This window comes from Amycolatopsis saalfeldensis (genome assembly GCF_900110575.1).
In the GTDB taxonomy this organism is placed as follows: Bacteria; Actinomycetota; Actinomycetes; order Mycobacteriales; family Pseudonocardiaceae; genus Amycolatopsis; species Amycolatopsis saalfeldensis.
The window spans coordinates 1-56,593 of the sequence record NZ_FOEF01000022.1; the positions used below are offsets into that span (position 1 = coordinate 1).

52 protein-coding genes (1 of these 52 cut by a window edge) are annotated in these 56,593 nt (G+C 71.8%); 29 read left to right on the forward strand and 23 right to left on the reverse strand.

Annotation, left to right across the window (positions count from 1 at the left end; translation table 11 throughout):
• The first annotated feature begins 288 nt into the window (after positions 1 to 288).
• Both BMY97_RS36345 and BMY97_RS36350 read left to right on the forward strand, forming a co-directional pair.
• Positions 289 to 1,131: an alpha/beta fold hydrolase gene (locus tag BMY97_RS36345; protein WP_091626480.1), complete on the forward strand. Its 843-nt coding sequence runs from the start codon at positions 289 to 291 to the stop codon at positions 1,129 to 1,131.
• 8 nt (positions 1,132 to 1,139) lie between these two features.
• A complete protein-coding gene (locus BMY97_RS36350; RefSeq protein ID WP_091626482.1) occupies positions 1,140 to 1,892 on the forward strand; it encodes an SDR family NAD(P)-dependent oxidoreductase in 753 nt (250 codons plus the stop codon).
• Here BMY97_RS36350 and BMY97_RS36355 read toward each other — a convergent pair.
• Entirely contained in the window at positions 1,877 to 3,508 is a 1,632-nt protein-coding gene (locus tag BMY97_RS36355) for an IS1634 family transposase (protein ID WP_425425381.1), read from the reverse strand. The two genes, BMY97_RS36350 and BMY97_RS36355, sit on opposite strands and share 16 nt — an antisense overlap.
• Before the next feature lie 143 nt (positions 3,509 to 3,651).
• On the opposite strand from BMY97_RS36355, the gene BMY97_RS36360 reads away from it, so the two are divergent.
• The gene (locus BMY97_RS36360; protein ID WP_177231707.1) at positions 3,652 to 6,249 is read left to right on the forward strand and encodes a bifunctional FO biosynthesis protein CofGH; all 2,598 of its coding nucleotides are present in this window, start codon (positions 3,652 to 3,654) and stop codon (positions 6,247 to 6,249) included.
• 46 nt (positions 6,250 to 6,295) lie between these two features.
• On the opposite strand, the gene BMY97_RS36365 is transcribed toward BMY97_RS36360, so the two are convergent.
• Positions 6,296 to 7,621: a helix-turn-helix domain-containing protein gene (locus BMY97_RS36365; protein WP_091626491.1), complete on the reverse strand. Its 1,326-nt coding sequence runs from the start codon at positions 7,619 to 7,621 to the stop codon at positions 6,296 to 6,298.
• A 73-nt stretch (positions 7,622 to 7,694) separates the two neighbouring features.
• Positions 7,695 to 8,699, reverse strand: a complete 1,005-nt coding sequence (locus tag BMY97_RS36370; RefSeq protein WP_091626493.1) for an alpha/beta hydrolase — start codon at positions 8,697 to 8,699, stop codon at positions 7,695 to 7,697.
• Positions 8,700 to 9,025: 326 nt separating this feature from the next.
• On the opposite strand from BMY97_RS36370, the gene BMY97_RS36375 reads away from it, so the two are divergent.
• The 9 genes from BMY97_RS36375 to BMY97_RS36415 all read left to right on the forward strand — a co-directional run bounded on the left by BMY97_RS36375 (position 9,026) and on the right by BMY97_RS36415 (position 21,105).
• Positions 9,026 to 11,395, forward strand: a complete 2,370-nt coding sequence (locus tag BMY97_RS36375) for a galactose-binding domain-containing protein (protein ID WP_245787686.1) — start codon at positions 9,026 to 9,028, stop codon at positions 11,393 to 11,395.
• A 37-nt stretch (positions 11,396 to 11,432) separates the two neighbouring features.
• On the forward strand, positions 11,433 to 13,640 hold the full coding sequence (locus BMY97_RS36380) for a discoidin domain-containing protein (protein WP_091626499.1): 2,208 nt from the start codon (positions 11,433 to 11,435) through the stop codon (positions 13,638 to 13,640).
• A gap of 51 nt (positions 13,641 to 13,691) precedes the next feature.
• Positions 13,692 to 13,925, forward strand: coding sequence for a hypothetical protein (locus BMY97_RS36385; protein ID WP_091626503.1), 234 nt, complete (start codon positions 13,692 to 13,694; stop codon positions 13,923 to 13,925).
• 51 nt (positions 13,926 to 13,976) lie between these two features.
• Positions 13,977 to 14,993 (forward strand): LacI family DNA-binding transcriptional regulator, encoded by a 1,017-nt coding sequence (locus BMY97_RS36390; protein ID WP_091626506.1) that lies wholly within the window; start codon positions 13,977 to 13,979, stop codon positions 14,991 to 14,993.
• Between the two features lie 205 nt (positions 14,994 to 15,198).
• On the forward strand, positions 15,199 to 16,605 hold the full coding sequence (locus tag BMY97_RS36395; RefSeq protein ID WP_091626509.1) for an ABC transporter substrate-binding protein: 1,407 nt from the start codon (positions 15,199 to 15,201) through the stop codon (positions 16,603 to 16,605).
• Positions 16,583 to 17,551: a carbohydrate ABC transporter permease gene (locus BMY97_RS36400; protein ID WP_091626512.1), complete on the forward strand. Its 969-nt coding sequence runs from the start codon at positions 16,583 to 16,585 to the stop codon at positions 17,549 to 17,551. Before BMY97_RS36395 ends, BMY97_RS36400 begins: the two co-directional genes overlap by 23 nt.
• A 9-nt stretch (positions 17,552 to 17,560) precedes the next feature.
• Positions 17,561 to 18,478: a carbohydrate ABC transporter permease gene (locus BMY97_RS36405; RefSeq protein ID WP_245787687.1), complete on the forward strand. Its 918-nt coding sequence runs from the start codon at positions 17,561 to 17,563 to the stop codon at positions 18,476 to 18,478.
• A gap of 37 nt (positions 18,479 to 18,515) precedes the next feature.
• Entirely contained in the window at positions 18,516 to 20,138 is a 1,623-nt protein-coding gene (locus BMY97_RS36410) for a glycoside hydrolase family 13 protein (protein ID WP_177231708.1), read from the forward strand.
• Positions 20,139 to 20,205: 67 nt separating this feature from the next.
• A complete protein-coding gene (locus BMY97_RS36415) occupies positions 20,206 to 21,105 on the forward strand; it encodes an alpha/beta hydrolase (RefSeq protein ID WP_091626518.1) in 900 nt (299 codons plus the stop codon).
• Here BMY97_RS36415 and BMY97_RS36420 read toward each other — a convergent pair.
• On the reverse strand, positions 21,095 to 22,429 hold the full coding sequence (locus BMY97_RS36420; RefSeq protein WP_177231713.1) for an LVIVD repeat-containing protein: 1,335 nt from the start codon (positions 22,427 to 22,429) through the stop codon (positions 21,095 to 21,097). The genes BMY97_RS36415 and BMY97_RS36420 overlap by 11 nt on opposite strands.
• A gap of 99 nt (positions 22,430 to 22,528) precedes the next feature.
• Here BMY97_RS36420 and BMY97_RS36425 point away from each other — a divergent pair, with 99 nt between their 5' ends.
• Positions 22,529 to 23,986 (forward strand): ABC transporter substrate-binding protein, encoded by a 1,458-nt coding sequence (locus tag BMY97_RS36425; RefSeq protein WP_091626520.1) that lies wholly within the window; start codon positions 22,529 to 22,531, stop codon positions 23,984 to 23,986.
• 15 nt (positions 23,987 to 24,001) lie between these two features.
• On the opposite strand, the gene BMY97_RS36430 is transcribed toward BMY97_RS36425, so the two are convergent.
• Positions 24,002 to 24,895, reverse strand: coding sequence for a LysR family transcriptional regulator (locus tag BMY97_RS36430; protein ID WP_091626523.1), 894 nt, complete (start codon positions 24,893 to 24,895; stop codon positions 24,002 to 24,004).
• A 70-nt stretch (positions 24,896 to 24,965) separates the two neighbouring features.
• On the opposite strand from BMY97_RS36430, the gene BMY97_RS36435 reads away from it, so the two are divergent.
• Complete coding sequence (locus BMY97_RS36435) at positions 24,966 to 26,015, forward strand: SDR family oxidoreductase (protein ID WP_091626526.1); 1,050 nt, start codon at positions 24,966 to 24,968, stop codon at positions 26,013 to 26,015.
• Positions 26,016 to 26,024: 9 nt separating this feature from the next.
• On the opposite strand, the gene BMY97_RS36440 is transcribed toward BMY97_RS36435, so the two are convergent.
• Positions 26,025 to 26,762: an SDR family oxidoreductase gene (locus BMY97_RS36440; RefSeq protein WP_091626528.1), complete on the reverse strand. Its 738-nt coding sequence runs from the start codon at positions 26,760 to 26,762 to the stop codon at positions 26,025 to 26,027.
• Between the two features lie 34 nt (positions 26,763 to 26,796).
• On the opposite strand from BMY97_RS36440, the gene BMY97_RS36445 reads away from it, so the two are divergent.
• On the forward strand, positions 26,797 to 27,432 hold the full coding sequence (locus tag BMY97_RS36445) for a class I SAM-dependent methyltransferase (RefSeq protein WP_091626531.1): 636 nt from the start codon (positions 26,797 to 26,799) through the stop codon (positions 27,430 to 27,432).
• Positions 27,433 to 28,119: 687 nt separating this feature from the next.
• Here the strand turns inward: BMY97_RS36445 and BMY97_RS36450 are convergent.
• From BMY97_RS36450 to BMY97_RS49705, 4 genes are all read right to left on the reverse strand, one after another.
• Entirely contained in the window at positions 28,120 to 28,407 is a 288-nt protein-coding gene (locus BMY97_RS36450; RefSeq protein ID WP_091626534.1) for a DUF1905 domain-containing protein, read from the reverse strand.
• A gap of 113 nt (positions 28,408 to 28,520) precedes the next feature.
• A complete protein-coding gene (locus tag BMY97_RS36455) occupies positions 28,521 to 30,419 on the reverse strand; it encodes a S8 family serine peptidase (RefSeq protein ID WP_091626536.1) in 1,899 nt (632 codons plus the stop codon).
• A gap of 148 nt (positions 30,420 to 30,567) precedes the next feature.
• Positions 30,568 to 31,092 (reverse strand): zinc-binding dehydrogenase, encoded by a 525-nt coding sequence (locus BMY97_RS49700; RefSeq protein WP_425425382.1) that lies wholly within the window; start codon positions 31,090 to 31,092, stop codon positions 30,568 to 30,570.
• A complete protein-coding gene (locus BMY97_RS49705; RefSeq protein ID WP_425425383.1) occupies positions 31,089 to 31,460 on the reverse strand; it encodes an alcohol dehydrogenase catalytic domain-containing protein in 372 nt (123 codons plus the stop codon). Before BMY97_RS49705 ends, BMY97_RS49700 begins: the two co-directional genes overlap by 4 nt.
• A gap of 113 nt (positions 31,461 to 31,573) precedes the next feature.
• On the opposite strand from BMY97_RS49705, the gene BMY97_RS36465 reads away from it, so the two are divergent.
• A complete protein-coding gene (locus tag BMY97_RS36465; RefSeq protein ID WP_091626539.1) occupies positions 31,574 to 32,029 on the forward strand; it encodes a GNAT family N-acetyltransferase in 456 nt (151 codons plus the stop codon).
• Positions 32,030 to 32,165: 136 nt separating this feature from the next.
• On the opposite strand, the gene lpdA is transcribed toward BMY97_RS36465, so the two are convergent.
• The 3 genes from lpdA to pip form a co-directional block, all read right to left on the reverse strand.
• Positions 32,166 to 33,551, reverse strand: coding sequence for a dihydrolipoyl dehydrogenase (lpdA, locus tag BMY97_RS36470; protein WP_091626542.1), 1,386 nt, complete (start codon positions 33,549 to 33,551; stop codon positions 32,166 to 32,168).
• Between the two features lie 63 nt (positions 33,552 to 33,614).
• Positions 33,615 to 34,409, reverse strand: a complete 795-nt coding sequence (locus BMY97_RS36475) for a lysophospholipid acyltransferase family protein (protein WP_091626545.1) — start codon at positions 34,407 to 34,409, stop codon at positions 33,615 to 33,617.
• Positions 34,410 to 34,521: 112 nt separating this feature from the next.
• Entirely contained in the window at positions 34,522 to 35,484 is a 963-nt protein-coding gene (gene pip / locus BMY97_RS36480) for a prolyl aminopeptidase (RefSeq protein ID WP_091626548.1), read from the reverse strand.
• 37 nt (positions 35,485 to 35,521) lie between these two features.
• Between pip and BMY97_RS36485 the strand changes: the two genes are divergently transcribed.
• Both BMY97_RS36485 and BMY97_RS36490 read left to right on the forward strand, forming a co-directional pair.
• Positions 35,522 to 36,559 (forward strand): LacI family DNA-binding transcriptional regulator, encoded by a 1,038-nt coding sequence (locus BMY97_RS36485; RefSeq protein WP_091626550.1) that lies wholly within the window; start codon positions 35,522 to 35,524, stop codon positions 36,557 to 36,559.
• Between the two features lie 794 nt (positions 36,560 to 37,353).
• Positions 37,354 to 38,037: a response regulator transcription factor gene (locus BMY97_RS36490; protein WP_091626842.1), complete on the forward strand. Its 684-nt coding sequence runs from the start codon at positions 37,354 to 37,356 to the stop codon at positions 38,035 to 38,037.
• Positions 38,038 to 38,228: 191 nt separating this feature from the next.
• Here the strand turns inward: BMY97_RS36490 and BMY97_RS36495 are convergent, their stop codons facing one another.
• Complete coding sequence (locus tag BMY97_RS36495; RefSeq protein ID WP_143086381.1) at positions 38,229 to 38,468, reverse strand: hypothetical protein; 240 nt, start codon at positions 38,466 to 38,468, stop codon at positions 38,229 to 38,231.
• A 75-nt stretch (positions 38,469 to 38,543) separates the two neighbouring features.
• On the opposite strand from BMY97_RS36495, the gene BMY97_RS36500 reads away from it, so the two are divergent.
• The 5 genes from BMY97_RS36500 (at position 38,544) to BMY97_RS36520 (ending at position 44,571) form a co-directional block, all read left to right on the forward strand.
• Positions 38,544 to 39,821 carry a sensor histidine kinase gene (locus BMY97_RS36500; protein WP_091626555.1) on the forward strand — a complete coding sequence of 426 codons (1,278 nt, stop codon included), beginning with the start codon at positions 38,544 to 38,546 and terminating at the stop codon, positions 39,819 to 39,821.
• Positions 39,822 to 39,932: 111 nt separating this feature from the next.
• A complete protein-coding gene (locus tag BMY97_RS36505) occupies positions 39,933 to 41,354 on the forward strand; it encodes an amino acid permease (protein ID WP_177231709.1) in 1,422 nt (473 codons plus the stop codon).
• On the forward strand, positions 41,351 to 42,121 hold the full coding sequence (locus BMY97_RS36510; protein WP_091626558.1) for a carbon-nitrogen hydrolase family protein: 771 nt from the start codon (positions 41,351 to 41,353) through the stop codon (positions 42,119 to 42,121). The genes BMY97_RS36505 and BMY97_RS36510 overlap by 4 nt, the downstream gene beginning before the upstream one ends.
• Positions 42,118 to 43,812, forward strand: coding sequence for a flavin monoamine oxidase family protein (locus BMY97_RS36515; protein ID WP_091626561.1), 1,695 nt, complete (start codon positions 42,118 to 42,120; stop codon positions 43,810 to 43,812). The genes BMY97_RS36510 and BMY97_RS36515 overlap by 4 nt, the downstream gene beginning before the upstream one ends.
• A 114-nt stretch (positions 43,813 to 43,926) precedes the next feature.
• Entirely contained in the window at positions 43,927 to 44,571 is a 645-nt protein-coding gene (locus BMY97_RS36520) for a TetR/AcrR family transcriptional regulator (RefSeq protein WP_091626564.1), read from the forward strand.
• A 114-nt stretch (positions 44,572 to 44,685) separates the two neighbouring features.
• Here the strand turns inward: BMY97_RS36520 and BMY97_RS36525 are convergent, their stop codons facing one another.
• Complete coding sequence (locus BMY97_RS36525; RefSeq protein ID WP_091626566.1) at positions 44,686 to 45,477, reverse strand: TetR/AcrR family transcriptional regulator; 792 nt, start codon at positions 45,475 to 45,477, stop codon at positions 44,686 to 44,688.
• 67 nt (positions 45,478 to 45,544) lie between these two features.
• Here BMY97_RS36525 and BMY97_RS36530 point away from each other — a divergent pair, with 67 nt between their 5' ends.
• The 3 genes from BMY97_RS36530 to BMY97_RS36540 all read left to right on the forward strand — a co-directional run bounded on the left by BMY97_RS36530 (position 45,545) and on the right by BMY97_RS36540 (position 47,217).
• On the forward strand, positions 45,545 to 46,411 hold the full coding sequence (locus BMY97_RS36530; protein ID WP_091626569.1) for an alpha/beta fold hydrolase: 867 nt from the start codon (positions 45,545 to 45,547) through the stop codon (positions 46,409 to 46,411).
• 107 nt (positions 46,412 to 46,518) lie between these two features.
• The gene (locus tag BMY97_RS36535; protein WP_091626571.1) at positions 46,519 to 46,950 is read left to right on the forward strand and encodes a hypothetical protein; all 432 of its coding nucleotides are present in this window, start codon (positions 46,519 to 46,521) and stop codon (positions 46,948 to 46,950) included.
• An 81-nt stretch (positions 46,951 to 47,031) separates the two neighbouring features.
• Complete coding sequence (locus BMY97_RS36540) at positions 47,032 to 47,217, forward strand: DUF5302 domain-containing protein (RefSeq protein WP_091626574.1); 186 nt, start codon at positions 47,032 to 47,034, stop codon at positions 47,215 to 47,217.
• Between the two features lie 86 nt (positions 47,218 to 47,303).
• Here the strand turns inward: BMY97_RS36540 and BMY97_RS36545 are convergent, their stop codons facing one another.
• Positions 47,304 to 48,266 carry an MBL fold metallo-hydrolase gene (locus tag BMY97_RS36545; RefSeq protein ID WP_091626576.1) on the reverse strand — a complete coding sequence of 321 codons (963 nt, stop codon included), beginning with the start codon at positions 48,264 to 48,266 and terminating at the stop codon, positions 47,304 to 47,306.
• A gap of 83 nt (positions 48,267 to 48,349) precedes the next feature.
• Here BMY97_RS36545 and BMY97_RS36550 point away from each other — a divergent pair, with 83 nt between their 5' ends.
• Positions 48,350 to 49,306 (forward strand): LysR substrate-binding domain-containing protein, encoded by a 957-nt coding sequence (locus BMY97_RS36550; protein ID WP_091626847.1) that lies wholly within the window; start codon positions 48,350 to 48,352, stop codon positions 49,304 to 49,306.
• Between the two features lie 3 nt (positions 49,307 to 49,309).
• Here the strand turns inward: BMY97_RS36550 and BMY97_RS36555 are convergent, their stop codons facing one another.
• The 5 genes from BMY97_RS36555 to BMY97_RS36575 all read right to left on the reverse strand — a co-directional run bounded on the left by BMY97_RS36555 (position 49,310) and on the right by BMY97_RS36575 (position 54,173).
• The gene (locus BMY97_RS36555; RefSeq protein ID WP_091626579.1) at positions 49,310 to 50,128 is read right to left on the reverse strand and encodes a serine hydrolase; all 819 of its coding nucleotides are present in this window, start codon (positions 50,126 to 50,128) and stop codon (positions 49,310 to 49,312) included.
• The gene (locus BMY97_RS36560; RefSeq protein ID WP_091626581.1) at positions 50,125 to 51,198 is read right to left on the reverse strand and encodes a Glu/Leu/Phe/Val dehydrogenase dimerization domain-containing protein; all 1,074 of its coding nucleotides are present in this window, start codon (positions 51,196 to 51,198) and stop codon (positions 50,125 to 50,127) included. Before BMY97_RS36560 ends, BMY97_RS36555 begins: the two co-directional genes overlap by 4 nt.
• 169 nt (positions 51,199 to 51,367) lie before the next feature.
• Positions 51,368 to 52,561, reverse strand: coding sequence for a kynureninase (locus tag BMY97_RS36565; protein WP_091626584.1), 1,194 nt, complete (start codon positions 52,559 to 52,561; stop codon positions 51,368 to 51,370).
• Entirely contained in the window at positions 52,558 to 53,349 is a 792-nt protein-coding gene (locus BMY97_RS36570) for a tryptophan 2,3-dioxygenase (RefSeq protein WP_091626586.1), read from the reverse strand. The genes BMY97_RS36565 and BMY97_RS36570 overlap by 4 nt, the downstream gene beginning before the upstream one ends.
• A gap of 8 nt (positions 53,350 to 53,357) precedes the next feature.
• Positions 53,358 to 54,173 (reverse strand): PaaX family transcriptional regulator, encoded by an 816-nt coding sequence (locus BMY97_RS36575; protein ID WP_091626589.1) that lies wholly within the window; start codon positions 54,171 to 54,173, stop codon positions 53,358 to 53,360.
• Between the two features lie 79 nt (positions 54,174 to 54,252).
• Between BMY97_RS36575 and BMY97_RS36580 the strand changes: the two genes are divergently transcribed.
• Both BMY97_RS36580 and BMY97_RS36585 read left to right on the forward strand, forming a co-directional pair.
• Positions 54,253 to 54,945 (forward strand): SDR family NAD(P)-dependent oxidoreductase, encoded by a 693-nt coding sequence (locus BMY97_RS36580; protein ID WP_091626592.1) that lies wholly within the window; start codon positions 54,253 to 54,255, stop codon positions 54,943 to 54,945.
• Entirely contained in the window at positions 54,942 to 55,769 is an 828-nt protein-coding gene (locus BMY97_RS36585) for an enoyl-CoA hydratase family protein (RefSeq protein WP_091626594.1), read from the forward strand. The genes BMY97_RS36580 and BMY97_RS36585 overlap by 4 nt, the downstream gene beginning before the upstream one ends.
• On the opposite strand, the gene BMY97_RS36590 is transcribed toward BMY97_RS36585, so the two are convergent.
• Together BMY97_RS36590 and BMY97_RS36595 are read right to left on the reverse strand one after the other, a co-directional pair.
• On the reverse strand, positions 55,766 to 56,422 hold the full coding sequence (locus tag BMY97_RS36590; RefSeq protein WP_091626597.1) for a histidine phosphatase family protein: 657 nt from the start codon (positions 56,420 to 56,422) through the stop codon (positions 55,766 to 55,768). The genes BMY97_RS36585 and BMY97_RS36590 overlap by 4 nt on opposite strands.
• 1 nt (position 56,423) lies before the next feature.
• A protein-coding gene (locus BMY97_RS36595; protein WP_091626599.1) for a phosphotransferase family protein crosses the window boundary here: on the reverse strand, positions 56,424 to 56,593 show its final stretch. 907 nt of this gene lie beyond the right edge of the window; only the last 170 of its 1,077 coding nucleotides appear in the window; its start codon lies off the right edge, out of view — the gene reads right to left on this strand; it ends in the stop codon at positions 56,424 to 56,426.

Consider the following 56,593-nt stretch of genomic DNA (forward strand, 5'->3'; position numbering starts at 1 on the left):
TTGATGAGACACCCACTCCATCACCTTCCGGTGAGAGCTTGGTTCGTGTCCCGGCAGCCACCCGGTTTCCCTGGCGACTTGGAGAACTTTACATGCCGAAAAGCCCCCGAAAACAGGGGGGTCCCTTAACTGGATCTTCGCAGGTCAAACCCCGCGAACCAGTCAAGCGGAGCCCGGATCGGCCGCTCACTCCACCCGAACCTACCCGCAAACACCGACCCGAGGACATTGCTCCGACTACATTGCGCCCCATTGCACCGATAGATCGCTCTGATTAGCGTCGACGGCATGGCCCAGCTCCAGCTCGACGACGGCACGTCCATCGCGTACGACGACCACCGCCCCGGCAACCCCGGCACGACCGGCCTTCCCCTGCTGCTCGTCCACGGGCACCCGTTCGACCGCTCGATGTGGCGCCCCCAGGCGGAGCACTTCGCGCGGCGCGGCCATCGTGTGGTGGTCCCGGACCTCCGCGGGTACGGCGAGAGCAGCGGGCCCGCCGTCACGAGCCTGGCCGGGTTCTCGAGGGACCTCATCGCGCTCGCCGATCAGCTGGGCCTGGCGGAGTTCGTGCTCGGCGGCCTGTCCATGGGCGGGCAGATCGTCATGCAGACCGTCCGGGACCACCCCGGGCGCGTCAGCGCGCTCCTTCTCGCCGACACCTTCCCCACCGAGGAGACAGCTGAGGGGAAGGTGGCGCGCAACGCCGTCGCCGACCGCCTGCTCGTCGAGGGCATGGCTCGCTACGCGGACGAGCTGCTCCCGAAGATGGTGTCGGCCGAAACACTCCAGAACCGGCCCGACGTCGCGAAGCACGTTCTCACGATGATGCGCGACGCTCCCGCCGAAGGAGCCGCGGCGGCGTTGCGGGCCCGCGCCGAACGGCCGGACTACCGCGAGGTGCTCGAACACCTCGGCGTCTCCACGCTGGTGGTCGTCGGCAGCGAGGACGAGTTCACCCCGGTCTCCGACGCCGAGCTGATGCACCGGCTCGTCGCCGGTTCCGCACTGGCGGTGGTCCGGGGCGTGGGCCACTTGCCTAACCTGGAGCGCGCGGCCGAGTTCAACGACGTGTTCGGCCGGTTCCTGGACACTCTCCGGCTCCGGCCGGCCTCAGGGGAAGAACGGTGACCCACCCCATGAAGACCGTATTCGTGACCGGCGCGAGTGCCGGCTTCGGCGCCGCGATCACGCGCCGGTTCGTCGCCGAGGGCGCGCGGGTCGTCGCCGCGGCCCGCAGTGCGGACAAGCTGGCGGCGCTGGCCTCGGAACTCGGCGAGGCCGTGCTGCCCGTCGTGCTCGACGTGCAGGACGCCGAAGCCGTCACGTCCGTGATCGGCGCGCTGCCCGGCGAGTGGGGCCAGGTGGACGTGCTGGTGAACAACGCCGGCCTCGCGAAGGGGCTCGAGCCCGCCCACCGGGCGCAGCTGGCCGACTGGGACCAGATGATCGCCACCAACGTCACCGGCCTCGTGCACGTCACGCGCGCGCTGCTGCCTGGCATGGTCGAGCGCGGCAGTGGCCACGTGATCAACATCGGCTCGATCGCGGGCACCTACCCGTACCCCGGCGGCAACGTCTACGGCGCGACCAAGGCGTTCGTGCACCAGTTCAGCCTGAACCTGCGCAGCGACCTGCACGGCACCGGTGTGCGCGTGACCAACGTCGAGCCGGGCATGGTCGGCGGCACGGACTTCTCGAAGGTGCGCTTCGACGGCGACGAGGCCAAGGCCGGCAACGTCTACGCCGGCACCACGCCGCTGACCGCCGAGGACATCGCCGAGTCGGTGCACTGGGCGTCCGCGCAGCCGCCGCACGTGAACGTGAACGTCATCGAGATCATGCCGGTCGTGCAGAGTTCCGCCGCCCTGCAGATCTACCGCGAGAGCTGATCCGGCGCGAACTCGGCCAGGCCGAACAGCTCGTAGAGCGCCTGCTGAGCGGGGTCCCGGTCGGTGAGGATGCGGCGGGCGCGCGGGCGGCCGCCGGTGGACGGGTAGCGCAGCACCGTCTCGCCGATGCCGCACAGCTGGTCCAGCAGCTCGCCGACGGACAGGTTCATGCCCGCGTTGTCCGCCTCGCGCCGCATCACGTGGGTGACGGTGGCGGCGAGCACCGAGACGAGCGTGTGCACGGCGATGCGGTGGCGCGTCCACTCCCAGCGCGGCCTCGGGCCGACGGCCGCCGGGCCGGTGAGCCAGCGGAACGTGGACTCGAGGTGGGTGCGCGCGCGGTAGGCCGTGACCACTTCGGCCACCGGCCAGTCGTGGTCGGTGACCAGGATCTGCTTGCCGAAGAACTCGTCGACGAGCCGGGTGACGGCGGCCTGGTCCACCTGCCAGGTCAGCCGCAGCCCGCCCGGGTGCGTGCCGCTCAAGGTGGTGGTGAGCACGCGTTCGGCGCGGCGGCCGCGGGTGACGCGGGCGATCTCGGAGCGCACCTGCGCCCGGTCGCCGCGGTGGGTGCCCGCGGCGAGCGCCGCGGCGAGGCCGTCCAGCTCGCGGACGGCGGTGCTCAGCTCGTCGGCGAACGCCCGTGACTGCGCCGCGTGCAGCGTGGCCGAATGCGTGAGGATCACGCGCCTTCGCACACCGTCGACGACGGCCCGGGTGTCGATCGCCGTGAGGCCGGCGAAGCGCTCCGGGTCCACGCGCCTTCGCAGCGACGCCGGCTGGGTCAGCAGCTCGGGGTGATCGGCCAGCGGCAGCGATCCGACGAAACCGCTGCGCGCGCCGAGGTCCAGCTGCGCGGCCTGGCCCGAGTGGAAGACGAGCGTGAGACCGGTGGCGGGATAACGCTCGCCCAGTTCCCCGGCCAGCGCGCCGAACGTCGGGGCCGCGCCGCCCTCGCGCCGATAGATCCGCGACGAGAGCGGGATCGCGCCGTCCCGCGTCACCACGAGGCCCAGCCCGGCCAAGACGTCCTGGCACGCCGAGGGCAGCGTGCAGTCGGCGGCGGTGAAGGCCGCGAACTGGGGCACGTCGACCGCGAGCGCCGAGGTGCCGTCGTCGCCCAGCAGGTCGAGCACCGCTTCCGCGATGGCGGTCTCGATGGCGGTGATCCGCTCCGGGGTGAGGCGCTGCAATGCGCGCCAGTGCGCCTCCGTGGTCACCGCGGCCTTCGGCGGGCGCGGGCGAACGAGGTCCTGCGCGGCGGAGCCCGACCACCACTCGCCGAGCGCGGTGCCCGGCGCGGTCGCGCGGTGCAGGACGGCGAGCGCGAGGTGCAGCCCGAGCGTCGTCTTCGCGCGCTGGGGGCCGACCACGGCGTCGACCCGGCGGACCAGGTCGAGCCGCCGGAGCGTGCCCCAGACCGCGGCGATGTCGCCGAACGTCCGGTGCCGCGCGCCGCCCGGGGCCGAGCCGCCGCCGGCCAGTGCCCCGGCGATCTCTTCGGCCGTGCCGAGGTAGCGCTGGCCCACCACCCGGGGCTCGCCGTCCACCCGCGCGGACTCGGCCAGGTAGTAGTAGGTCCGGCCGCCGATCCGCTTCCCGATCACCGATGCCACACTTTAGGTAATACACGCGGAATCGGTGATCGACAACCTTCCCGGGCCGCTGACCTGGGCGGACGATCTTCGGTCCCGAACGGGTGAGGCAGTGACGAGCGGGGCACTGGTCGGCGGCCGGGCACGGACCTAGCGTGGCGGGAATGGCACCCGACCCTGACCTGACCGCCCCCACCCCGTCGGCGATGCGACGCGCGCTCGCCCGGGCCCGGGACGGGAAGACGCTGGACGTCGCCGAGGCGAGCGTGCTGCTGCACGCCCGCGGCGAAGACCTGGCGACGCTGTCCGAGCACGCCTCCCGGATCCGTGACGCCGGCCTCGAAGAAGCCGGGCGCGCGGGCATCATCACCTACAGCCGCAAGGTCTTCATCCCGTTGACCCGGCTGTGCCGCGACCGTTGCGGCTACTGCACTTTCGTCACCGTGCCGGGGCGGCTGGAGTCGCCGTTCCTCTCCCCCGACGAGGTCCTCGACATCGCGCGCAAGGGCGCGGAGATGGGCTGCAAGGAAGCGCTGTTCACGCTCGGCGACCGGCCGGAGGACCGCTGGAGCGCCGCCCGCGACTGGCTCGACGCGCACGGCTACGACGACACGCTTTCCTACGTCCGCGCGATGGCCATTCGCGTGCTGGAGGAGACCGGCCTGCTGCCGCACCTCAACCCGGGGGTGCTGAGCTGGCAGGACTTCCAGCGGCTCAAGCCCGTCGCGCCGTCGATGGGCATGATGCTGGAGACCACCGCGACCCGGCTGTGGAGCGAGAAGGGCGGGCCGCACTACGGCTCGCCGGACAAGGAGCCGGCCGTCCGGCTGCGGGTGCTGGAGGACGCCGGGCGCAGCTCCGTGCCGTTCACCACCGGGGTGCTGATCGGCATCGGCGAGACGCACGAGGAGCGTGCCGACGCCCTGTTCGCGATCCGCAAGACCGCGCGGGAGTACGGCGGCATCCAGGAAGTCATCGTGCAGAACTTCCGCGCGAAGCCGGACACGAAGATGCGCGCCACCCCGGACGCCGACCTCGAAGAGCTGGCGGCCAACATCGCCGTCGCACGGCTCGTGCTCGGGCCGAAGATGCGCATCCAGGCGCCGCCGAACCTGATCGGCAACCAGTACGACCTGATGATCCGCGCCGGGATCGACGACTGGGGCGGCGTTTCGCCGCTGACCCCGGACCACGTGAACCCCGAGCGCGCCTGGCCGCAGATCGACCAGCTGGCGCGCCAGACCGAGAAGGCCGGCTACCAGCTTCGCGAACGGCTGACGATTTACCCCGAGTACGTGAACATCGGCGAGCCGTGGCTCGACCCGCGCATCACCCGGCACGTGGCCGCGCTCGTGGACCCGGCGACGGGGCTGGCGCGCGAGGACGCGATGCCGGTCGGCATCCCGTGGCAGGAGCCGGACGGCGGCTGGCAGCAGTCGGGCCGCACCGACCTGCACACCGAGATCGACACGACCGGCCGCACCGACGACCGCCGCGGCGATTTCGACTCCGTCTACGGCGACTGGAACGAGCTCGCCGGCAAGATCAAGTCCGGTCCGCAGAAGTTCGACACCGACGTGCTGGAAGCCTTGCGCAGCGCGGAAAAGGACCCGGCCGGGCTGTCCGACGACGCGGCGCTGGCCCTGCTGCACGCCGACGGCCCGGAGCTGGACGCGCTGACCAAGCTGGCCGACGACCTCCGCCGCGAGGTGGTGGGCGACGACATCACGTTTGTCGTCACGCGGAACATCAACTTCACCAACGTCTGCTACACGGGTTGCCGCTTCTGCGCCTTCGCCCAGCGACGCACGGATGCCGACGCGTACACGCTTTCGCTGGATCAGGTCGGCGACCGCGTCGACGAGGCGTGGGCCGCGGGCGCCACGGAGATCTGCATGCAGGGCGGCATCCACCCGGACCTGCCGGGCACCGCGTACTTCGACCTGGCGGCCGAGGTGAAGCGGCGGCAGCCGGACATCCACCTGCACTCCTACAGCCCGATGGAGGTCGTCAACGGCGCGTCGCGGACCAATCTGTCCATCCGGGACTGGCTGATCCGCGCGAAGGAGTCCGGAGTGGACTCCCTGCCGGGCACCGCCGCGGAGATCCTCGACGACGACGTGCGGTGGGTGCTCACGAAGGGCAAGCTGCCGACGTCCGCCTGGATCGAGGTGGTCACCACCGCGCACGAGATCGGCCTGCCCACGACGTCCACGATGATGTACGGGCACGTGGACAACCCCAGCCACTGGGTCGCGCACCTCAAGCTGCTGGCCCGGCTGCAGCGCGAGGGCATGGAGCGCAACGGGCGGCGCGGGTTCACCGAGTTCGTGCTGCTGCCGTTCATCCACCAGAGCGCGCCCATCTACCTGGCCGGCCTGGCCCGCGCGGGCACCACGCTGCGCGAGAACCGGGCGGTGCACGCGCTGGCCCGGCTGCTGCTGCACGGCACGTTCGACAACATCCAGAGCTCCTGGGTGAAACTCGGCGAAGAGGGCAGCCGCGCGGTGCTGCAGGGCGGGGTCAACGACATCGGCGGCACGCTGATGGAGGAGACGATCAGCCGGATGGCCGGCGCGGCGAACGGCTCGTACAAGACCATCAGCGACATGCGCGCGATGGTCGAGCCGCTGGGCCGTCCGCTGCGTCAGCGGACCACGGGCTACGGCACGCCCTCGGCGGAGCGGATCGCCGCCGCGGACGCGTCCGACGGGGTGGCGACGGCGGTGCGCAAGCCGCTGCTGCCGTTGCTGACTCCGTAGGGGTTTGCTGGGGCTTTCCTTGCTACGGCAGGGAAAGCCCCTCTTTTTAAGGGTTCCGGTGCAGGCGCCAGAGTGCGAGGGCGAGCTGGAGCCGCAGCCGGCCTTGCGGGGTGCGGACGGGCCAGCCGAGCAGGTGTTCGGCGTGGGTGAGGCGTTCCTGCAGGGTGGAGTGGTGCAGGGTCAGGGCCGCGGCCGCCGCGCGCAGGCTGGCGGCGCCCGCCACCGCGACGAGCGTCTCCAGCACCCACGGGGCCGCGGCCCGCGCCTTCTCGACCGCCTCGACATCGGCCACCGGCGGCGTCGACGGCCCCACCGCGTCGGCAAGGACGGCCAGCCCGCCGAGATCGGCGAAGTCCACCACCCGGGGCCCCGGATCGGCCTCGGTCCCGGCCGCGGTGAACCGCAACGCGACGCGGGCCGCGTCCCAGGAAGCCGGCAGGTCCCGGATCGCGACGACGGGACCGAGCCCGGCCCGCGGGACGGCGGCGGTATGGGAGGGAGTAGCGGCGGGGCTGGACGCCGTCATCCGCAGCAGCCCGGCGGCGTGGGCGGGGGAAGCCGTGGGCGCGGCCGAAGACTCCGACCCGGCAGCAGCCCCAGCCACCGTGGACTGCGACGGCCCGGCGACGGGGGCGGACGAGGCTTTACGCGCGGCCGAAGACGCCCACCCGGCAGCAGCCGCAGCCCCAGCCACCGTGGACTGCGACGGTCCGGCCGCGCGGGCAGCCGAAGACGTCGACCCAGAACCAGCGGCGGAGCGAGTCACCGTCGGCTGCGGCAGCCCGGCGGCACGGGCGACCGACCCGGCATTTCCGGCAAGGCTCGCGGGCCAGGCGCCCGGTGGGGCCAGTTCGGCGGGGCCACCGGGGCGGGCCACGGCGCGGGCGGTTTCGCCCAGGCCGAGGCGGCGGGCGAGGCGGAGGCGGGTCTTCTCGTCGACCGTCGGGTCCAGGACGGCTTCCACGGTGGCCGGGTCCGGGTGAGCGGGGCGGCCGCGGGTGCGGTCCAGGACTCCGCGGGCCGCGGCGGCGGCGCGTTCCAGCACCATCGCGTCGACGACGCCGCCCGGGCCGGGGCGTTCCAGCCAGAGCGCGGGTGGGCCGTCGGCGCGGAGGGGGGCGTTCGGCCAGGCCGGGTCCGGGTCCAGGTCCGTTTCGGCCGGCGCGACCCGGCCGTCCGGCTCGACGCGCAGCCGGACGTGGTGCTCGCCGTCCGCCAGGCGGGCCGGGCAGCCGGCCAGCACGGCGGCCCCGCGGACGATCGGCTCCAGCCCCGCGCCCGCCTCGACCAGCTGGTCGAAGTACGCGATCACCTTGACCGTCGCCGCCGCGTCCGGGTCCAGCGCGGCGAGATGGCTGACGAGGTCCCTCATCGCCCCATCATGCCGCCCGAAACGCTCATGAGTGGCTACGACGGTTCCAACCGGCACAGCCACTCACGAGGGCTCAGCCGAGCATCCGCCGCAGCCACGGCACCCGGGCTTCGCGGGCCTGCTGGGAAAGCGCGGCCTGCGGCGCCACCCCGTCGAAGCCGTGGAACGCGCCGGGCCACATGTGCAGCTCGGCCGCGACCCCCGCGAGCGAAAGCCGCGCGGCGTAGGTGATCACCTCGTCGCGGAAGGTCTCGGCGCTGCCGACGTCCAGGAATGCGGGCGGCAGGCCGGAAAGGTCCGTCGCACGGGCTGGGGCCGCGTACGGCGAGACGTCGGGGCCGCCGCGGGCGTCGCCGAGCAGCGCGGTCCAGCCGACGTTGTTGGCGGTCCGGTCCCAGCTGCCGGCGCCGGCCATCTGGTAGGCCGACGGGGTGTTGTTGCGGTCGTCCAGCATCGGGTACAGCAGGAGCTGGCCGAGCAGCGCCGGGCCGTTGCGGTCGCGCGCGAGCAGCGCCACCGCGGCCGCCAGCCCGCCACCCGCGCTCGCGCCGCCGACCAGCACGCGCTCCGGGTCGATGCCGAGCTCCGCCGCGTGCTCGACCGTCCACTTCAGACCGGCGTAGCTGTCCTCCACCGGCGCGGGATGCGGGTGCTCGGGCGCCACGCGGTAGTCGATCGCGACGAACGCGAGGCCGAGGTCCAGCGCGTACTGCTTGAGGAACAGCAGGTCCCGGCCGCGGTTCCCGCCCAGCACCATGCCGCCGCCGTGCAGCCAGCAGAGCACCGGCAACGCGGTGGTCACGCCCGCCGGACGGCCGGCGATCACCGGGACCGGGCCGTCCGGGCCGTCGGCCTCGGCCTCCCACAGCTCGATGGTGCCGTCCGCGGTCAGGTCCCCGAGCGGCAGCTGCCGGGAGGCGACGGCCGCGCGCACCACGGGGAGGGACTCGATCGACTCGAGCCGGGGCATCTCGGCCCGGACCACGGCCAGCGCCGCCGCCAGCTCGGGGTCGTACGGCACCGGCGGGCCGGTCTGCGGGCCGGTCTGCGGGCGGGTCGACGGGTCGGTCGCGGTCATCTCGATACCTCCAAGGGCAACTCCGGTCGGAATCGATCTTCGTCGTGACCGGCCCGCTCGCACCTCAGCCACGCGGCGGGAATGCCCCGCCGTCCGGCGGGGCCGCCCAGCGAGAACGTGAAAGATGACCGGTCCGGGCGCTGATCGGGGTAGCCGTTCACCGGGACTGGGCCGAACGCCGCAGCCGTGTTCATGATCGACGATAGTTGTCGAAATTTTGCGTAAGTCCGTCCAACTATTGCGGTTCTCCGTCAGAAATTCGTATGATCCAGCTCACACTGTCCCCACCAGTGCACACGAGCCCAGGAAAGGTGAGTGCTGCTCCCGTGACTCCCCCAGGTGTCTTCAGCGCGCCCGAGAAACGCCCACCGGCCACCGGAAAACGCAGAATCGCCGCGCTGACCAGCGCGGTGCTGGCGGCGGCCGGGCTGACGGCGCTGACCCTCGCCGCCTCGCCGGCCGCCCTGCCCGCGGCGGCCGCCCCGGCCGCGTCCGGCTCGGCCCTGGCCGTCGCCGGCCGCGGCGCCACTGTCCCGTTCGTGGAGCAGGAAGCCGAAAACGCGGCCACCAACGGCACCGTGATCGGCCCCGACCGCGCGGCGGGCACGCTCGCCGGCGAGGCGTCCGGGCGGAAGGCGGTGACGCTTTCGAGCCAGGGCCAGTACGTCGAGTTCACCCTGAGCGCGCCGTCGAACTCGCTCGATTTCCGCTACAGCCTGCCCGACAACGCGCAGGGCACCGGGATCGACGGCAAGATCGCCGTCTACGTCAACGGCGCCCACAACCGCGACCTCGACCTGACCTCGCGCTACGGCTGGTACTACGGCGGCTACCCGTTCAGCAACGATCCGGGCCAGGGCAAGGCGCACCACTTCTACGACGAGGTCCGCACCCTCTTCCCGGCCAGCTACCCGCAGGGCACCAAGATCCGGATCCAGGTCGACGCGGGCGACGTCACCCCCGCGACCATCGACCTCGCCGACTTCGAGCAGGTCGCCCCGGCGAAGGCCCAGCCGGCGAACTCCCTGTCCGTCACCGACTACGGCGCCACCCCCGGCGACGCGACGGACGACGCGGCCGCGTTCGACGCCACCGTGGCCGCGGCCAAGAGCCAGGGCAAGGAGGTCTGGATCCCGGCGGGCACGTTCGTGCTGAACCACCACGTGACGGTGGACCAGGTGACCGTGCGAGGCGCCGGCCCGTGGTACTCGGAGCTGCACGGCTCACGCGCGGGCATCTTCGGCAAGGGCGAGCCGGCCAGCTGCAGCACCCCGACCTACCCCGGCAACCCGGCGGTGCCCGGCAGCAGCACCAACGTGAAGCTGTACGACTTCGCGATCATGGGCGAGGTCGACGCGCGGGTGGACTGCGACCAGGCCAACGGCATCGGCGGCGCGCTGGGCGGCGGCTCGGTGGTGCAGGACCTGTGGATCCAGCACACGAAGGTCGGGCTGTGGCTCGACGGGCCGTTCGACGGGCTCACCGTGCGCGACAACCGGATCCTCGACCAGACCGCGGACGGGCTGAACCTGCACCAGGGCATCAGCAATGTGCTGGTGACCAACAACTTCCTGCGCAACACCGGTGACGACGGGCTGGCCATGTGGGCCGAGCACGACGCCGACCACGACAACACGTTCTCGTTCAACACCGTGCTGCTGCCGATCCTGGCGAACAACATCGCCATCTACGGCGGCCACGACAACACCGTGTCCGACAACGTGGTGGCCGACAACCAGGACCAGGGCGGCGGCATCCACGTCGCCAACCGGTTCAGCGCCGTGCCGCTCTCGGGCACCACCACCGTCACGCGCAACACCGCGATGCGCACCGGCGTGCTCGACTCCAACTGGCAGTTCGGCGTCGGCGCGCTGTGGTTCGACGGCCGCGACTCGGCCATCACCGGCCGGGTCGACGTGGTCGACAACGACTTGCTGGACAACAACTACGAGGGCGTCCAGTTCATCGACAGCGCCACCAGCGACGTCCACTTCGACGGCCTGCGCATCACCGGCGCGGGCACCTTCGCGTGGCAGTTGCAGGCGAAGCCGGCCGGCACGGTGAAGAACGTCGTCGCGACCAAGATCGGCCGGGCGGGCATCTACAACTGCATGGGCCCGGACGCGATGAGCGGGCTCGCCGATCAGGGCGGCAACTCCGGCTGGACCACCACGTTCTGCGGCTCGTGGCCGACGCCGGTGTACGACGGTGACAGCGGCGGCACCAGCACTCCGCCCACCACGCCGACGACCCCGACCACGCCCACCCAGCCGCCGACCGGGAACGTCGCGCTGAACAAGGCGGCCAGCGCGAGCGGCTCGCAGGGCGGCTTCCCGCCGGGCAACGCCGTCGACGGGAACACCGGCACCTACTGGGAAAGCGCCAACAACGCGTTCCCCCAGTCGATCACCGTTGACCTGGGCAGCGCGGTGTCCGTCGGCCGGCTCCTGCTGAAGCTGCCGCCGTCGAACGACTGGGGCACCCGCACCCAGACGATCGCCGTTTCCGGCAGTGCCGGCAACTCCGGCTACAGCACGTTGAAGCCCGCCGCGGGCTACACGTTCAACCCCGGCAGCGGTAACACGGCCACGGTCACGTTCACCGCCGCGAGCACGCGCTACCTGCGGCTGACCTTCACCGGCAACACCGGCTGGCCCGCCGGGCAGCTGTCCGAGCTCGAGGCCTACGCGTCCTGACTCCCCGCGAATCCCCAGAAAGGTGAGTGCCCACAAGATGTTCCCCACCTCATCCCGGCCCCGCGGCCGGGCGGCGCTGCTGACGGCCGCGCTGGTCTCGTCCGGGCTGGCCGTGTTCGCGGTCGGCACGGCGAGCCCGGCGGCCGCGGCGACCTGCCCGGCCACCGCGCCCGGCGGCGCCTCGACGCCGTTCCGGACCGTCGAGGCCGAATGCTCCGCGACCAACGGCACGGCGATCGGCCCCGCCTACACGCAGGCGAGCCTGGCTTCGGAGGCCTCCGGCCGCCAGGCCGTGACCCTCGGCCAGGGCCAGTACGTCGAGTTCACCCTGCCCGCGGCGGCCAACTCGATCAACGTCCGCTACAGCCTGCCCGACGGCAGCTCCGGCCGGATGTCGGTCTACGTCGGCGGCACGAAGCTCGGCAGCGGCCTTTCCGTCACCTCGCAGTACTCCTACACCGACACGCCCGGCATCCCGGGCGCGAAAACGCACCACTTCTTCGACGATTCGCGGCTGCTGTTCGGCCAGAACGCCGGCGCGGGCACGAAGGTCAAGGTGCAGCTCGACTCCGGTGACGTCGGGCAGGCGACCATCGACCTGGCCGACTTCGAACAGGTCGGCGGCGCGGGCACGAAACCGGCGGATGCGCTTTCCGTGACCGATTACGGTGCAACGCCGGACGACTCGTCCGACGACACGCAGGCGTTCCGCAACGGCCTGGCCGCCGCGCGCTCGCAGGGCAAGGAGCTGTGGGTGCCGGCGGGCCGGTTCGAGATCGGCTCGGCGCTGCAGATCGACCAGACCACCGTCCGCGGCGCCGGCCAGTGGTACACGGTGTTGCACGGCAACAACATCTTCAACAACGGCAGCGCGTCCGGGAACATCAAGCTCTACGACTTCGCCGTGTTCGGCTCGGTCTCCGAGCGCAACGACAGCAGCCCGGACAACGCCTTCCACGGCGTGCTCGGGGCCGGCTCGACGGTGTCCGGGCTGTGGATCCAGAACACCAAGTGCGGTCTGTGGCTGATGAGCGGCGCTTCGTCGAACCTGACGATCGAGAACAACCGCATCCTCGACACGCAGGCGGACGGCATCAACTTCGACGGCGCCGTGACGAATTCGACGCTGCACAACAACTACCTGCGCAACAACGGGGACGACGGCCTCGCGCTGTGGTCCAACGGCCAGGCCGATTCGGGCAACTCGCTGACCGACAACACTGTGGTGCAGCCGAATCTGGCCAACGGCATCGCGCTGTACGGCGGTTCGGACAACACTGTGAGCGGCAACCTGGTGCAGGACACCAACGCGCTCGGCGGCGGTTACCTGGTGGCCAACCGGTTCAGCTCGGTCCCGCTTTCGGGCACCGTCACGCTGTCGGACAACACCGCGCTGCGGGCCGGGGCGCTCGACCCGAACTGGCAGTTCGGCGTCGGCGCGCTGTGGTTCGACGCGCGGGACCAGGCGATCAGCGGCGTGGCCATCAAGGTCAACGGCTTCACCGCGATCGACAGCCCGTACGAGGCGATCCAGTTCATCGACGGCAACGGCGCCGGCAAGGTGGTCAGCGGCATCACCATCGACGGCGTGACCGTGCGCGGCACGGGGACTTTCGTGGCGCAATCGCAGACGCAGGGCAGCGTTTCGATCAGCAACCTGACGGCGTCCGGCGTCGGGGTCACGGGCACGTACAACTGCCCGTACCCGTCCTCGACCCCGCAGATGACGTTCAGCGGCTCGGGCAACACCGGCTGGACCGGCACCTGGGGCGACTGCTCGTCGTGGCCCGCGCCGAACTCCGGCCCGCCCCAGCCGCCGCAGTCGGGCACGAACATCGCCCGCGGCAAGCTGACCACCGCGTCCGGCTCGGTCGGGGGCTTCCCGCCGGGCAACGCGGTGGACGGCAACGCGAGCAGCTATTGGGAGAGCACCAACAACGCGTTCCCCCAGACGCTGACCGTCGACCTCGGCTCGGCCTCGGCCGTCGACAAGGTGACGCTGAAGCTCCCGCCGTCCGCCGACTGGGCGGCCCGCACCGAGACGCTCACCGTCCAAGGCAGCACGGACGGCAGCTCGTGGACCACGCTGGTGCCCTCGCGCGGCTGGACGTTCGACCCGGCCTCGGCGAACACCGCGTCGGCGGCCTTCGCCACGACGACCCAGCGTTTCGTACGGCTGAACATCACGGGCAACACCGGCTGGCCGGCCGGGCAGATCTCCGAGCTGGAGGTCGCGGCCGCCTGAGGACGGAGGCCTCCCCGCCCGCGTGGCGGCCCGGACGGGGAGGCCTTCTTCATGCGTTCGGCGAAGCCGGGCGACAGGTCATCGCACCTCGAGGTCGGCCGCTTCCGCGAGCTCGGCCGCAGTCATCCGCTGAGTGGCATCTGCACGTCCCTTCCCGTCGAACCGGATACCTTCAGCCTCAAGGATTTCGCGCGGATCGTCCGTCCGGCCAACGCGCGACCGCGGGCATGGATCTCCGGCTGCGACCACTTGACCGCGTCCGCGATCTCCCGGCTCGACAAGTGACCACCCCAGGCGAGTCGCACTTTTGCGTCCGATTGCAGTAAAATTTCGGACATGACGCGTCGACTTGCCGAAGTGGCCCGCCAGGTGGGGGTCAGCGAAGCCACGGTCAGCCGGGTGCTCAACGGCCGATCCGGGGTTTCCGCGAGCACCCGCGCCGCCGTTCTCACCGCGCTGGACGTGATGGGCTACGAGCGGCCGACCCAGCTGCGGGGGGAGCGGGCCCGCCTGGTCGGGCTGGTGCTGCCCGAGCTGCAGAACCCGATCTTCCCCGCGCTCGCCGAGATCATGGGCAACGCGCTGGCCCAGCAGGGGTTCACCCCCGTGCTCTGCACCCGCACCGCCGGCGGGGTGTCCGAGGCCGAGTACGTGGAGCTGCTGTTGCAGCAGCAGGTGTCCGGGGTGGTGTTCGCCGGCGGGCTGTTCGCCCAGGCCGACGCCGTGCACACGCACTACCACCACCTCGTCGAGCGGCGGCTGCCCACGGTGCTGATCAACGCCGCCGTCGACCACCTCGGGCTGCCGCAGGTTTCCTGCGACGACGCGGTGGCCGTCGAGCAGGTCGTCGGGCACCTCAACTCGCTCGGGCACGAGAAGATCGGCCTGGTTCTCGGGCCGGCCGACCACGTGCCGTCGCAGCGCAAGCTCGAGGCGTTCCGCGCGTACGCGGCGAAGCTCGGCCTCCCGGTGCTCGACGAGTTGGTGGAGCACGGGATGTTCTCCATCGAGGGCGGGCACGCGGCGGCCGCCCGGCTGTACCCGCGCGGGGCCACCGCCGTGCTGTGCGCCAGCGACCTGCTCGCGCTCGGCGCCATCCGCGCCGCCCGGCGGCAGGGCCTCTCGGTGCCGGAAGACATCTCCGTGGTCGGCTACGACGACTCGGCTCTGATGAACTGCACCGACCCGCCGCTCACCACCACCCGCCAGCCGATCGAGGCGATGGGCCGCGCGGTGGTCGAGCTGCTGGTCAAACGGATCAACGGCGGCATGGTGGCGGCCGAGGAGCTGCTGTTCGCGCCCGAGCTCGTGGTCCGCGGGTCGACCGCCCGGCACACCGCGCGCACCTCGTAACCCCGGCCGTCCCGAAGGGGGCCTTGAGGGACCGCAAATCCCTGAAGGCCCCCTTCGGCGCGTCCAGGGGCACAAGCCTGCCGACCCGGCCGCGTCCTGTTCGTAACTTGCAACTTCTCGTCTGGTTATTGCGGGCTTCTGGTCTCACACTTTAGAGTGACCGCCATCACGAGACAGCCGTCGCGACCGCGAGAAGAGGCTTGAGATGAGCAGTCCCTGGTCCCGAGCGCCCTGGTCTTCCACACCCACGGCCCGCCGCACTCCCAGAACCGTGCTCGCCCTGCTCACCGCGGGCGGCCTGGCCGTGAGCCTGGCCGCCTGCGGCGGCGGGACGGACAGCGGCGCCGCGGGTGGCAAGGTCCAGATCACCGTCACCGGGCAACCGCCGCAGACGCAGCCGTTCGAACGCAAGGTGTTCGACGCCGACGTGGCCGAGTTCGAGGCGTCCCACCCGAACATCGACATCGTCCCCCACGAGGGGTTCATGGACCCCAAGACGTTCTCCGCCAAGCTCGCCGGCGGCCAGCTCGAGGACGTCTACTACGTCTACTTCACCGACCCGGCGCAGATCATCGCCCGGCATCAGGCCGCCGACATCACGGAAGCGGCCAAGAGCGTCCCGCACGTGAACGACATCCAGCCGCAACTACTGGACAACTTCCGGGACGCCGGCGGCAAGCTTTACGGCCTGCCGACCGCGAACTACACCATGGGGCTGGTCTACAACCGCAAGCTCTTCCAGCAGGCCGGGCTCAACCCGGACCAGCCGCCGACGACGTGGGACGAGGTCCGCGCCGACGCGAAGAAGATCTCCGCACTGGGGAACGGCGTCGTGGGGTACGCCGACTACAGCAAGAACAACCAGGGCGGCTGGCACATGACCGGCTGGCTGTACTCGATGGGCGGCGACGTCGCGCGCAAGGACGGCGACAAGTGGGTCGCCGACTTCGACAACGCCAAGGGCCGCGCCGCGCTGAACTACCTGCACGAAATGCGCTGGGACGACAACTCCATGGGCAGCAAGCAGCTGCTGCAGGACGTGGACGTGCAGCAGCTGATGGGCGCCGGCCAGCTCGGCATGTACATGGCCGCCCCGGACAACGTGCCGGTGCTGGTCAAGCAGTTCAACGGCAAGTACGAGGACTACGGGATCGCCGGCATGCCCGGCGGGCAGGGCACCCTGCTCGGCGGCGAGGGCTACATGATCAACCCGAAGGCCTCGGCCGCGAAGGTCAAGGCCGGGCTCGAGTGGATCCAGTGGAAGTACCTCAACCCGGACCGCTTCGACAAGCACGTGAAGCAGTACGCCGACGGCCAGCAGCCCGTGGGCCTGCCGACCGAGCCGACGCCGGACATCTGGCAGGGCACCGTGCGCGACCAGCAGCTGGCCGCGAAGAAGAAGTACGCGAACGTGCCGGCGCAGAACTACCAGGCCTACGTCGACACCGCGAACCGGATCAAGGGCAGCATCGAGCCGCCGAACGCGCAGCAGATCTACGCCGCCCTCGACAGCGTGATGCAGGCGGTGCTGACCGACCGCAACGCGAACGTCGACCAGCTGCTCTCCTCCGCGACGTCGAAGGTCAACAGTGCCCTCGCCCAGGTCAAGTGACGTTCTCGACTGGCCCGCGGCGAACCCGCGGGCCAGTCGGCCCATCGCGACAGCGGCCGAGCGCCGCCGGTCGAGGCTGCGAAGGAAGATCAAGGACAACATCACCGCGTACAGCCTGCTGTGCGCTGCGATCCTGGTGTTCGCGATGTTCTCCTGGTACCCCATCGTGCGCGGGGTGCTGCTGAGCTTCCAGCAGGTGGACTTCGTGAACCCGCCGAGCTGGGTGGGCTTCGACAACTTCGTGCGGCTCTTCCAGGACCCGCTGTTCGGGGTCGCGTGGCGCAACACGCTGCTGTTCACCGGTTTCGCGCTCGTTTTCGGCTTCGCCGTGCCGTTCCTGGCCGCGGTGCTGCTGAACGAGCTCCGGCACGCGCGGGCGTACTTCCGGCTCGCGGTCTACCTGCCGGTGATGCTGCCGCCGGTGGTCACCGCGCTGATGTGGAAGTGGTTCTACGACCCGGGCCCCGGCCTGTTCAACTCCGCGCTGACCGCGGTGGGCCTGCCCGGCGCGCAGTGGCTCGACTCCAGCACCACGGCGATGCTGTCGCTGGTGTTCGTGTCCACCTGGGCGAACATGGGCAGCACGACGCTGATCTACCTGGCGGCGCTGCAGACCATCCCGGGCGAGCTGTACGAGGCCGCGGAGCTCGACGGCGCCGGCATGTGGCGGCGGCTGCGGCACGTCACGTTCCCGCAGACGCGGTTCGTGCTGCTGGTGCTCCTGCTGCTGCAGATCGTCGCGACCATGCAGGTGTTCACCGAGCCGTACGTGATGACGGGCGGCGGACCGGACGACTCGACCGTGACCGTGCTCCTGCTGCTGTACCGCTACGCCTTCGTCTACAACGACTTCGGCTCGGCCAGCGCGATGAGCCTGCTGCTGTTCGTGGCGCTCGGGGTGTTCTCGGCGATGTACGTGCGGATGACCCGGCGAGCGGACGCTTAGGAGGTTCTGGTGACAATAACCTTGCCACGCAAGAAGAAGCGTGCCGAAGCACCATCCGGGCGCACGCTGGTCTCGCCGTCGCAGCTGCGCACCCGCGGCGGCAAGACGCTGTACGTGATCGTGTTCGTGTGCACGTTCGTGGCGTTCACCATCGCGTTCCTGTTCCCGCTGTACTGGGCGGTGACCGGCGCGATGAAAACCCCGGCGGAGCTGGCCCGCACGCCCGCCACGCTGGTGCCGCAGCAGTGGCATCCGGAGTCCTTCGCCGAGGCCTGGAGCCAGATGAACCTCGGGAAGTACCTGCTGAACACCGTGGTCGTGGCCGGCGGCGCCTGGCTGGTGCAGCTCGCGGTGGACGTCCCGGCGGCGTTCGCGCTGTCGAAGCTGCGGCCGAAGTTCGGCAACGTCGTGCTCGGGCTGATGCTCGTGACACTGATGCTGCCGGCCGCGGCGCTGCTGGTGCCGACGTACGTGACCGTGACCGACCTGCCGCTGCTGCACCTCAACCTGATCAACTCGCCCACCGCGATCTGGCTGCCCGCGGCGGCCAACGCGTTCAACATCTACCTGCTCAAACGGTTCTTCGACCAGATCCCGGACGAGCTGATCGAGGCCGCGCGCCTCGACGGGGCGGGGCCGGTGCGCACGCTCTGGCGGATCATCCTGCCGATCTCGCGGCCGATCCTCGCGGTGGTGTCGATCCTGACGATCGTCGCCGCGTGGAAGGACTTCATCTGGCCGCTGCTCGTGTTCCCGGACACCGGCAAGCAGACGCTGAGCGTGATGCTGCAGCGCGTGGCCATCGACCTGCCGCTGAACCTGCTCGTCGCGGGCATGGTGCTGGCGAGCATCCCGATGATCGCGCTGTTCCTCGTGTTCCAGCGCCAGATCTTCGCCGGGCTGACCGCCGGTTCGATCAAGGGCTGATGTGAACTCTCGAAACCCACAAGGGAGGGGTAACGCAGTGACCGCTTCGGGGCAGCTGTCCACCACCGAGGGCTCGGCCTGGTGGCGCAGCGCGGCGATCTACCAGGTGTACATCCGCAGTTTCGCGGACGGCAACGGCGACGGCGTCGGCGACCTGACCGGCGTGCGGTCCAAATTGGACTACCTCGCCGAGCTCGGCGTCGACGCGATCTGGTTCACGCCCTGGTACCCGTCGCCGATGGACGACGGCGGCTACGACGTCGCCGACTTCCGCGACATCGAGCCGCTGTTCGGCACGCTGGGCGAGGCCGAGCAGCTCCTGACGGAGGCGCACGAGCTGGGCATCCGCGTCATCATCGACATCGTGCCCAACCACTGCTCCGACGAGCACCGGTGGTTCCGGGCGGCGCTGGCCGCGGCCCCCGGCTCGGCCGAGCGGCAGCGGTTCTGGTTCCGGCCCGGCCGCGGGCCGGACGGGTCGGCGCCGCCGAACAACTGGAAGTCGCGCTTCGGCGGGCCGGCCTGGACCCGGGTGACCGAGGCCGACGGCGCCCCCGGCGAGTGGTACCTGCACCTGTACAGCTCGCGGCAGCCGGACTTCAACTGGGACAACCAGGACATCCGCGCGGAGTTCGAGGACGTGCTGCGGTTCTGGTTCGACCGCGGGGTGGACGGGTTCCGCATCGACGTCGCCGACGGGCTGGTGAAGGACCCGGCGCTGCCCGACGTCGAGGACGGGGACGAGACGCCGTTCTCCGACCAGGAGGGGCTGCACGAGATCTACCGCTCGTGGCGCAAGATCGCCGACAGCTACCCGGGTGAGAAGATCCTGGTCGGCGAGATGTGGCTGCCCGACATGTCGAAAGCGGCGCGCTACCTCCGCCGCGACGAGCTGCACTCGGCGTTCAACTTCGACTTCCTGACCTGCCCGTGGGACCCCGGCCGCTTCCGCGACGTCATCTCCCGCACCCTGCGGGCGCACGAGGAAGTGGGCGCCCCGGCGGCGTGGGTGCTGTCGAACCACGACGTCACGCGGCACGTCACGCGGTACGGCCGTTCGGGCGACACGGGTTTCGCCTTCGCCGACCGTCTACACGGGACACCGGTCGACCGGGTGCTCGGCACCCGCCGGGCCCGCGCGGCCGCCCTGCTGACGCTGTCGCTGCCCGGTGGGCTGTACGTCTACCAGGGTGAAGAGCTGGGCCTGTGGGAGGTCGAGGACATCCCGTCCGGCCTGCGCCAGGACCCGGTCTGGGCCCGGACCGAGGGCGCCGACCCGGGCCGCGACGGCTGCCGGGTGCCGATCCCGTGGTCCGGCCGGTCTTCGCCGTTCGGCTTCGGCGCGGCCGAGCCGTGGCTGCCGCAGCCGGCGGAGTGGGTCTCGTACACCGCAGAAGCGGAGGCCGGGGACCCGGACTCGATGCTGTCGCTGTACCGCCGGGGTCTGGCTTTGCGGTCTTCCCTCGGCGAGCCGGCGGTGTCCTGGCTGGACGCGGGCCCGGACGTGCTGGCCTTCTCCCGGGCGCCGGGTTTCGTCTTCCTGCTGAACTTCTCGGCCTCGCCGGTGGAGCTGCCCGCGCATGCGGAAGTCCTGCTGGCGAGCGGGCCGTTGCCGGACGGGCTGCTGCCGACCGACACGGCGGTGTGGCTGCGCTCCTGAGTTCCGCCGTCCCGTCCCGGCGTTTCGGCGCCGGGGCGGGGTAACCTCCGTTTCGAGGGAGTGGTGGATGAGCCGGGAACAGCGCGCGAAGATCGACCGGATGCTGCGCGCGTCCCAGTCCGACGCCACCAAGTCGGCCGAGGAGAACCGAGCGGGGCTCGCGGCGCTGATGGCCACGATGAAGCTCGTGCCGGAGGGGATCCGGACCACGGAGACGACGCTCGGCGACCGGCGGGCCGTGCTGGTCGAGCCGGTCGAGCACCCCCGCGCCGGCACGATCCTGTACTTCCACGGCGGTTCCTTCGTCTCCGGCTCGCCCGAGGCCGCGCTGTCGCTGACCGGTGGCCTGGTGGTGAAAACCGGCTTCCGCGCGCTCTCGCCGGCTTATCGGCTCGCCCCCGAGCACCCGTTCCCGGCCGCGATCGACGACACGCTCGCGGCCTACCGCGTGCTGCTCGAACGCGGCGAAGACCCGTGCGCCATCGCGTTCGCCGGGGACTCGGCCGGCGGCGGCCTCACCGTCACGACCTGCCTCGCGGCCCGCGCGGCCGGGCTGCCGCTGCCCGCGGCGATCGTGGCCTTCTCCCCGGGGCTCGACGCCACCAGGACGGGCGAGAGCATGGACGCCAAGGAGGGCATCGACCCGTTCCTCTCGCGCGAAAAGCTGAAGCCGCCCAGCGCGATGTACCTCGCGGGCCAGGACCCGCACCAGGAACTGCTCAGCCCCGCGGTCCTCGCCGACCTGACCGGCTTCCCGCCGATCCTGCTCCAGGTCGGCACCAACGAGGTGCTCCTCGACGACTCCACCCGCTTGGCCGCCCGCGCGAGGAACGCCGGGGTGGACGTGATCCTCGACGTCACCGCCGGCGTGCCGCACGCGTTCCCGTCGTTCGCCGGTGTCCTCGACGAAGCGGACCAGGCCCTCGACCGCGCCGCGCTGTTCCTTGCCCAGCAGCTCAAACGGTGAGCTTCAGGATGTCCACGCCACGCGCGTTGTCCGCCACGTACACATATCCGTCGTGCCAGTACGGGGCCCACGAGCTGGCGTCGGCCGGGCGGTAGTAGGCGATCTGGCGCGGGTTCGTCGGGTCGCTGACGTCGAGGAACCGGGTGCCCTGCGCGTAGAACGACTGCACCAGCACGTGGCCGCGCACGTCGAAGTAGTGCGCGGAGCAGTCGTCGGAGGCGGGGTCGCTGCCCTCCTGGCCCTCGACGCTCCAGGTGCCGACGGTCTGGAGCCGGAACGGGGCCGACGGGGTCGAGCGCCAGCCCTCGCCGCCGTAGGAGCCGGCCAGCGACGAGATGGTCAGGACGCCGTCGCCCGCACAGCCGTCGACGAAGTTCTCCTCCGTGGCGTACACCAGGTCGTGGCCGCGCCAGGCGCCGTCGGCAGCGGGGCCGACCGGGTGGAAGCTGTTGTGCAGGAACCTCGACGGCGCGGCGGTCTCGGCGACGCCGCCGCCGGCGTAGGGCACCGGCGCGTCGGCGGTGGCCCGGCGGACCCGGCCCTGCACCGGGTCGCGGTGGAGGCCGGAAGTCCAGTAGCCGCGCACGCCGCCGCGGCCCGAAACCCAGGCGACGCCCGCGGCGTCCACCTGCACGTCGTGCACGTAGTCCGTCTTGCCGTCGTTGCGGGCCAGCTCGATCGGGTCCGGTTGGACCTTCGGGTGGCGCGGATCGCGGACATCGGTGACCCACACCGGGCGGCCGCCCCAGTCGGCGGGCTGGTCGTCGGCCTTCGCCGGGCCGCCGGTCCACAGGTAGCGGCAGCCGTCGACGCAGCTGGTCGTGTGCCCGGCCGGCACGCGCACGTAGCTCAGGATCTGCGGCGACTCCGGCCGCGAGAGGTCCACCACGTAGATGCCGGACTCGCCGGTGTGCGTGTTCCCGTCGAACGCGCGCGGGTCGCGCGAGAGGAAGACCAGCTTGCGCGCCGCGTCCACCTCGGTGTCCTCGGTCTCCCACAGGCCCGGCAGGCTCAGCTGCCCGATCGCCTTCGGCGCGGCCGGATTCCGGGTCAGGTCGTAGACCTTGAGGCCGAACTCGCCGGACACCACCATCACGTCGCGGCGCCCGTACTGCAGGAAGTTCGCCGAGATCGCCCCCTGCGCATCGGGCAGGTTCCCGACGGCGCGGACGCCCTTCACCGCACCCGGATCACCCGCGGTGCGCTTGACCTGCGCCGCCGGCTTGTCGTCCTCACCACAGGCCGCGGCCGGCAGACCGGTGGCGACCAGCGTCGCGGCCACCGTGGTCAGAGCCAGTACCGGGCGGAGCCACCAGCGACGCACACGAACCTCCCAGAACGCCCAGCGTGATCGTCGCACTGTAAGACGGTAATTAACCGGACACAACCGTCTTTCGTTCCCTGGGACTGGTAGTAAGTCATCATGCGCACCCGCCTGCTCGCCCTGCTCGCCGCCGCGGCCGTGGCCCTCACCGGCTGCACCGCCGTCGAGCCGGCCCGGTCCGGTGCGCTGACCGCCGGCCTGCAGGAGCCGGGCACGCTGCTGCCCGCCGACGTCGACGACCAGGCCGGGCGCCTGGTCACCGGCGCGCTCTGGACGCCGCTGGCCGACTACGACCCGGCGTCCGGCCGCCTCACCCCGCGCGCCGCCGAGTCGATCACCAGCCCGGACCGCGTGCACTGGACCGTGCGGCTGCGGGCCGGCGGCCGGTTCCACGACGGCACCGCGGTCACCGCGAAGTCCTATGTGGACACCTGGAAGGCGGTCGCGGCGGAGAACTGGGCCGCCACGCCCGTGCTGAAGGAGTCCTTGTGCGCCAAGGAGATCTCCGCCCCGGACCCGGTGACGATCCGGATCGACCTCGACCGCCCGTCCGGCCAGGTGCCCGCGCTGCTGTCCGCGCCGGGGCTCGTGCCGCTGCCCGCGTCCGTGCTGGCTTCCCGCGACTGGAACGGCTTCGCGCGCCACCCCGTCGGCAACGGCCCGTTCCGCCTGGAAAACGGCTGGCTGCCCGGCACCGGCGGCAAGCTCGTGCGCGTGACGCCGGCGCCGGGCAAGGCGAACGAGGTCGACCTGCGGGTCGGGGATCCGGTCGAGCAGTACGACCAGGTGCGGGACGGCTCGCTCGACCTCGCCACCTCGGTGCCGGGCGAGCGTCACGAGGCCATGCACGCCGACTTCGCCGACCGGCACACCACCTGGCCGCTGCCCGAGGCCGGCTACCTGGTGTTCCCGGTGCGCACCCCGCGGTTCGCCGACGCCACCGTGCGGCACGCGTTCGCGCTGGCGGCGGACCGGGAGGCGCTGGTCAACGGCCCGCTCTCGGAGCAGGTCGACCCGCCGAAGGCGCTGCTGCCGCCCGCCGAGGCCCCCGGCGAGCGCACCGGCACCTGCCGGCCGTGCTCGTTCGACGCGGCGGCCGCGAAGTCGCTGCTCGGCCAGTCCGGCTTCGCCGGCCCGTCGACGGTCTACTACGACACCGGCGCCGGCACCTGGACCGGCTCGCTGGCCGCCGGACTGGGCGGAACGCTCGGCGTGCCCGTGACGGCGCAGCCGAGGCCGTCCGACGGGCCGCTGGACAGTCCGTCCACAGTGGATCTGAAAGCCAACACCCCGAGCCCGGCGGAGCTGCTCACCGGCCTGGCCGCCGCGTCGGGCTACGCCGACCCGGGGTTCACGCAGGACCTCGCCGCCGCCGAGTCGGCCGCGTCGCCCGAGGAGTCCGGGCAGCTCTACCGCGTTGCCGAAAACCAGCTGCTGCGTGACCTGCCCGTCGTCCCGCTCTGGACCGGCCACGGCCACGCCGTCTGGTCGCCGCGCGTGCACGACGTCACCGCGACGCCGTTCGCCGATGTCCAGCTGGCCGATATCTCGGTCTGAAGCTGTTCTGGGCCGTCACACGGTCGCGTGCTCGGCCAGCACGTCGACGAAACCCGAGGTCAGCGGGTCCGGACCGGGGCGGGTGTAGGCGGCGAGCCGGCGACGGACCGGGGTGGACGGCCGCAGGACCCGGCCCTCGAAACGCGGCGGAAGGACATTCGCGGGCACCAGCGCCGGCCCGAGCCCCGCCGCGGCGAGGATCGGCGCCGCGGCGGTCTGCTCCGTGCGCACCGCGGGCCGCGGCCGGAAACCCGCGTCGGCGCAGGCGCGGTCCACCAGCTCGGCGAGACCGTGCCCCGGCGCGTAGTGCACCCACGCGCAGTCGGCCAGGGTCGCCAGGTCGACGGTCGCGTCCGCGCTTCGTTCGGCCGTGTTGGCGCTGTCGGTGCTGTCGGTGGGTAGCACGACCACGAACTCCTCCGTGCCGAGGTGCCGCACCGGCCCGTCCCAGCCCTCGGGGACCGGGCCGACCGCGACGTCGGCCTCCCCCGCCGTCATCGCCTCGCGCAGCTCGTCGGCGTGCCGGTACTCGAACAGGCGCACGTCGACCTCCGGCCGTTCGCGGCGCCAGACGCGCAGCGCCGGCGGCAGCACGCCGAGGCTCACCGAGTAGACCGTCGCGACCAGCAGCTCACCGGCCATCAGCCCGCCCGCCTGCCGGGCCGCGCACCGGGCACGTTCGGCGTCGGCCAGCGCCGCCCGCGCGTGGGGCAGCATCGCGCGCCCCATCGGCGTGAGCCGCACCGCGCGCGGCAGCCGCTCCAGCAACGGGCCGCCGACGGTCTGCTCCAGCGCCCGCATCTGGTGCGAAAGGGCCGGTTGCGTCACGTGCAGCTGCTCGGCCGCCCGCGTGAACGAACCCGTGTCGACGACCGTGACGAGGTATTCGAGCTGCCTCAGGCTTGCCATGAACAGATCTTATCGCTCCCGTGAAAACTAAGCCTTGGACTCATGCCTTGCCGGACTCCAGGATCGAGGCATGAGCACAACGCGGAACGTCGCCCTGGTCGCCGGGGCGAACGGGATCATCGGCCGGAACCTGATCGAGCATCTGCGGGGCCTGGACGACTGGGACGTCCTCGGCCTTTCGCGCCGCGGCGGTCCCGGCACCATCGCCGTCGACCTGCTCGACGCGGCCGACACCCGCGCGAAGCTGGCCGACGCCGGCGACGTGACCCACCTCTTCTACGCCGCCTACCAGGACCGGCCGACCTGGGCCGAGCTCGTGCCGCCGAACCTGGCGATGCTCGAGAACCTGGTGGACGGCCTCGAACCCGCCGCGCCCGGGCTGCGGCACGTGAGCCTGATGCAGGGGTACAAGGTCTACGGCGCGCACCTCGGCCCGTTCAAGACGCCCGCGCGCGAGACCGACGCGGGGCACATGCCGCCCGAGTTCAACGTCGACCAGCAGGCGTTCCTCGAACGCCGCCACGTCGGCAAGGCGTGGTCCTGGTCGGCGATCCGGCCGTCCGTGGTCGGCGGCACGACGCTCGGTGGGACAAGATCGGGCAACCCGATGAACCTCGCGCTGGTGATCGCGGTGTACGCGTCGATCTCGAAGGAACTCGGCCTGCCACTGCGGTTTCCGGGCCGTCCGGGCGCGTACACCAGCCTCCTGGAGATGACCGACGCGCGGCTGCTGGCCGAGGCCACGGTGTGGGCCGCGACCTCGACGGCGGACGGGGCCTACAACATCGCCAACGGCGACCTGTTCCGCTGGAGTGAGCTGTGGCCGAAGCTCGCCGCCTACTTCGGGCTGGAGGCCGCGCCGCCGCTGCCGATGTCGCTGGACGTCGTGATGGCCGACAAAGGTCCACTGTGGACGAAGATGGCGGCGGAGCACGGCCTCAAGCCCTCGTATGCCGAGGTTTCCGCCTGGGGCTTCGGTGACTTCGTGTTCTCCTGGGACTACGACGTGTTCGCCGACTCCTCGAAGTCCCGGCGCGCCGGCTTCCACAGCTACGTGGAGACCGAGCAGATGTTCTACCGGCTCTTCGACGAGTTCCGCCGCGAGCGCGTCATCCCGTGACGCATGTTCCTAACCGCGGCCGATGAATGGCATGGTGGTGGCCGTGATGGTGAGGAACTGGACGTTCGTGTCCAGCGGCAGCGCGGCCATGTACAGCACGGCATCGGCGACGTGGCCGGCGTCGAACGTCGGCTCCGCGACCACGCGGCCGTCGGCCTGCGGGATGCCGGCCGCCATGCGCTCGGTCATCTCGGTCGCGGCGTTGCCGATGTCGATCTGTCCACACGCGACGTTCCAGGCGCGGCCGTCGAGCGAGATCGAGCGGGTCAGCCCGGTCACGGCGTGTTTGGTGGCGGTGTAGCCGACGCTGGCCGGGCGCGGGGCGTGCGCGGAGATCGAGCCGTTGTTGATGATCCGGCCGCCTCGCGGGTCCTGGTCCCGCATCAGGCGCACGGCCTGCTGCGCGCACAGGAACATGCCGGTGAGGTTGGTGTCGACGGTGCGGCGCCAGTCGTCCACGGACAGATCGGCGACGGTGCCGCCGACGGACACACCCGCGTTGTTGACCAGCAGGTCGAGCCGGCCCCACTGTTCGCGGACGGCCGCGAACAGCCCTTCGACGGCTGCAGGATCGGCGACGTCGACCGGCACGGCCAGCGCGTTCCCGTCACCGCCCGCGGTCTCCCGCAGCACCTCCTCGCGGCGTCCGGCCAGCGCCACCCGGTAACCCGCGCCGAGCAGCGCGCGGGCGATCCGCCGCCCCAGCCCGGAGCCCGCTCCGGTGACCACCGCAGTTTTCCCGGTCATGCCGTTCTCCTCCCGAATGCCGCAGACTGTACTGATGGGACCACGAAAGACTCTGCTCGCCGGCCTCGCGCGCCAGCTCGGCCACCCGCGCGGGCTGCCCGGCCACGCCGTCGGACGGCTGCTCAACCGCGCGAACCGCGGCCGCGTGACAGCGGCGGTCGAGGCGCTGGCGGTACGCCGCGGCGAAACAGCGCTCGACATCGGCTTCGGCGGCGGCCTCGGCCTCGACCTGCTGCTCCGAGCCACGAACGGCGGCACTGTGCACGGCGTCGAGCTGTCGGCCACGATGCTCGACCGCGCCCGCCGCGCCTTCCCCGCGAACGTCGCCGCCGGACGGCTCGTGCTGCACGAAGGCACCATGACCGCGCTGCCGCTGCCGGACGCCTCCGTGACGGCCGCGATCACGGTCAACACGGTGTACTTCGTGCCGGACGTCGCCGCGGCCTTCACCGAGATCGCCCGAGTGCTGGCACCGGGCGGCCGTTTCGTCCTCGGCATCGGCGACCCGGCCGCGATGGCCAAGGCCCCCTTCACCGAACACGGCTTCCGGCTGCGCCCGGTGGAGGAACTGGAACACGCACTCGCGACGGCCGGTCTCGAGGTGCGCCGGCACGACCGGGTCGGCGAGGGACTGGCCGCCTTCCACCTCCTGGTGACCGAGGCCGCGTAAGAGAACCCACCCCACGCACAGCAACGGCTCGCGGCTTCGCACCCCCGCACCACGAGCCCCGGCGCGCGGTACCTGCGCCCCAGCGCAAGGTGCCCGAAGCGCAGCGCTCGACGCCCAATGTCTGGCGGCCACCCCTCGACGCGTGGTGCCCCGACGCGCGATACGCGGTGCCTGCGCCCAGCACGAGGTGCGCGAAGCGAAGCGCCCGACGCCCAATGCCTGGCGGCCACCCCTCGACGCGTGGTGCCCGACGCCCCGACCCCCAAGGCGCGGTGCACAACGCCCGCCCCCCGGCGCGGCACGCGATGCCCGCCCCAGTACCAGGTACGCGGTGCCCGCCCCAGACGAGGTGTGCGATACGCGATGCCCGCGCCCGACGAGGTGCGCGATACGCAATGCCCGCCCCCGACAAGGTGCGCGTCACGCGGTGCCCGCCCCAGACTAGGTGCGCGATACGCAATGCCCACCCCCGACAAGGCGCGCGACACGCAATGCCCACCCCCAGACGAGGCACACGACCGCCCGCCCCCGAGGCGCAGCCGCCCAAGACGCAGCCCCACCCCGCAGCGCGCCACCAACGCCCAGCGCCCAAGGCCCCGCAATCCTCGCTCACCGAAGCGGCGCAATCCCCAGCCAAGCCCAGCAACCTCAAGCCCAGCCACAAAAGCCGCGCGGGCGGTCACCGCTTCACGCCCGGATCCCCAGCCGCACAGTCGGAACATCACCCTCCTCCAGCTTCTCCGCGCGGCGCACCGCGGCCTTCACCGGCACGACGTAACGACCGTCCTTCGGGAACAGCGAGGTCGACCAGGCGCTGTCCCCGATCCGGGCGTGGACGGGGATCATCCCCCAGCCGTAGCTCACCGACGCCGCTTCCTCCCGCAGGAGACGGCATTCCTCCTCCGGCACAGTGATGAAGTACCACGGCGCCGGGCCGCGCCAGAACCACAGTTCACCACCGAATTCGAACTCCACCGGCCCACCTCCTCCCGGTACTCGGGCCTTGCCGCGGACAGTACCCAGCCACCCCGACAAAAAACGGCCCGGCGAGCGCGCTGCCCACCGAGCCGTTCTCTTGATCAGGAAACTTACTTCGCGGGCACGCCCAGCGCGGCCAGTGCCGGACCGGCCATGATCACTCCGTTGCCGGTCACCGGGTCGTACCCGGGGGCGCCGAGGTCGATCGCGCTCGAGACCAGGGCCGTGCGGACTTCGGCCGGGGTCGCGGTCGGCTTGCCGGACAGCAGCAGGGCGGCGATCGCCGCGGCGTGCGGGGCCGCGGCCGAGGTGCCGTAGAAGGGCTGGAAACCCGTCACCGACGTGGCGACGCCGTCCGCCGCCGTGATGTCCGGCTTGGCGCGGGTCGCGCCGCCCGTCGAGGAGACGTTTCCGGGGGTGAGGGCGGTGCCGTCGGCGTTGTAGAACATGTGCCGCTGGCCGTCGGAGGTGAAGCGCTCCCACTTGCTCGACGCGGTGAACAGCCCGGGGTACGGGCCGGTCGGGTTCGGCGGGTCGCCGGCTTCCAGCGCGCGGCCGAACGCCGTCGCCGCCGGGGCCGCCGCCACGCTGAACGCCGCGGCCGCCGCCGAGTGGCCCGAGGTCACGCCCGCCGTGCTGAATGCCTTGAGCGAGCCCGAATCCACGAACCGGCCGCGGATCACGTTCAACGCGATGAACCGGTCGGCGCCGCTGGTCTTCACCACGGCGACGCGGTAGCCCGAGCCGGTGCTGGGCACGGTCGCGCTCTCGTACGGGTCCTGCGCGCCGGTCTGCCGGTTCGTGCCGGAGGCGACGACCTTGCCCGTCGAGTCGAGGATGTAGAGGTCGTAGTCGTTGGCGGACTTGCCCCACGGGTCGGACCAGAACAACGCCACCGGCTTGCCCAGCGAACCGGGCGACAGCGGGTCGCTGGTCTGCGTGGCGCTGCCGGGATCGAAGTCGTGCGGAGTGCCCGTGACGCCCGGCAGCGCGGTGTCCGAAGCGCGGAAGTCGCCCTCGTAGTAACCGCTGGAGCCGTCGGTCAGGTTGCCGGAGTTGCCGGCCGAGGAGAAGTACAGCGCGCCGGCGGCCGTGACGTCGTTGACCGCCTGCGCGACCTGCGTGTCCTGGAACGGCGACTCGTCGAAGTACGCGACGTCGTCCACGATCACGGTGCACTTGCCGGTGGTGCGCAGCGCGCGGATGTTCGCGGCGAAGCCCGCTTCGCTGCCGAAGGCGGTCGCGAAGCCGAGCGTCGCGCCCGGAGCGAGGTCGTGCACGATCTCCAGCATCGCGGTGCCCTCGTCGCCGCTGCCGGCCTGGCCGGACAGCACGTCAACAGTGGGCAGTTCGCCCGCGGACTGCGACTTCGACAGCGAGTCCACGCCGTCGGAGAGCACGCACACCTTGATGCCCGTGCCGTCCACGCCGTACTTCGTGCGCGCGGTGTCGGCGCCGTGCGCCTTGTCGCCTTCGGACACCTGCGTGGCAGCGACGGCCTTCGCGGCCAGCTGCTGTTGCGGGCTGGGCTCGTTCCAGGTCATGGCCTGCGCCGCGGGCGCGACGGCCGTGACGTCGGGGCGGGCCGCGATCGCGTCCACCGCGGACAGCGGCAGATCGGCGCGCACGGCACCGTCCGGCGTGGCGTCGCGGACCGTGCCGCCGGCGGACCGGACGGCGCGCGACACGGCCGTGCCCGCCGCGCCGGTGATGTCGACGGACACCGTGCCGGACTGGCTGACCGTGACGCCGGAGTGGTAGCCGGGGAGTTCGGCGGCCAGCGTCCGGTCCGCGCGCAGGCGCTTCTCGACGACAAGCTGGCTCGACTGCTTGAGTTCGGCGGGCGTCAGCGTCTTCTTGACGCCCTGCAACGCGTTGATCCCGGCTTCGGTGCGAGCCGCGGCGGTGTCGGCGGCCGATGGCTGAGCGGCCGACACGCCGGCCGTCAGCAGCAAGGCGCCCATCGCGAGCGGCACCGAGCGCGCGGCGGCCCGCCTGAATCTCACCATTCGAGTTCTCCCCGTTGCTGAACGCGCCCGGCGCGCGGTTGCGGGACCGGTCAGGGACCGGCCGTGATCAGGAGAATCTAAGGAGCGGCCCGGGCCATGACCACCCACCAAAGTTTGGATCCTCGGCGCTTCCGCATGGTGGGACGGATCAGCGCGGCGTGAGCACGACCTTGCCGCGGCCGTGGCCGGTCTCGATCTCGCGGTGCGCGTCGGCCGCATCGGCGAACGGGTAGGTGCGCCGGACCGGGAATCGCAGCTCGCCCTTGGCGTACCGCGCGGCGAGCTGGGCCAGCCGGGCGGCGGACCGGTCGGCGCGAGCCAGCCGCACGCCCAACTCGGCGGCACGGCCGTGGTCGACGAGCGTCAGGATCCGTTCGCGATCGGCGACCAGCTCCAGCGAGATGTCCAGTGCCTCGCCGCCGGCGCCGTCCAGCACGGCGACGATGCCACCGGGCGCCGCTGCCCCGATCCGCTCGCGCAAGCCCTCGCCGTAGACGAGCGGGGTGGCGCCGAGCGCGCGGACGTACGCCTGGTTGGTCTCACTCGCAGTGCCGAGCACGGTGGCGCCGCGGAGGACCGCGAGCTGCACGGCGGCGGTGCCGACCGAGCCCGCGGCGGCGTGCACGAGGACCGTGTCGCCGCGGCCCGCCTCGATCATTTCCAGCGCGATCATGGCTGTTTGCGTGCCCGCGGTGAACCCGCCGGCGACGTCCCACGGCATCTCGGCGGGCTTGGGCGTGCGTTCCCCTCGGGGACGACGATGTACTCGGCGTACGCGCCGAGGAGCGTGAAGCCGAGGACTTCGGTGCCGACGGGCAGTTCCCCACCGGTCTCGTCGATCACGCCGGCGAACTCGTTGCCGGGTACGCGCGGCCGGCTTTGCGGCGCGTTGGGCGGCTCCCATCCGCCCCGCACCGCCGCGTCGAACGGCTGCACCCCGGCGGCCTCGACGCGCACGCGCACCTCGCCGGGCCCGGGATGCGGGTCCGCCAGCTCCAGCACGCGCAGGACTTCGGGTCCACCCGATCGGTTGAACGCCACGGCTCTCATCTGTTGCCCCCCAATGGTTTCCGGCTGGGTGTCCGGGACAGTCTCGTACCTCGAGCGCGCTGGAGGTCAAGTTCTTGTCGGTGGCCGTGGCTAACGTCCCGTCCATGCCCCACGACATCCGCCGCGCGTCCGGCCAGGACGCCGCCGCATTGAACGCTCTGCTGCACGCGTCATCCGCCTACCGAGGCGACTACGCGTCAATCCTCGATGGCTACGAGGTGACACCCGAGTACGTCGGGCGTCACCAGGTCTTCGCCGCTTTTCCCGCGGTGGCGCCCGCTACCGGGCCACTGGGCTTCTACAGCCTCACCGGCGCCGAACTGGACCTGCTCTTCGTCGCCGACGCGGTCCAGGGCACCGGCCTCGGCACGGCACTGATCGCACACATGCTGGAAACCGCGCGGGCCAAGGGAATCCCCTCCGTCCGCGTCGTATCCCACCCTCCGGCGGCACGCTTCTACGAACGCATGGGCGCCCACCGCACGGGCACCGTCCCACCCCGCCCGCCGAAGATCCGCTGGGAACGGCCGGAGCTGACGTTCGATACCGGAGGTGTCTGAAGTGGACAGTCTTCGCGCCGGTATTTCCTTGCTTGCCTTGGCACTGAGGCGATGCGCCGCGCTCCTGACACCAGCCCGCCGTCCGGCGACGGCCCGACCCCGGACCTGCGGGCCGGACCGGAGCCGAACCCCGCCGTCACATGTTGATCATGTGCCCGGCCAGCCCGTGCACGGCTTCCTTCACCGCCTCGCCCAGCGTCGGGTGCGCGTGCACGTTGCGGGCCACCTCGTGCACCGTCAGATCCCACTGCTGGGCCAAAGTCAGTTCCGGCAGCAGTTCCGTGACCTCCGGGCCGATCAGGTGCCCGCCCAGCAGCTCGCCGTGGGTGGCGTCGCTGATGAGCTTCACGAACCCGCCCGGCTCGCCGAGGCCCTGGGCCTTGCCGTTGGCAGTGAAGGGGAACTTGGCGACCTGGACGTCGAAGCCCTGCTCCCGCGCCTGCGCCTCGGTCCAGCCGAAGCTGGCGATCTGGGGCTGGCAGTAGGTGGCGCGCGGGATCATCACGAAGTCGAGCTCCATGGTTTCCGCGCCGGCGATGGTCTCGGCGGCCACCACGCCCATCGACTCGGAGGCGTGGGCCAGCATGAGCTTCGCCGTGACGTCGCCGATCGCGAAGATGTGGGGCACGTTCGTGCGGCCGCGGCCGTCCACGGCGATGGCGCCGCGCTCGGTCAGCTCGACACCGGTGTTCTCCAGGCCGTAGCCCTCCACGTTCGACTTGAACCCGATGGCCTGCAGGACCTTGTCGGCCTCCAGCACCTGCTTCTCGCCGTCCTTGGAGACCGTGACGTGGACCTTGCCGTCCGAATCGTCGATGGCCTCGACCTTCGTGGAGGTCAGCACCTTGATGCCGAGCTTGCGGTAGCGCTTCAGCAGTTCCGCGGAGACCTCCGCGTCCTCCAGCGGCACCATGCGGTCGAGGAACTCGACGATGGTCACGTCCACGCCGTAGTTGTGCAGCACGTAAGCGAACTCGACGCCGATCGCGCCGGCGCCCGCGATCACGATGCTGCCCGGCAGCTCGCTCTCCATGATCTGCTGCTCGTAGGTCACCACGCGGTCGCTGCGCGAGGTGCCGGGCAGCAGCCGCGCGGTCGCGCCGGTGGCCACCACGCAGTGGTCGAACGTGAGCTGCTCACCGTTGACCTCGAGGGTGTGCGCGTCGACGAACGTGCCGTGGCCGTCGTACTCGGTGATCTTGTTCTTCTTCATCAGGAAGTGCACACCCTTGACGCGGCCGTCGGCCACCTTGCGGCTGCGCTCGTACGCGGCGGTGTAGTCGAAGCGGATCTCGCCGTCGGAAGAGATGCCGTAGGTCTTGGCCTCCTGCGTGACGATGTGCGCGAGTTCGGCGTTGCGCAACAGCGCCTTCGACGGGATGCAGCCGACGTTGAGGCAGACCCCGCCCCAGTATTTCTCCTCCACGACGGCGGCGCTCAGGCCCAGCTGCGTCGCCCGGATCGCCGCCACGTACCCGCCTACCCCGGCCCCCAGCACCACGACGTCATAGTGTGCACTCATAGCCCAAAACCTACCCCCATCCGGGCGGCGGGGCGGCGTGACCGTGCTCGCCCGGGGAGCCGCTCACGGCCGGTTCGCGGGCGGCTGCGCCCCGCGGATCCCGGCCAGCAGCTCGGTGATCGCGGCCATGATCCGCGCGGTCGCCTCCTCCAGCACGGCGCGGGTCAGCTCGACGTCGCGCAGGTCCGAGAGGTCGACCGGCGGGCCGGCGACCAGGTCCACCGTCTTGCGCGGGATGCCGCGCGGCAGCCACGCCGTGGCGGGCAGCAGGTGGTGGGTGCCCCAGTTCGCGAGTGGGATCACCGGCACCCCGGTCTCGAGCGCGATCCGCGCGGCACCGGTCTTGCCCTTCATCGGCCAGCCGTCCGGGTCCTTGGAGAACGTGGACTCCGGGAAGATCGCGACGCACTCGCCGGCCTGGACCGCCACCACGGCGTCGCGGTAGGCGCCGGACGCGGTGGGCGCGCCGCGGTAGACCGGGATGTGCCCGCCCGAGCGCATGATCCGGCCGAGCACCGGCACGTCCCAGAGGCCCGATTTCGCGAGATAGCGCGGCACCCGGCCGGCGCCGAGGCAGAAGGCCGTCGCCGTCGCGGGGTCGGCGAACGAGAGGTGGTTCGAGGCGACGACCACCCCGCCCGAGGCCGGGATATGCCCGGCGCCGCGCACCCGGAACCGGGAGAACAGCACCAGGAACTGCCAGATCACCTCGATCGCCGCGCTGTACCAGTGGCCACGGCCGCGGCGCGCGAACCTCCGGCCGTAGGCGGCCATCTGGCGGAAGGTGAGCAGTTCGCCCTCGGGAGCCGCCGGTTCGAGCGGGGTCCAGCGTTCTCGCGTCCGGTTTCGCAGCGCCATGACCGCTATTCGTAGCCGATCACGACGCCGATCGGTGGTCACCGTGGCCCGGACGCGGCGCGGATCACACCGCCGGACCAGCACCGTGGGTGACTCACCGGAGGAGCCACGCTCAGCCCGCCGCGAACCGGTCGGTCGCGCTGATCAGCTCGTGCAGAGTGCCGGGCTCGTCGAAGGCGTGGCCGGCGTCGCCGATCATCTTCAGTTCGGCGCCCGGGAGCACCTGCGCGAGCTCCCACGCGGTGGTGGCCGGGGTGACGGCGTCGTACCGGCCCTGCACGAGCACGCACGGGACGCCGGTGAGCTTGCCGGCCTCGCGGATCAGCTGGTCGTCGGCGAGCCAGCCGCCGTGGCGGAAGTAGTGGTTCTCGATCCGGGCGATGGCGAGCGCGAACTCCGGCTCGGTGAAGGCGGCGACGACCTCTTCCTGGGGCGTGAACTTCACCGTCTCGCCCTCCCACCGGCTCCACGCGACCGCGGCCGGGCGGTGCAGGTCGGGGTCCGGGTGGTGGAGCAGCTCGTGGTAGACCTCGATCAGGTTCTCGCCGCGCCGCGCGTACGGCACCGGCGCCAGGAACCGGGACCACGCCTCGGGGAACAGGCAGCCCGCGCCGCCGCCGAAGAGCCACTGCAATTCCTTGACGCGAAGCGTCGCGACGCCGCGCAGCACCAGCTCGCTGACGCGGTGCGGGTACGCCTCGGCGTAGGTCAGTGCGAGCACGCTCCCCCACGAGCCGCCGAACAGCTGCCAGGTCTCGATGGCCCGGTCCTCGCGCAGCCGTTCCATGTCCGCGACCAGGTGCCAGGTGGTGTTGACCGTGAGGTCGGCTTCCGGGGTGCTGCAGTGCGGCGTGCTGCGCCCGCACCCGCGCTGGTCGAACAGGACGATCCGGTACCGCTCGGGGTCGAACAGCCGCCGGTGCCGGATGGAGGCGCCGCTGCCCGGACCGCCGTGCAGGAACACGACCGGCTTGCCCGCGGGGTTCCCGCACTCCTCCCAGTAGATAACGTTTCCGTCGCCCACCGGCAGCATCCCGTGGTCGTAGGGTTCGATTTCCGGGTACAGACCGAGCATGACGCCACTATGCCCGAGAAGGCACCTTGGAGGAGCGATGAAGGCGCGGCCACACGTGACGCTCGAGGATGTGGCACGCAGCGCGAGCGTGTCACTCGCCACGGCCTCGCGCGTGCTCAACGGCACGACCTCGGTGCGCACGGACCTGCGCGATCGGGTCGTGTCGGCCGCGGCGGAGCTGTCCTACGCGCCCAACGCGCATGCCCAGGCCCTCGCCGGCGGGACACATCGGACAGTCGGGGTGATCTGTCACGATGTGTCCGATCCGTACTTCGCGGCCATCGCGAACGGCGTGATGCGAGTGGCGGACAGCAACGGGCTCCTGGTGATGCTCGCCGGCACCTTCCGCGATCCCGGGCGCGAAGTCGCGTACGTCTCGATGCTGCGGGCCCAGCGCGCGTCGGCGATCCTGCTGATCGGCTCCGCGTTCGAGGACCGCGCTTGGGAGCGCGCGATGGCTGCCGAGCTGGAGCCTTACCGGCGCGGCGGCGGACAGGTCGCGGCCGTGAGCCGGCACCGGGGCCTGAAGATGGACACCGTGCAGCCGGACAACCGCGGCGGCGCGGCCGAGCTCGCCCGCGCGCTGCTGGCCCTGGGGCACAAGCGCTTCGCCGTCTTGTCCGGCCCACGGCGCCTGAGCACGGTCGTCGACCGGCTGGACGGTTTCACCACCGAGCTGGCCGACCACGGAGTCACCCTCCGCGAGGACGACGTGCTCGAAGCCGCGTTCACGCGCGAAGGCGGCTACGAAGCAGCGAAACGCCTTCTGACACGACCACGCCGAAGCCTGCCGACATGCGTGTTCGCCGTCACCGACGTGATGGCGATCGGCGCACTGACGGCTCTGCGCGAAGCCGGTGTGTCCGTGCCGGGCCAGATCTCGGTGGCGGGCTTCGACGACATCCCGGTGGTACGCGACCTGACGCCGCCGCTGACCACTTTCGCCCTGCCGCTGGAACAGCTGGGCGCCCGAGTCATGGACCTGGCCCTCACCGGCTCCGGCCCCCGTCCACGCACGGTCCGGCTCCCGGGCAAGGTGGTCCTGCGGGAGAGCACCGCCCGGCCCCGCCGCTGACCCACCCCGCGCCGACAGCACTTCCTCGGACCCTGCCCCGCTCGCCTGCGGCCCCTGGCACTTCCACGGACTCAGCCCACCTCGGCCCCAGCACTTCCACAGGCTCAGCACACCTCGGCCCCAGCACTGCCCACTCGCCTGCTGCCCCACATTTCCGCGGGCTCAGCCCACCTCTGCCCTAACACTTCCGCAGGCCCAGCCGCCTTGGCCCCGACACTTCCGCAGGCCAGCCACCTCACCCTCGACACTTCCGCAGGCCCAGCCGCCTTGGCCCCGACACTTCCGCAGGCCAGCCACCTCACCCTCGGCACTTCCGCAGGCCCGGCCACCGCGCCAACGCCTCCGCCGGCCCAGCCACGGCTACCCCAACATTTCCGCAGGCCCAGCCAACGCCACCCTGTACTCCCGCAGGCCCAGCGCGCCTCGGCCCCAACATCTCCGCAGTGCCCAGCCCGCTTCGGCGCTGCCCACTCGCCTGCTGCCCCCACATTTCCGCGGGCTCAGCCCACCTCTGCCCCGGCACTTCCGCAGGCCGGGCCACCTTGGTCCGGGCACTTCAGCAGGCCCGACCCATCTCGGCTCCAACACTTCCGCAGGCCCAGTCACCGCCACCCCTGCACTTCCGCAGGCCCAGCCCGCCTCGGCCTTGGCGCCGCCCGCTGTCCGGCCCGTCGGTTCCGGTGGCACCCGGTTCTGTCTCGATCCTGCTGCCGTGTCCACAGTGGATCGGCGCGGGGGCGGGTCCGGGATTTCCCCGCGGTCGGGGTCGGGGGGCGTTGGTTACGCTGCCGGGCGTGGCTCAGGTGCTGGTGGTGGAGGACGACCCGACGATCGGCGAGGTCATCGAGGCCACGCTGCGGCGGCAGGGGCACGTGGTGCGGTGGTGCCGTGACGGCCGCGGTGCGCTCGCGGTGACGGCGGCGGACCTGGTGCTGCTGGACCTCGGCCTGCCCGACCTCGACGGGCTCGAAGTCTGCCGGCGGTTGCGGGCCGCGCTGCCTTCCGCCGTGCTGGTGATCCTGACCGCGCGGCAGGAGGAAATGGACGTGATCGTCGGCCTCGATGCGGGGGCCGACGACTATCTCACCAAGCCCATCCGGCTCCCCGAGCTGCTCGCCCGGGTCCGCGCGCACCTGCGCCGCGGCGGGACGCCGGTCGAGGTCGCGCCGCCGGTGGCCGTCGGGGCGCTGGTGGTGGACACCGCCCGGCGGCGGGTCAGCCTCGGCGGGCGAGAGCTGGACTTGCGGGCGAGGGAGTACGACCTGCTCGCGCGGCTGGCAGAGCAGCCGGGTGTGGCGGTCAGCCGCGCGACGCTGATGGCCGACGTCTGGGACACGCACTGGCGCGGCTCCACCAAAACGCTCGACGTGCACATCGCGGCGCTGCGGCGCAAGCTCGCGGCCGCGGCCGTCTCGCCGGACCAAGTGCCGCGAATCGTGACGCTGCGCGGCCACGGCTACCGACTGGAAGAGGCCTGACCGGTGCACCACCCGATCACGACGCCCAGCAGGCCGACCACCGCCGCGGCAACCAACCCGCACACAAGCACCACCAGCCGACGAACGCCTGACCCCATCCACCACCCGACAGCGATCCCGGCCGAGCCGACCACCACTCCGGCAACCAACCCGCCCCCGAACACCACCAGCCGACGCACGCCCGGCCCCACTCACCACCCGGCCACGACACCCACCCCGCCGACCAACCCACCCCCAAGCACCACCGGCCGACACACGCCCGAACCCATCCACCGCCCGACCACAACGCCCAACAAAACGACCACCACGGCAACCAGCCCATCGCCAACCACAACCAGCCGGAACAAACCCCACAACCCGGCCACCGCACCCACCAAACCAACCACCACCCCGGCCACCAGCCAGCCGAAGCACGGCACCACCCGCCACACGGCGACGGCGCTCCCCAGGCGAACCCCGCAGACGAACGCACCCCCGGCCATCCCCGGCGGAAGGAGGCATGGCCCATGCACCGCCGCATCGTGACGCTTACCGTGTTGGCCGCGGTGTTGGCGACTAGCCTGTTCGGGCTGCCCCTGGGCGTTGCTGTGTTCTGGTACTACCGGGCGGATACCACGTCGGAGTTGGAGCGGGCGGCCGATGCTGCGGCGGTGGTCGTGTCGGATGCGCTCGCGGCGGGGCGGGCGCCGCAGGTGCCGGCGAGCAGCGGCGGCGAGGTGGGCGTTTACGACGAGGCTGGGCGGCTGCTCGCGGGGCACGGGCCGGCGCGGGCGGACGACATCGTGCGCGGCGCGTCTAGTGCGGACACCGACATGGCGACCGGGCCGGTGGGGTCCGAGCAGGTGCTGGCGGTCCCCGTGCTCAGCGGGGCGCGGCTGACGGGCGTGGTGCGCGCAGCCGTGCCGCAGGCGGAACTCGCGCGGCGGATCGGGCTGACCTGGCTGGCCATGGCCGGCCTCGCGATCGCCGCGGTGGCCGCGGCCTGGCTGGTCGCGCGGCGGATCGCGGCGCGGCTGACCCGGCCGCTCGACCGGCTCGCCGCGTCGGCCGCACAGCTCGGCGAAGGCGACTTCACCGTCCGGGCCCCGCGCGCGGGGATCACCGAGATCGACGAGGTCGGCGAAGCCCTCGACGTCACCGCGGCGCGGATCGGCGACACCCTCGACCGCGAGCGCGCGTTCTCCGCCGAGGCCTCCCACCAGCTGCGGACCCCGCTGACCGGGCTGCGGCTGCAGCTCGAAGCCGCGCTCGAGGAACCGGCGGAGGACCCGTACGCCGCGATCCGCGCGGGGATCGGCTCGGCCGACCGGCTGGAACGCACCATCGAGGACCTGCTCGCGCTCTCCCGGGAACGCCGCGCGCCCCGCGCGGAGCTGGACCTCGACGCCGTGCTGACCGAACTCCGCGCCACCACCTGGCCCCACGGCCGCGGCCTGCGGATCGAGAACCTGGACGCGCCGCCCGCGCGCGCTTCGGCGGCAGCCGTCCGGCAGGTGCTCGCCGTCCTGCTGGACAACGCGGTGGCCCACGGCCGCGGCACGGTCACCGTGACCGCGCGCGACGCCGGTGGGGCGCTCGCGATCGACGTCGCCGACGAAGGGCCAGGCCTCGGCGAAGCCGATCCCTTCACCAAAACCGCGACAAACCACGGCATCGGGCTGCGGCTGGCCCGCAGCCTCGCCGAGGCGGAGGGCGGGCGGCTGCGGCTGTCCCGGCCCGATCCGCCGACCTTCACCCTGCTCCTGCCCGGGGTGGATGGAACGAATCACCACGATCAACCGTGAAAGTGCAATGAATCACCCAGAAATAACTCAGCAACACAACGATTCCCAGTTTTCGGGTCATCATCCGATCGATACCGTGGCTCACACCCGACCTCGACGAGGAGGAGTCCGGTGAAGTCCGTTTTGCCAGAACCCGGCCTGCGTGCGGCCCTGCTGCGCCGCAAGCCCGTCGCCGACCTGGTGGCCGACGCCGACCACGGGCGGCTCAAACGCTCGCTCGGCCTCGGCCAGCTGACCATGCTCAGTATCGGCGCCACGCTCGGCAGCGGCATCTTCGTGGTGCTCGGCGAGGCGGTGCCGGTGGCCGGGCCCGCCGTGGTGCTGTCCTTTGTGCTCGCCGGCGTCACCGCGCTGTTCTCGGCGCTGTCCTACGCCGAACTCGCCGGCATGATCCCGCTTTCGGGCTCCTCGTACTCCTACGCGTACGCCACGCTCGGCGAGATCGTCGCGTGGATCTGCGGTTGGTGCCTGGTGCTGGAGTACGGCGTGTCGGTCGCGTCCGTCGCGGTCGGCTGGGGCCAGTACCTCAACGAGCTGCTGCACCTCGCGTTCGGCGTTGCCATCCCGGACGCGCTCAGCCAGCCGCCCGGCGAAGGCGGGCTGGTGAACGTGCCGGCGATCCTGGTCGTGGTGCTCGCGATGGTCCTGCTGCTGTCGGGCGCGAAGGAGAGCGCGCGGGCCAACGCGATCATGGTGACGGTCAAGATCGCCACCCTGGTGATGTTCTGCGCGATCGCGTTCACCGCCGTGCAGGCGAAGAAATTCACGCCGTTCCTGCCGCTCGGCCTGGCGGGCATGAGCGCGGGCGGGGCGAAGCTCTTCTTCTCCTACATCGGTTTCGACGCCGCTTCGACGGCCGGCGAGGAGGCTCGTAACCCGCAGCGGGACCTGCCGCGGGCGATCCTGCTCTCGCTCGCCATCGTCACGGTGCTGTACTGCCTGGTGGCCTTCGCGGCGGTCGGCGCGCTGCCGTGGCAGCAGTTCGGCGACCAGCAGGCGGCGCTCTCCCACGTGCTGACCTCCGTGCTGGACAACAAGTTCTGGGCCGGGGTGCTCGCGGTCGGCGCGATCGTCGCGATCTCCAGCGTGGTGCTGACCGTGCTGTACGGGCAGACGCGCATCCTGTACGCGATGTCGCGCGACGGGCTGGTGCCGAAGGCACTGTCCACAGTGCACCCGAAGACCGGCGTACCGCGGACGAACACGCTGGTGGTGTCCGGATTCGTCGCGGTGCTCGCGGCGTTCATCCCGCTCGGCAAGCTGGCCGACGCCACCAGCATCGGCACGCTGTTCGCGTTCGGGCTGGTCAACATCGCCGTGCTGATCCTGCGCAAGCGGCGGCCGGGCGACGCGCGGTCGTTCCGCGTGCCGTTCTCACCGGTGACGCCGATCCTGGGCGTGCTTTGCTGCGCGTACATGATGTTCAGCCTCGACGGCGCGACCTGGGTCGTGTTCGGCGCCTGGATGGCGCTCGGGCTGGTGCTGTACTTCGCCTACGGCATCCGGCGCTCGCGGCTGGCGGTGCGGTCGTGATCGTCGCCGTCCACCAGGGCCCGTACGACGAGCTGCCGGCCGCCGTGGCCGAAGCGTCCGCGCGGGGCGCGGGGCTCGTCGTGACCGCCGAGATGATCACCACCGGCTACGCCATCGGAGCTGCCGCGGTCGCCGAACGCGCCGAGGCCGCCGACGGGCCGCTGGCGCGGGAACTCGGCGCGCTGGCCCGCGAGCACGGCGTCGCGCTGGCCTACGGCTATCCCGAACGAGCCGGTGACACCGTGTACAACTCGGCGCAACTCCTTTCCGCGCAAGGGGAACGGCTCGCGAACTACCGCAAGACGCACTTGTTCGGCGACCTCGACCACAGCCAGTTCTCCCCCGGCACCGAACTCGTCGTGCAGGCCCAGCTCGACGGCCTGCGGGTCGGGCTGCTGATCTGTTACGACGTGGAGTTCCCCGAGGCGGTCCGCGCGCACGCCCTCGCCGGGACGCAGCTGCTGCTCGTGCCGACGGCCTTGATGCGCCCGTACGAACGGGTGGCCGACGAGCTGGTGCCGATCCGCGCCCACGAAAGCCAGCTGTACGTCGTGTACGCGAACCGCTGCGACGCCGAGGGTGAGCTGGACTACTGCGGCCACTCGGCCATCGCCACGCCCGACGAGGTGGTGGCCAAGGCCGGCGAAGGGCCCGAGCTGATCCTCGCCGACGTCGACCCGGTCGCGCTCACCCGGCCGACGAACACGTATCTGGCCGATCGGCGGCCCGAGTTGTACGGCCCCCTGACCGAAGGACCCAGCGCATGACCTCCGCCGTCCCGACCGCGATCCCCACGGAAGAGCCCGCCGGGCGGCCGATCACCATGTTCGGCCCGGACTTCCCGTTCGCCTACGACGATTACCTGAACCACCCCGACGGCCTCGGCACGGTGCCGGCCGGGCGGCACGGCACCGAGGTGGCCGTGATCGGCGGCGGGCTTTCCGGTGTCGTCACCGCGTACGAGCTGATGAAACTCGGGCTGCGGCCGGTGGTCTACGAGGTCGACCAGCTCGGCGGCCGGCTGCGCACGCACCATTTCCCCGGCCTGCCCGACGACGTGGTGGCCGAGATGGGCGCGATGCGGTTCCCGCCCGCGTCCACCTCGCTGTTCCACTACATCGACAAGGTCGGCCTGGAGACCACGCCGTTCCCGAACCCGCTCGCGCCCGGCACCCCCAGCACGGTCGTGGACCTCAAGGGGCAGAGCCATTACGCGCGCACCCCCGAGGATCTGCCGGAGGTGTTCGGCGCCGTGGCCAAGGCGTGGCAGCGAACCCTCGACGAGCACGCGTCGTTCGCCGAGATGCAGACCGCGATCCGCGACCGCGACGTGAAGACCGTCAAGCGGATCTGGAACGAAATGGTGCCACGGCTCGACCACCAGACGTTCTACGGGTTCCTGTGCGATTCGCCGGCGTTCGCCTCGTTCCGCCATCGCGAGATCTTCGGCCAGGTCGGCTTCGGCACCGGCGGCTGGGACACCGACTTCCCGAACTCGATCCTGGAGATCCTGCGCGTCGTCTACACCGGCGCGGACGACGAGCACCGCTCCATCGCCGGCGGCAGCAGGCAGCTCCCCCTGCGGCTGTGGGAGCACGCGCCGGAACAGCTCGCGCACTGGCCCGCGGGCACGAATCTGGCTTCACTGCACCAAAACGGCCAGCCGCGCCCCGGCGTCACGCGGCTGCACCGCACTGCGCCGAACAACATCACGGTGACCGACGCGTCCGGCCACATCCGCACGTTCGGCGCCGCCGTGTTCACCGCGCAGAGCTGGATGCTGCTGTCGAAGATCGAGTGCGACGAGGCGCTGTTCCCGATCGACCACTGGACGGCGATCGAGCGCACGCACTACATGGAGTCCTCGAAGGTGTTCGTGCCGGTGGACCGGCCGTTCTGGCTGGACCCCGACCCGGTCACCGGGCGGGACACGATGAGCATGACGCTCACCGACCGGATGCCGCGCGGCACCTACCTGCTCGGCGACGACCCCGGCTCCCCCGCGGTGATCTGCCTTTCCTACACCTGGGCCGACGACTCGTCGAAATGGCTGCCGCTGACGGTGTCGGAACGGGTGGAGGTGATGCTGCAGTCCTTGCGGGAGATCTATCCGGGCGTCGACGTGCGACGGCACATCGTGGGTGACCCGGTGACCGTTTCCTGGGAGGCGGAACCGCATTTCATGGGCGCGTTCAAGGCGAACCTGCCCGGGCACTACCGCTACCAGCACCGGCTGTTCACGCATTTCGTGCAGGACCGGCTCGAAGATCGTTTCCGCGGGCTGTTTCTCGCGGGCGACGACGTTTCGTGGACGGCCGGCTGGGCCGAGGGCGCGGTGCAGACCGCGCTGAACGCGGTGTGGGGCGTGCTGCGGCATTTCGGCGGCGAGACCTCCCCCGCGAACCCGGGACCAGGGGATCTGTTCGACGACCTCGCGCCGGTCGCGCTGCCCGACTGACGCACCGCCAGCCCGTCAAGGCGTACCCGGTGGTACCAGCCGATGGTGTTCCCGGCGGCGACACCCTTCCTGATTAATCTGCCTTACTGAACCGATCATGCGAAAATATGACGTATGACCACCGAGCCGGCGCCGAGATGGCGGAGACTGGAACCGGACGAGCGCAGGGAGCAGATCTACGCGTGCGCGGCGCGGCTGTTCGGCGAACGGCCGTACTCGGCTGTGTCCACTTCGGACATCGCCGCGGCGGCCGGGGTGGCCCGGGGGCTGATCAACCACTATTTCGGCACGAAACGCGAGCTGTACCTGGAAATCGTGCGGCGCGCGCTCACCGTGCCGCGGCTGGCGGTGGAGATCCTGCCCGAGGGCCCGCTCGAGGTGCGGGCCGAGGCGGCCATCGACTGGTTCCTCGACATGGTGCACGCGCAGGAGAAAACCTGGCTCGCGGCGATCGCCCCCGAGGGCATCGGGCGCGACCCCGAGGTGGACGGCCTGCTCGAGGAGGCCGACCGCGTATCGGCCGACCGCGTGCTCGAAGCGGTGGGCCTCTCGCGTGAGAGCGCGAACGGCGAGCAGTTGAACGCCGCCGTGCGCGCGTTCGGCGGCATGGTGAAGGCGGCCGGGCGCGAGTGGCTGGTGCGCGGCTCGCTCGACCGGACGCAGGTGCACACGCTGCTGAGCAAAACACTCGTCACGCTCGTGGGGCAGGTCTTCCCGCTGATCCAGAACCCGCCCCGCCCGGCCGGCGCCGAACAGTGACAGAACCCCTGGCACCACGAGGGGGAGGAGGGTGCCAGGGGTTCCGGCCGGCGGCCAGGGCCCCCGGTATCCGCCACGCTACGCCGTCCGGGGCACAGTTCGGTGCCGGTTCGGCTATTCCGGACCGGTGAATTTCACCGAATCCGCAGCCGGGCCCCCGCCGGACTGCGCGGCCTGGAGCTCGGGCCGCTCGGTCTTCAGCACCCGCAGGCGCTCGGCCAGCCCGTCGAGGCAGCGGTGCACCGCGTAGTCGTACAGCCGGTCGTAGTAGTCCGCGGTGAGGCCGGGGTTGCCGGCCAGGTCGTGCATCGCGCGGCCGTGCGTGGCCAGGCCGGGCAGGTCGGCGCGGTCGCGGTAGCCGGCGTACTCCGCGGTGTTGTCCAGGCGCAGCGCGAGAGTCCCGTCGCGGTCGTCCTCCATCGCGACGAACTGGCAGGCGGTGGCGACCAGCAGGTTGAACGCCAGCACGCTCTCCGCCGCGAAGCCCGCGTCCAGCAGCATGCGCATGCCGAGGTCGACCGGGCGCTGGGCGGCGGCCACCGACGGGCCGAAGAGCACCATGCGCCGGGCCGTGCCGGGGTAGCGGCGCAGCACCACGCGGAGTTCGACCAGCAGCTCGCCGAACCACTCCGGCCAGGACCGGTCTTCCGGGGGCAGCCGCAGGTAGCCGACGACCCGGTCGAGCACCGCGGCCACGACCGAATCGCGGTCGCCGACGTGGTGGTAGACCACCGCGGGGTAGGCGTCCACGGCCGCCGCGAGCTGCCGCAGCGTCCAGTTGTCGAGGCCGCGCTCCGCGGTGAGCGCGAGTGCCGCGTCCACGACCTTCTCCGCGGTGACGGCCGGCAGCCCCGCGGCCGCACGGGACCGCGGGCGGCTCCCGGCTCGCGGGGACGAAGACGGCATGCGGGGTACCGTAGCCGGATCACCGAGCCCGGTGCCAGGCCTCGTGCCGGTGCGGCACTATCGAGGCATGCCACGCGCACAGGCCAACGGCCTCGAACTCGAATACGACACCTTCGGCGATCCGGCGAACCCGCCGCTGGTGCTGGTCATGGGCCTGGGCGCCCAGATGATCACCTGGGAGACCGGGTTCTGCGAGCTGCTCGCGAGCCGCGGCTTCCACGTGGCCCGCTTCGACAACCGCGACGTCGGGCTGTCCAGCTATCTCGACGAGCTGGGCGTCGCGGACGTCGCCGCGGTCATGTCCGGGCAGGCGGCCGCGCCGTACCTGTTGTCGGACCTGGCGGACGACACCGTCGGGCTGTTCGACGCGCTCGGCTTCGCGAAGGCCCACGTGGTCGGCGCGTCGATGGGCGGGATGATCGTGCAGCAGCTCGCGATCGACCACCCCGAACGGCTGCTGAGCGTCACCTCGATCATGTCGACCACCGGCGATCCTTCAGTGGGACAGGCTTCCCCGGCCGCGTTCGCCGCGCTGAGCCGCCCGCCCGCCGCGACGCGGGAAGAGGCGATCGAGCAGAGCATCGCCGCGTACCGCACGACGGGTTCGCCCGGCTACCCGGCGACCGAGGAGTACCTGCGAGCGAAGGCCGCCCACGGCTACGACCGCGCGCTGCACCCGGAAGGCACCTTCCGGCAGATGGCGGCGATCATCGCCTCCGGCGACCGGACCGAGCGGCTGCGCGACGTGCGGCTCCCGTTCGCCGTCGTGCACGGCGAGGACGACCCGCTGGTGAACGTCAGCGGCGGCAAGGCCACCGCGGCCGCGGTGCCGGACGCCGAGCTGGTCCTGCTGCCCGGCATGGGCCACGACCTGCCCGAGCCGCTGTGGCCGGAGATCGTCTCGGCCGTCGTGCGGACGACCGCGCGCGGCTAGGGGTTCAAGAAGCCGGGAGGTCAAGAAGCCGTCAAGAAGGCGGTGGCGGGCGTACGGAAAACGTCCTCCGCCGCGGTGGTCGCGGCCGCGCGCGCTGCACTGAAGACATGCGCACCACCACGGACGGAAGGCTCCCGGGCGGGCTCGGCTTCCCGCTCGGCGGAGCGGCGGTAGTCGTCGCCGCCATCGTCACGGACCTCGGGGGCGCCACCGCGCATCCGGTGTACGCGCTGGTGGCGCTGGTACTCGTGGTGCTCGGCGCCGCCGCGGTCACGACTCCGGCGGCGACCACGGGCGTCGCACTCGTCGCGTGGGCCGTCGACTCCGGTTTTGTGCTGGGCCGCGAAGGCCGGCTGGTGTTCGACGCCGCGACCGGGCGGGCCGCCCTCGTGCTCGCCGCCGCGACCGTCCTGGGCCTGGCCGCCTCGGCGATCGTCCGCGCCGCCCGCCGGAGCGTTGCGGTACCGCGGCTCGCGGTCGTGCCCGCGCCACGTGCGCCCGAGCCGCAGCGAGGAACCGATCGGGTCGCCTCCGCGTGACGAGAGTCGTAATCGACTCGCCAAGGCACCCTGGGAGTGCCAGGCTGAGGCGGTCACACGTCGTCAGTTCCGGAGGTAAGCATGAGTGAACCGAACCCGTCGCCCAGCGGCGAGGAGGACGACGTCAAACGCAAGTTCCGCGAAGCGCTCGAGCGCAAGCAGGCCGGTGCCCGCAGCGGCGCCGCGCACGAGAGCGCCGGCGGCAAGAACCAGCACGCCCACGGCCCCGCCGCGAACAAGCGCACGTTCCGCCGCAAGAGCGGCTGATCCCGCACGCTGTTCCCGGAGAAGCCCCCTCGCCTCGCGCGAGGGGGCTTCCGTCGTTCAGGGGCCGTCAACTGAAGCTTCGCTGGTCAGGGAACGAACGACCCCAAATGGTCCAGCACCACGAACCGGCTGCCGGGGCTGGCCGCGGCGACGGCGTCCCGCAACGCGGTCAGGCCGCCCGCGTCCTTCGGCGGGTCGGTGAGCGGAAGGTCGAAATCGTCCCAATGCGTCGCCGCGACGTAACGCGGGTAGCCGGTCACGCCCAGCAGGCGGGCGGCGTAACCGGCGACGGCGGCACCGCCCGTGGGCATCAGGAGCACGTCCGGGGCCAGCCCGGCCAGCTCGGACTCGACGTAGTTCGAGCCGCCGAAGTCCAGCACGCTCGCGCCGCCGCCGGTGACCAGGTAGGCGAGGGTGCCGCCTTCCAGCAGGTCCTCGATCGTCTGCGGGCGGTCGCGCCGCGAGAGCGGGCGCGTGCCGGGGAACGGCACCTGGGCCCGGGCACCGGTGGCCGAGTGCAGGGAGCGCAGGATCCGCACGGTGTACCCGTCGAAGGCGAAGTACTCGCCCCCGCTCGCCACCGCGAGCTGATCCTCCGGCGCGCCGAGCGCCGCCATGAGACTCAGATGGGTCTCGGTGCCGAACACCGTGGCACCGGTGCGTTCGGCCAGGTAGGGGACGTCGGTGAGGTGATCGTAGTGCCCGTGGGTGACCAGGATGTGGTCCGCGCGCAGCTGCCCGCTGTCGACGTGGTGGTCGATCAGCGCGCGGTCCACCGAGAGCGGGGTCTTCGGGTCCGCGCCCTGCGGGGTGTAGGTCCCGGTCTTGAACCGGGTCAGCCACGGGTCGATCAGCACGGTCTTCTCGCTCCTCCCGTCTGCGCTCGGGACGCGGATCTCCCAGCCGTTGTTTCCCCACCAGCGCAAGGTCATCCGCGAAGCGCCCGGCTTAGGGGCGCTCGCGGACGCGGTCGTCGCGGGCACGGTCAGCAGGGCGGCCGCCGCCGCGCCCGCGCCGAGCAGGCCGCGCCGGCTCAGTCGTTCGTCCATGCCCGCACCGAAGCACGGCCGGGCGGGTGATGTCCAAGATCGAACCCTCGCGCTTCCGATACCCGAAAAGCTATCGTCGCCGCGTGGACCACCTCCGTTCGCTGCGTTACTTCCTGGCCGTCGCCGACGAACGGCACTTCGGCCGCGCCGCCGATCGGCTGGGCATCGCGCAGCCGCCGCTGTCCCAGCGCATCAAACGGCTCGAAGCCGAGCTGGGCGCGAGGCTGTTCGACCGCGGCCCCCGGCACACCACGCTCACGGAAGCCGGCGAGGTCCTGCGCGCCGAGGCCCGCGACGTACTCGCCCGGTGGGACCGGATGACCACGCTCGTCGCGAAGGCCGGGCGCGGCGAGATCGACGCGCTGCGGGTCGGGATCCCGCCCGAGGTGCCGGGCCGCCTGCTCGCCGCGATCGTCACCGCGTTCGCCGCGGCGCACCCGGACGTCCGGCTCGACCTGCAGGAGCTGACCACCGCCGAGCAGTCCAGGCTGCTCACCGGGCACGAGCTGGACGCGGGCCTGCTGCAGCACCCGGTGGACGTCGTCGGGCTGCGGCTGGGCCCGGTCGTCGACACCCCGCTCGGCGTGGTCCTCCCCCGCGACTCGCCGCTGGCCCGCCGCACCGAGCCGGGCCTGGCCGATCTGGCCGGTGAAGGACTGGTGCTGTCCCCGCGCGCGGCCGCCCCCGGCTGGTACGACGCTGTGCTGCGCACCTGCTGGGAGCACGGGTTCCGGCCCGCGGCGGTGCACCACGCGCGCAATCCGGAGTTCGTGCTGGGGCTGGTGCTCGCCGGGCACGGCGTGGCGTTCGAGCCGGGAACGGTGGCACGCAAGGAACCCCGGGTCGTCTGGCGTCCACTGGCCGAAGGCGCGCTGCACGCGCGGATGTCCTTCGCCTGGCCCGTCGTCAGCCCGCACCCACAGGCCGCGCGGCTCGCCGAGGTGGCCGCGCGGGTGCTGCAGGACGACGGGGTGTCCCGCGTCCTGCCCGCCCCGGCCGAGGACGCCCGGCCGTGGGACGTCTTCTACCAACGCAGCTGAGGCCTACGCGCGCAGCTGCTCCACCGCCGTCCGCGCGGCTTCCCCGATGGCGCGGTCGATCGCCGGCTCGCGGAGGTTCTCCGAGCCGCCGCGGGTGAAGACCGCGATCGCGTAGTCCGTGCCGTCCGGATAGGACGCGACGCCGATTTCGTTGCGCAGCCCCGGCATCGTGCCGGTCTTGCCCGCGACCGCGACCTCGGCGGGGAAGCCCGCGGTGAGCCGGTGCCAGTTCACCTGGCGGCCCATCAGGTCGCGGACCAGCGCGCAGGCCGACGGCGGCCCGGCCTCGTCGCGCCAGATCAGCGACAGCAGCTCGGTCATCTCGCGCGGGGTGCCGGCCGAGGTGCACGCGGGATCGAGGGCGCGCAGCGGCCGCCCGGCCTCGCCGTCGTCCAGGATCGTGCGCAGGACGTCACGCGGGCTGCCGAAGATCCGCGTCCCCGCCAGGCCCAGCTCGGCGGTCAGCGAGCGGACGTTTTCGACGCCGACGCGGTCGAAGAGCAGGTCGGCCGCGGTGTTGTCGGAGACCGAGATGGCCAGCCGGGCCGCGTCGCGCAGGCTGTACTCGACGTCGTCGGCACAGCCGGCCGAGCCCGCGCCGCCCAGCCGGTCCGCGGCCCGCGCGCGGACGCGGTCACGCGGGTCGAGCTGCCCGGCGGCGGCCTGCCGCGCGAATTCCAGCACCAGCGGGACTTTCACGACCGACGACAGCACCACCGGCTCGTCGATCCCGAAGCCGGTGTCCGGTCCGGCGCCGTCGACGCGGCGGGCGTGCAGGAAGCCCCGCACGCCCGCCGCGGTCAGGATTTCTTCAGGAGTCACACGGTCAGGATGGACCGCAGCCGGCCGACGTCGGCCATCCGGCGCTCCGCGAGCCGGTCGGCCGCGGCGGCCGGCGGGACTCCGTCGGCCTTCGCGAGCGCGTACACGGCCTTCGTGGTGTCGAAGATCGCCGTGGTTTTGCGCTGGGCGCGGGCGAAATCGAACCCGTGCCGCTCGTCGTCCACCTGGATCACGCCGCCGGCGTTGACCAGGTAGTCCGGCGCGAACAGGATGCCGCGGTCGGCCAGCAGCTTGTCGACGCCCGGGTGGGCCTGCTGGTTGTTCGCCGCGCCGCAGACGATCTTGGCCCGCAGCGCCGCGGCCGTCTCGTCGGTCAGCACGCCGCCCAGCGCGCACGGCGCGAACACGTCCAGCTCGGACCGGATCAGAGTGTCCACATCGGACACCACCTCGACGCCGGGGTACGCCGCCCGCGTGCGCTCGAGGGCCGGCGCCGAAACATCGGTGATCACGACCTGCGCCCCGGCCTCCACGAGGTGGCCGACCAGGATGTGCCCGACCTTGCCGACCCCGGCGACCCCGACCCGGCGCCCGGACAGCTCCGGCACGCCCCAGGTGTGGTCGGCGGAAGCGCGCATGCCCTGGTACACGCCGTACGCGGTGAGCACGGACGAGTCGCCGGCGCCACCGTCCTCCGGCGAGCGGCCGGTGACGAACCCGGTCTCGCGGGCCACCACGTCCATGTCCTGGACGTACGTGCCCACGTCGCAGGCCGTGATGTAGCGGCCGCCGAGCGACTGCACGAAGCGGCCGTACGCGCGCAGCAGCGCTTCGGACTTGATCGTGGCCGGGTCGCCGAGGATCACGGCCTTGCCGCCGCCAAGGTCGAGCCCGGCCAGCGCGTTCTTGTACGCCATGCCCTTGGACAGCGCGAGCACATCGTCGAGCGCCGCGTCCTCGGAGGCGTAGGGGTAGAAGCGGGTGCCACCGAGCGCGGGCCCCAGCGCGGTGGAATAGATGCCGATGATGGCCTTCAGGCCACTGGCCTCGTCGTGGCAGTACACGACCTGTTCATGGCCGCTGTGCCGGCCGAACACTCCTTCGGTCACGGTGGTGACTCCTTTGTCTACCGGCGCGCGGTTCGTGGCCGCGCGCAGTGTGAGGGTGGCTTGCGCGCGCTGCCCGGGCGAAGGTCGTCCGCCCGGGCAGCACGCACACCGCCAACCTAGATCCCCGCGCGCGGCGTGACCACCGGAGGTCGTCGGTATCCGGGAGCGGCTAGCCCGCGACCACCTTGCCGAGCGTCCCCATCGCCGTTTCCAGCTGGGTGTCCGAAAGGTACGGCGCGGGGCCGAACCTCAGGTGCTCGCCGCGGCTGTCGGTGCGGACGCCCTGTTCGGCCAGCGCCGCCCGCAGCCGTCCGGCCTCCGGGCTGCGCAGCGAAAGGAACCCGCCGAGCCGGCCCAGCGGCGTCTCGCGGTCGCGGGAGACGACGTCCGCGGGCAGGCCGAGGCCGTCGAAGCACTCCGCGAGCAGCCCGACCTGGTGCCGGGAGACCTCGCGCAGGAACTCCGGCGTCAGCCCGTGTTCGGCGAAGAACCGCATCACCCGCACACCGCGGTAGTGGCTGGACGGGTCGTAGGTGGCGCCCGCGAACCGGGTGCCGCCCGTGGCGTAGGCGACCTCGCCGGGACGGCGCGTCTCGGCGAGCGTGCCGAACTCCGCGTACCAGCCGGTCACCACCGGCCGCAGCTCCTGCGCGTGCGCGGGCAGCCGCAGGAAGCAGTTGCCCTCGCCGAGCTGGAGGTACTTGTACCCGCCGCCGAGCACCCAGGCGTTGGTCAGGCCCAGGTCGTGCAGTGAGAACGGGACCACGCCGAGCGCGTGGTAGGCGTCCACGACCAGCTCCACGGACCCGCCGAGGCAGGCGTCGGCGAGGTGCGCGAGCCCGGGCACCAGCCGTCCGGTCTCGAACAGCACGGCCGAGACGAACACCGCGGCGGTGTTCCCGTCGACCTCCGCGGCGATCCGCTCGGCGAGCGTCGGCACCGGCTCCACCGGGACGCGGACCACCTCGACGCCCTCCTCTTCGAGCCGCGAGAGCTGACGGCGCAGGGTGTGGAACTCACCGTCGGTGGTCACCAGCCGCGGCCGCTTCGGCAGCTCGATCGCCGACAGGAAGCGGACGACGAGCTCGTGCGTGCTCGCGCCGAGCGCGTACTCGCCGTGCGGGTCGGCGAGCAGCGCGCGGAACCCGCCACGCAGCTCGTCGGCCTTCGCGAACGCGCGGTCCCACTTCTCGTCGACGTCGCGGGCCGCGTCGGCGAAGGCCTCCAGCAGGCCCTCCTCGGCGACGTCCGGCCAGGCCTGGTGCGAATGCGCGGACAGCAGCAGCCGGTCGGCCACGCCGAAGCGCGAGTAGTGCGGCGCGAGCGCGTTCGGGGTGGCGCGCAAGGCTTCCAGCGAGGTCACAGTTGGCTCCGTACTGCCCAAAGGTCGGGGAACATCGGCTGGAAGAGGGTGGTGCGCAGGTAGGTCGCGCCGGACGAGCCACCCGTCCCGGTCTTGTCGCCGATGGTCCGTTCGACCATCTTCACGTGCCGGTAACGCCACTCCTGCATCCCTTCGTCGAGGTCGACGAGACACTCCGCGACCACTGATGGGCCGCCGTCGTCCTGGTAGACCTTCAGCAGTACCGCCTGCAGTTCGGAAGAGGGTTCCACCGGGCGGGTGACGTCTCGATCACAGCTGACGTCGTATCCGCGGGCCGACAAGTATTTGAGGAACGAATCGAACACCGACGGGCGCCCCATCGCGGCCGCGATCCGCTCGCGCTGGCCGCCGCCTTCGGGGTAATGCGCGAACACCCGCTCGTCGCGCCGGCCGAGCACCGCCTCCAGCTCGCGGAACTGCGCCGACTGGAAGCCGCTGGACGCGTCGAGCCGGGCGCGGAAACTGGTGAACTGGCTGGGGGTCATGGTCTCCAGCACGTCGATCTGCGCGACCACCACCTTCAGCACGGTCAGGATCCGCCGCAGTGTGCGGATCGAGTGCGCGGTCCGGCCGGCGGCCAGGCTCTCCTGGAGGAACTCGGCCTCGTGCAGGATCTGCTTGAACCACAGCTCGTACACCTGGTGGATCACGATGAACAACAGCTCGTCGTGCTCGTCGGAACGCGGGCGCTGGGCTTCCAGCAGCTCGTCGAGCGCGAGGTACGAGGTGTAGCTCAGCGCGGCCTGGGTGTCGGCGGTTCCGGTCATGGTGGTCCTCACCTCGTCGATAGGGTCCGGTCGAAATGGCGCTGCGCCGCGGGGGCCAGCGCCGTGTACAGGTCGTGGAACAGCGTGATGGCCGCCGCGCGCCGCCCGGGCGCGGGGATCAGCTCGCCGGGCAGCTCCGGGTCGAGTGAGGGGAACACGCGGAACGTGTGCACCAGCCGGGTCCGCGCGGAAAACGCTTCGGCGTCGCTGAGCTTTTCCCGGGGGCAGCGGCCGAATTCGGTGACAAAGGCGTCGTACCGCGCGGAAAGCTCGTCCAGGTCCCAGGCGCGCCCGGCGAAGCGGCGCACGTCGAGTGCCGCCGACGGGGTGCCGAGCATCAGCCCGGCGTGCTCGGTCACGTCCAGTTCGGCCAGCAGCGCGAGCACCTCGGCTTCCCGGTCGTGCGGCGCGATCCAGGTGCCGTCCTGCACCGGGCCGAAGCCGAGGAACCGCAGCCGCCGCACGAGCCGTTCTCTCGCCTGCCGCCGGCTTTCCGGGACGGCCGGCCACAGCACGGTCCAGGTGCCGGCGGGCCGGTCGCCGCGGCCGAGGCCGAAGATCCGCCGGTCGCCGTCGGCGAGCAGCGCGACGGTGCGCGGGGTCAGCGAGTAGTGCACCAGCCGCCCTTCGCGGTGCGGGGCGAGCAGGCCCCGGCGCACCAGCCGGGTCAGCGCGATCCGGGCGGCGCCGTCGGAGAAGCCCAGCTCGGTGAGCAGCGCGACGAGGCCGCCGGACCACACGCGCCGGCTCTCGCGCGGCGACACGTAGCTGCCCAGCAGCGTGATCACCAGCTCCTGCGGGCCGGCGGCGTTCGGTTCGGGCACGTGACGACTCTATACACCCCAGCCCGCTGCGGTGTAGCTTTCCGGGTGTGACCTGCTTCCCAGTGCGGAGAGGAGCCGGATGACGAGGCTGGTGGTCGTCACGGGCGGCACGCGCGGCATCGGCGCCGCGATCGCCGCGCGCTTCACCGAGGCCGGCGACACAGTGCTCGCCCCGGGCCGCCGCGAGTGCGACGTGACCGACGAGGCGGCCGTGCGCGCGTACTTCGCGGGAGTCGGCCCGGTGGACGTCCTGGTGAACAACGCCGGCGTTTCGTCGAGCGCGCCCACCGCGAAGACCACTTTGGACGATTGGCGGAGCCAGTTCTCGGTCAACGCCACCGGTGCCTTCCTGTGCACCCGCGAGGTGCTGGCGGGCATGCGGGAGCGCGACCGCGGCCGGATCGTCACGGTGGCCTCGACCGCGGGCCACGCCGGTTACCGTTACACCGCCGGGTACACGGCGTCGAAACACGCGGCGGTCGGGCTGATGCGCGCGGTTTCGGCGGAGGTGGCCGGCACCGGCGTGACGGCGAACGCGGTGTGCCCGGCGTTCGTGCGCACCGACATGACGGCGGATTCGATCGCCCGCATCCACGAGCGCACCGGCCGGGACGAGGCGGCCGCCGAAGCCGCGCTCGCCGCCTCGTCGCCGCTCGGGCGGCTGCTCGAACCCCGGGAGGTCGCCTTCGCGGTGGCCTTCCTGGCCGCGGACGAAGCCGCCGCCATCAACGGACAGACCCTCGTACTCGACGGTGGAGGAATCCAGAAATGAGCCCGTTCCGCGCCACGCCCCCGCTCACGAAATCGTGGGAGCACTTCGGTTTCACGGTGGACGACGGGGTCGCGACGCTGACCTTCGACCGGCCGGACAAGCTCAACGCGCTCACCTTCGACGTCTACGCGGACCTGCGTGACCTGGTGCTGGAGCTGCCGCACCGCGGCGACGTGCGGGTGCTGGTGATCACCGGCCGCGGCCGCGGCTTCTGCTCGGGCGGCGACGTCGAGGAGATCATCGGCGAGCTGCAGAAGATGGAGACGGCCGAGCTGCTGGAGTTCACCCGCATGACCGGCGCCGTGGTGAAGGCGCTGCGCGAGACGCCGATCCCGGTGATCGCGGCGGTCAACGGCATCGCCGCGGGCGCGGGCTCGGTGATCGCGCTGGCCAGCGACTTCCGGCTGCTGGCGCGCTCGGCGAAGTTCGCCTTCCTGTTCACCAAGGTCGGGCTGGCGGGCGCGGACATGGGCGCGGCGTACCTGCTGCCGCGCCTGGTCGGCCTCGGCCGCGCCACGGAACTGCTGATGCTGGGCGACAAGCTCGAGTCCGCCCGCGCCGAAACGATCGGCCTGGCCAGCCAGGTCGTCGAGGACGAAGAGCTGCCGGCCGCGGCGCAGGCGCTCGCCCGCCGTCTCGCCGACGGCCCGGCGCTGGCCTACTCCACCACCAAGGTCCTGCTGACCCGCGAACTCGACACCGACCTCGGCGGCGCCATCGAGCTGGAGGCGATCACCCAGGCGCTGCTCATGACCGCCAAGGACCACAAGGAGTTCTACGCCGCCTGGACGGCCGGTCGTAGTCCACAGTGGACGGGACGTTAACGGTAGGTCAGCAGCCCCGCGGTCTCCCCCTCGAAGTGCGGATGCTCGTTGAAGGTCAGCAGGTTCACCCCGCCGCGGCCCGAGGTCACCTTGGTGATGCCGCCGTTGACCGTGACGCGGTTCAGCTTCAGCAGGCCCGTCTCGGGCGCGCCCAGCAACGCGCCGCAGACCGCGCCGATCACGCCGCCGGAGGTGAACACGACCGCGTGCTCCCCCTTGCCGAGTGAAGCGACGACGTCGGCGAGCGCCTCCGTGCAGCGCGCGAGAAACGCGGGCCATGTCTCGGCGCACGGCCCACTCTCGCCCGCCTCGACCCAGGCGCGCAGTGCGGCGTCGAGCACGCTCTGGTACGCGCGGGAGTCTTCCTGCGCCGCGCCGCCGGCGTGGTGCCGGGCGATGTCGACGTGGTCGTACTCGTTCCAGCGCGGGTCTTCGACCACGGAAACGTCCGCGCCGAGCGTCTTCAACGCGGTCGCCGCGGTGTCCCGCTGCCGGGCCAGCGAACCGGAACGGGCCTGGCTGAACGTCACCCCGCGGCGCTTCAGCTCCGCACCGACCACAGTGGACTGTTCGAACCCGCGCTCGGACAACGCGTCGTAGTCCTCGGCACCGAACGAGGCCTGGCCGTGGCGGACGAGGTAGATGGCGCCCATTTCAGGCCCTTCCCTTCTTGATGACCTCGCGGCAGCGCCCTTCGAGGTAGCGGACGAACGGCCCGAAGTCCTTGAACGCCGGGTTGTGCGTGTCGCCGTCACGGTAACGGCGGTAGAGCTGCTGGATCACGACGGCGAGCCGGAACAGTCCGTACACCTCGTAAAACCGCC

Bases quoted from the DNA above. Each gene is read 5' to 3' on its own strand.
- BMY97_RS36345 (WP_091626480.1), top strand. From the start codon at position 289: ATGGCCCAGCTCCAGCTCGACGACGGCACGTCCATCGCGTACGACGAC.
- BMY97_RS36350 (WP_091626482.1), top strand. From the start codon at position 1,140: ATGAAGACCGTATTCGTGACCGGCGCGAGTGCCGGCTTCGGCGCCGCG.
- BMY97_RS36360 (WP_177231707.1), top strand. From the start codon at position 3,652: ATGGCACCCGACCCTGACCTGACCGCCCCCACCCCGTCGGCGATGCGA.
- BMY97_RS36365 (WP_091626491.1), bottom strand. From the start codon at position 7,621: ATGAGGGACCTCGTCAGCCATCTCGCCGCGCTGGACCCGGACGCGGCG.
- BMY97_RS36370 (WP_091626493.1), bottom strand. From the start codon at position 8,699: ATGACCGCGACCGACCCGTCGACCCGCCCGCAGACCGGCCCGCAGACC.
- BMY97_RS36380 (WP_091626499.1), top strand. From the start codon at position 11,433: ATGTTCCCCACCTCATCCCGGCCCCGCGGCCGGGCGGCGCTGCTGACG.
- BMY97_RS36385 (WP_091626503.1), top strand. From the start codon at position 13,692: ATGCGTTCGGCGAAGCCGGGCGACAGGTCATCGCACCTCGAGGTCGGC.
- BMY97_RS36390 (WP_091626506.1), top strand. From the start codon at position 13,977: ATGACGCGTCGACTTGCCGAAGTGGCCCGCCAGGTGGGGGTCAGCGAA.
- BMY97_RS36395 (WP_091626509.1), top strand. From the start codon at position 15,199: ATGAGCAGTCCCTGGTCCCGAGCGCCCTGGTCTTCCACACCCACGGCC.
- BMY97_RS36415 (WP_091626518.1), top strand. From the start codon at position 20,206: ATGAGCCGGGAACAGCGCGCGAAGATCGACCGGATGCTGCGCGCGTCC.
- BMY97_RS36425 (WP_091626520.1), top strand. From the start codon at position 22,529: ATGCGCACCCGCCTGCTCGCCCTGCTCGCCGCCGCGGCCGTGGCCCTC.
- BMY97_RS36430 (WP_091626523.1), bottom strand. From the start codon at position 24,895: ATGGCAAGCCTGAGGCAGCTCGAATACCTCGTCACGGTCGTCGACACG.
- BMY97_RS36435 (WP_091626526.1), top strand. From the start codon at position 24,966: ATGAGCACAACGCGGAACGTCGCCCTGGTCGCCGGGGCGAACGGGATC.
- BMY97_RS36440 (WP_091626528.1), bottom strand. From the start codon at position 26,762: ATGACCGGGAAAACTGCGGTGGTCACCGGAGCGGGCTCCGGGCTGGGG.
- BMY97_RS36445 (WP_091626531.1), top strand. From the start codon at position 26,797: ATGGGACCACGAAAGACTCTGCTCGCCGGCCTCGCGCGCCAGCTCGGC.
- BMY97_RS36455 (WP_091626536.1), bottom strand. From the start codon at position 30,419: ATGGTGAGATTCAGGCGGGCCGCCGCGCGCTCGGTGCCGCTCGCGATG.
- BMY97_RS49700 (WP_425425382.1), bottom strand. From the start codon at position 31,092: ATGATCGCGCTGGAAATGATCGAGGCGGGCCGCGGCGACACGGTCCTC.
- BMY97_RS36465 (WP_091626539.1), top strand. From the start codon at position 31,574: ATGCCCCACGACATCCGCCGCGCGTCCGGCCAGGACGCCGCCGCATTG.
- lpdA (WP_091626542.1), bottom strand. From the start codon at position 33,551: ATGAGTGCACACTATGACGTCGTGGTGCTGGGGGCCGGGGTAGGCGGG.
- BMY97_RS36475 (WP_091626545.1), bottom strand. From the start codon at position 34,409: ATGGCGCTGCGAAACCGGACGCGAGAACGCTGGACCCCGCTCGAACCG.
- pip (WP_091626548.1), bottom strand. From the start codon at position 35,484: ATGCTCGGTCTGTACCCGGAAATCGAACCCTACGACCACGGGATGCTG.
- BMY97_RS36485 (WP_091626550.1), top strand. From the start codon at position 35,522: ATGAAGGCGCGGCCACACGTGACGCTCGAGGATGTGGCACGCAGCGCG.
- BMY97_RS36500 (WP_091626555.1), top strand. From the start codon at position 38,544: ATGCACCGCCGCATCGTGACGCTTACCGTGTTGGCCGCGGTGTTGGCG.
- BMY97_RS36515 (WP_091626561.1), top strand. From the start codon at position 42,118: ATGACCTCCGCCGTCCCGACCGCGATCCCCACGGAAGAGCCCGCCGGG.
- BMY97_RS36520 (WP_091626564.1), top strand. From the start codon at position 43,927: ATGACCACCGAGCCGGCGCCGAGATGGCGGAGACTGGAACCGGACGAG.
- BMY97_RS36525 (WP_091626566.1), bottom strand. From the start codon at position 45,477: ATGCCGTCTTCGTCCCCGCGAGCCGGGAGCCGCCCGCGGTCCCGTGCG.
- BMY97_RS36530 (WP_091626569.1), top strand. From the start codon at position 45,545: ATGCCACGCGCACAGGCCAACGGCCTCGAACTCGAATACGACACCTTC.
- BMY97_RS36535 (WP_091626571.1), top strand. From the start codon at position 46,519: ATGCGCACCACCACGGACGGAAGGCTCCCGGGCGGGCTCGGCTTCCCG.
- BMY97_RS36540 (WP_091626574.1), top strand. From the start codon at position 47,032: ATGAGTGAACCGAACCCGTCGCCCAGCGGCGAGGAGGACGACGTCAAA.
- BMY97_RS36545 (WP_091626576.1), bottom strand. From the start codon at position 48,266: ATGGACGAACGACTGAGCCGGCGCGGCCTGCTCGGCGCGGGCGCGGCG.
- BMY97_RS36570 (WP_091626586.1), bottom strand. From the start codon at position 53,349: ATGACCGGAACCGCCGACACCCAGGCCGCGCTGAGCTACACCTCGTAC.
- BMY97_RS36580 (WP_091626592.1), top strand. From the start codon at position 54,253: ATGACGAGGCTGGTGGTCGTCACGGGCGGCACGCGCGGCATCGGCGCC.
- BMY97_RS36585 (WP_091626594.1), top strand. From the start codon at position 54,942: ATGAGCCCGTTCCGCGCCACGCCCCCGCTCACGAAATCGTGGGAGCAC.
- BMY97_RS36590 (WP_091626597.1), bottom strand. From the start codon at position 56,422: ATGGGCGCCATCTACCTCGTCCGCCACGGCCAGGCCTCGTTCGGTGCC.